Source organism: Arthrobacter sp. GMC3, assembly GCF_002929305.1.
Classification (GTDB): domain Bacteria; phylum Actinomycetota; class Actinomycetes; order Actinomycetales; family Micrococcaceae; genus Specibacter.
The window spans coordinates 196,034-253,223 of the sequence record NZ_PJIO01000007.1; the positions used below are offsets into that span (position 1 = coordinate 196,034).

Consider the following 57,190-nt stretch of genomic DNA (forward strand, 5'->3'; position numbering starts at 1 on the left):
GCTTTGAGTCAGGCAGCTTTTGATGCCATTCCGGCCATGTATCAGTCTGCGGTGAAGGGTCAGTGGGTTGAGGTTGCCGCTGATGGTTCCTTCACTGCGGAGTTGACGGTGCAGAAGAAGGTGGTTGCTGGGGCTCCGGTTGAGTGGCCTGCGGACGGCAATTTTGGCGCCTACACGTATGCTGCCGGTGGCACTGTGAACGCCTCGCAGGAACTGTACGCTCCCATCACTGTGGGTGATGCGCCCGTGGTTTCGGCCCCGAAGCTTGCGGTCACACCGGCTGATGGTCTCAAACACGGTTCCACGCTCAGCGTGAGCGGCAGCGGATACGCCCCAGGGAGGGCCATTTACGTGGCCGAAGTAGCCCAAGGCCCCGGCGGAAATACCCGACCGGCCTTGTACGAACGCGCCCAGCGCGTTCAGGTGCGCGCCGACGGAACATTCGGTCCCCTGGAACTGAGCGTCACCACCGTCTTTGAAAACGGCGGCTTCACTGCCGCGAAGGACCAGCTGTTCATTGCCACCTTCAATTCACCCTTGCTCAATGACAACAAGGACCACGACTACGCCACGGACCGTTCCCAGGATGCCTTCACGGCATTGACCTGGGCGGATCCGTCAGCGCCGGCGGTTGACCCGGAACCGGAGGGCCCGGTCCCTGCCGTCAGCACCGAAGCAAAGGCCGTTGAGGCTGGAAAGCCCATCACCTTCGCCGGCAGCAACTTCACCCCCGGTGGCGTGCTTGCCTTCACCGAAGGTGAGAACGTGCTGGAAGTCTCCGGACCGGCGTCGCCGGCTATTGGTGGACTCGACTGGGGCGTGAAGGAGTCCTTCAGGAGCTACCTTGCCGGCCCCATTGCCAACGGCACCATCGCAGCCACCGAAGGCGCCACCATCAACCAGGACGGCACGCTCCACTTCCCGGCTGCCAGCTACGATGCCGCCGGCAAAGTTGCCGGATTCAAGGGAACCTTGACCATGACTGGTCACGAGGGCGCCCTGCACATCACTATCAGCAATCTGAGCGTGGACGTGAAGAACAAGACGTTGCGGGCCGATGTCACCAGCAAAGCCGATGGCGGCGCGGTACAGAGCTTCACCAACGTTGTGATGGCAAGCCTGGATACCACCGCCGCGAGCACCGACTCGAACGGAGTGAAGGGTGCAAACCTCCCTGCCATGCTCACCGAGGCCGGCGTTCCCGCCTTCGCGAACTTCTACCAGGCAGGAGCGGTGCTTGATCCGGTGTCCTTCCAGGTGAGTGCACTTGCCCCGGCAACGGACGTTACGGTTGCCGCGGACGGCACCTTCGCCGCCACCTGGTCTGTGCCTGCAGGGCAGAAGCCCGGAAAGTACACCGTGACAGCAACTGCCACCACGGCCGATCCAGGGCAGACCTTGCAAGCGCGCTCCGCCCAGGCACTGCAGGGCCGGGCCGCTCTTGTGGAAACGGCTTTGATCACCTTTGAAATCACGGCCCCGGAGGAGGCGAAGCCAACGGTTCCACCGACGCCGCTGACCCCCACTACGCCGAACCCCGCCAAGGACCAGTGCACGGCCGGGACCATCGCCAACGGGACGCTGTCCTGGGGCGTGAAGGAATCCTTCCGCAAGTACATTACGGGGAACATTGCCAAGGGTCGGATCAGCTTCAACGGCCAGGCTGCCACGGCAAGCGACGTCTTCGTCTTCACCGGCGGAAAGGGAACCATTGACTCCGTCAAGCGAAACGGATCCGTGCAATTCGCTGGCGAAGTTGCCTTCCAGGGGCATGATTACGGTTCAGGATCGGTCCTGTCCGTCACGTTCAAGAACATCACCTTGGCCATGGACGGCAACGCCGGAACACTGAGCGCCGATGTACTCAGCCGCTCACTGGAATCTGCCACCGCAGGCTCCAAGCCCGGCACGGACCAGGAATACAAGGGTGCCGTTCTGGCCACCCTGGACCTGGGCAAGGCGGCACTGAATCAGGACTCCACCGTCTATGCGGCATCGGGTGCCCCTGCGGTTTTGGCGACCAGCGGTGTAGCGCCGTTTGCCGATTTCTATGCGGCTGGCGACGCGCTTGACCCGGTCACTTTTGCCCTAGGCTGCAACGCCACGGTTGAGTTGCCCGGCGGCGGGGTGACGCCGCTGGCCTCCGCAACGGCTCCTGTTCTGGCCAAAACCGGCATGCCTGGCATGGAGGCGACAGTGCTCGGTGCTCTGATGGTTCTGCTTCTGGGTGCAGGCGCCATGACGGGGAACCGTCTGGTGCGCCGACGCCCGTAGCCGAGCCATACGCTCTCTGAGGGGCCCCGCTGGGTGGTCGGAACTGCATGCCTGCAATGGAATGTTTCAGGTAGTGGTCCGGGCGCCCCGCGGGGCCTTCTTAGGGTGACGGTAGGAATGCCCGGCTCTGGCAGGATGGTTTGAATGGATGCACAAATGATCTGGACCATCGTCTGCGCGCTGGCCATCCTGGTGGGTGTTACGGGGACCATCGTGCCGGTGTTGCCGGGGAGCCTGCTCATCGGCATCAGCGTGCTTGCCTGGGCACTCGTGGTGGGAGCGCCCGTAGGCTGGGTGACGTTCGCCGTTGCTGTGGTCTTTGTTGCTGCCGGCATGCTGTCCAGCGCGGTCCTGACCGGGCGGGCCATGAAGGCCCGTGCGATTCCCGGCCGTTCGGTAATAGCCGGGCTGGTGCTTGGAGTTATCGGGTTCTTCGTCGTCCCCGTGGTGGGCCTGCTACTGGGTTTCGCGGCCGGGCTGTTCCTCTCCGAGTTCGCGCGCCAGAAGGCGTTCAAGCCGGCCGTTTCATCGTCTGCGGCTGCCCTGAAAGCAACCGGTCTGGGCATGCTCGCCGAATTCGGCTTCGCATCCCTGGCCGCCGGGACGTGGGCCACCGGAGTGCTGATTTACTTCCTGAACCGTTGAGGCCCGCGGGATGGCCGCGTTGGGTCACTATACTTAGCGAATGCTTGAATTTACGGGGAAAAAGGCGCTCATTGTCGAAGACGACGATGATATCCGCGGCCTGCTTGAGATTGTCCTTTCACAGATGGGGTTCCACGTGTCCTCGGCGAGCACCGGTGCCAGAGGCCTTGAGCTTGCCCGCAGTGAAAACCCCGAACTGATCACCTTGGATGTGGGGCTGCCAGATACAAACGGGATTGAGGTCCTGCGTACCTTGCGCACCTTTAGCCAGGAAAGAATTGTGCTGCTGACATCCCGTGGCCAGCAAAGCGATATCGACGCCGGGATAGAAGCCGGGGCCACCGCCTACCTGCTCAAGCCTTTCAAGCCAGGGTCCCTGCGCCAAGAACTTGCGGCAATCCTTGGAAAATGAAGTGACGCTAGAGGCTGTGAAGCAATCCGAACCCGTGCGCTGGTGGATGCGGGCTGAACGGGAATTCTTTCAGCTACGCCAAAACCGCCGGGTGTTGCTCAGCCAGCTGCCCCTGACTCTGACAATGTTGCTGCTTGTTGGGCTCCTGGCCATCATTGATCCGGCACTCGTAGCCAACCGGGAGTTCTTGCTGGGCATTGCCTTGGTGCTGTTGCTGACAGCCGTTGCCGCGTTCGTGCCGTGGGAAAGATTGCCTCGCCTGGCCCCGTGTGTTGTTCCGCTGCTGGATTTCATCGCCATCGGCTTCCTTTTTCATGGTGCAACAGTTTCCCTTAACGGCATCTCGTTCTTGTCCGTGTTCCCTGTCTTGTGGCTGGCCTGGTCGGACATTCCCGCTGTGGCAACACGAGTCATAGCCTTTGTGGGGCCCTTGTGTATCGCCTGGGCGCCCTTTATTTTTGGCAACGTCGAGCCGAGCAGGGCAGGGATGATCAGGCCCCTGCTCGGGCCGTTCATTCTGCTGGGCCTTGCGACGGCGGCCACCATAGTGACGAAGAGTTTGAACGGGCAGGCTGCCCGGCTGGCCGATTCTGGCGCTGCCAGCCGACGTCGGGCACGCCAGCTGGATACCATTCTCAATGTCGCCAACGCCGGCGTTGTGGTGGTGGATGAATATGGCCGCGACGTGTTGATGAACAAGCACCAGCAGGTCATTCATGCTTTGGCAACCCCTGCCGGTGCCGTAGAACCAGATGAGGGCCAACTGCTCGTTTTTGGTGCGGACAGGACCACTCCCGTGCCAGAAGAGGACCGTCCTGTCAGGCGGGCGGTCAAGGGTGAGGAGTATTCGGGGGAGCTGTTCTGGCTGGGCGATGGCGTGCACCAGCAAGCCATGTCGACCTCCGCCCGGCAGATTGTCGCCGACGACGGCAGCAGCCAAGGTGCCGTGGTCGTCTTCCACAACGTCACCGATGTCATGCTTGCCATGGAGGCGCAGGAGAATTTTGTCTCCAACGTCTCGCATGAGCTGCGCACGCCCCTGACCTCCATTGTGGGGTACCTGGAGCTGGCCCTCGATGAGCTTGCGGACCAACCAGAGGCTGCCTATTTGAGGGTTGCCTCCCGCAACGCCGACCGCCTGCTGACCCTCGTGGATGATCTTTTGCGTTCGGCCAGCGGAGGAATGAGCATTGCTGCCACCGAGGGTGAGTTGAAATCGGTGGTGGAGGCCGGTGTTGCTGCGGCCCAGCCGCATGCCAAGGCGTTGGCGATCGAGCTGAACTACTCGGTGGAGTCCGGGCTGGCAGGGAAATTCGACGGCGTCAGGATGGGGCAGGCACTGGATAATTTGGTCTCCAATGCCCTGAAGTACTCCCGACCCGAAAGCGCAGTAGACGTACGAGGGTTCCGTGACGGTGCCGACCTTGTTATTGAAGTGGCCGACGGCGGGCTCGGCATGACTCCGGACGAGCAGGCACGCCTCTTTACCCGCTTCTACCGCACGGACGGGGCCCGCAGTACCGTCATTCCCGGCGTCGGGCTGGGCCTGTCCATCACGAAGACAATCGTCGAGGGCCACGACGGAACCATCACTGTTCGCAGCGAAGCCGGTGTGGGCAGTACTTTCACGCTCAGAATTCCCGCGGCCGGGCCCAGGAAGTAGAAAACAACGGCTTTATTACTTGCGAGTAACATAAAGCCATGCACCTGTTCTTTCGCACGTTCTTCCATGTCCTTGTATCCCTGCGCAGACCACGGACCTCCCTGTGGGCCGAGTCCAGCCTGCCGATGCGTGTCTGGCCCACCGATGTGGACGTGGCCCTGCATATCAGCAACGGCGTATATTTCTCGCTCATGGATCTGGGGCGGATCGATCTGATGCTCCGCGCCGGAACATGGCAGCAAATTCTCCGCCGCGGATGGCGCATGGTGGTGGCCATGGAGACCATTACCTTCAGGAAATCCCTGAAGCTGTGGCAGCGGTACAGCATCGAAACCCGGATGGTCGGCATGGACAAAAGAGCCGTGTACTTTGAGCAGCGGATGGTCTGCCACGGCGAAATATATGCCACCGCCACGGTGGCCGTGAGGTTCGTGGCCAAGGGTCAGGCAGTGGGGCTCGAGGAGGTCCTGGCCGAATTTGGTGCGCCGCCGCAAGACCTGGTGCTGCCGGCCTGGATTCACCAATGGCGCACGGACACCGCCTTGCCGAGTACTCGCCGCCCCGCACCGCATGACTGGGTGCGTACGGACGCCGGGATGAGCCGCTAGGGAAGCCGCAGGAACACCTTCATGGCGGCCATGGGTCCGCCGCATTGTTCGCTGCCGCCCACCCGGGTCCAATTCATGGCCGTTGACTGCTGTGCCAACAAGTTCCCTGCCACGTCAAAGACCCGGAAAGTAAGGGAATTGGGGGGTTGCGAGCCCACATCCAAGACCCAGGAGCCATCAGCCTCGTGAGTTAGCAAACTGGCGCTGGCGCCGCCACTGCTGGCATTCTTGGCGAAGGTGGGCGTTAGGGGTACGCACTTGGAGCCGGCACAGGCGGTGACGGCGTTGGCCTTCGCCGCCGTGCTCGTATCCCCGGCCAGGGTCAGGTTCACCTGGTTGTGCCACGCCGACGGCGGGCAGGAACCTGAGTCCCTGTCCATGACGATGGCGCCGATGATGAAGGCCATGCAAAGGGCCGCAACCATGGGAACCAAGACGAGTTCCACACGGCGGCGGGTGAACGGAGTTACGGGCATGCGGCAATGTTACCCAATGGTTCTGAGCGTTTCCCGCGAATAACCGGTGCGTCCCGGACATGCGTTCTGCGGGGCCCAGAACGGTCCGCGGGCATGAGCGGCGCTAGGATCTGGGTATGTCTTTTGCGCATCCGGAAGTCCTTGCAGCCATACAGCCTCCCTACCCGATTCGCACGGCCAGGCTTCGCCTGCGCCCTGTGACACACGGGGATGTGGCTGCCATCAACGCCTACCGCTCGTTGCCGGGGGTGGCCAGGTATTTGCCGCATCCCCCCCAATCGGTTCAAGACACGGAACTGACGGTGAAATCAATGGCGGCGCAGTCGGAATTGACCCGGCCGGGCCAATGGCTGGACCTCGCCGTGGAGCACGCTGACTCCGGTGAATTGGTCGGTGAGGTGTTGCTTAAATGGGACGCCGCCAACCCGCAATGCGGCGAGATTGGCTTCGTTTTTAGCCCGACGGTGCAGGGCCAAGGGGTGGCATATGAGGCGTGCACGGCGGCACTCGATGTCGCGTTCAGGGAGTTCGGCTGGCACCGGGTGGAAGGCATCTGTGATGCGCGCAATGACAAATCGGCGGCGTTGATGAGCCGGCTGGGTATGCGCGCGGAGGCCAGGTTCCTTGAGTCCGACTGGTCTAAGGGTGAATGGGTCACCTTGCTTCACTACGGCATCCTGCGCCGGGAATGGCTGGCCCGGGCGTGACCCTGCTGCAGGCGCTGGCAAGGCACAAGGAAAGCGGCCCCAACGCCAGGCCCGCGCAAACCGGGATTTGGGTGGCGCAGGTGCTGCGCAACTGCATCAACGACGGCGAACTTGTCCCCGGCGCCAAGCTCTCCGAGGAGTCTTTGGGAGAGGCGCTGGGGGTCTCCCGGAACACCCTGCGCGAGGCCTTCGCGGCCTTGAGCGCCGAACGTATACTCACCCGCATTCCCAACCGCGGCGTTTTTGTGGCCGCCCCCACGGCCGATGATGTGCGTGAAATCTACCGTGTGCGGCGCGTGCTGGAACCGGCGGCCCTGACCACGGCACCTGCGCCATCGGCGCAAGCACTGGCGGCACTTAGCCAGGTGGCAAAGGAAGGTCTGGCCGCCCGCGCCGCTGCCGACAGCTCCGGCATGGCAGATGCCAACCAGAAATTTCATAAACTGGTGGTGGCCCTGGCCAACAGCACCCGGCTCGATGCCCTCATGGCCCAGATCCTGGCCGAAATGCGCCTGGTGTTCCACGCCATGGCCAAAGACCCCGCCTTCCATGGCAGATTCGTGCTTGAAAACGCCACCATTGTGGGGCTGCTGGTCAAGGGTTCCGGCGGGCAGGCAGGCCAGGCGATGACCAGCTATCTTGACCGTGCCGAAGCCGAACTGCTGGCCGCTATCCCGGCATAGTGCGCTGGAACCAGGTGGCGGCGGTCCCCAGAACCCCCACCACCACATAGGCACTGACTGGGACAAGCAGCAGCCATTCGCGCCAAGATCCCGCGTTGCCCAGGATGGGCACGGCCAGGTTGCCATTGCGTTTCCACACCGAGCGCAGCACCGGAATCTTCCGGGCCAGCTTGGGCGGACGCAGGCTCAGCGGCCACATGAGGTTGCACCCGCCGGTGGTGAGGATGTCGCCAAGAATGTGGGCGCTCACGCCCAAGGCGACGGCCAGCGGGAACCAAAACTGTTCCTGCGGGGCGAAGAAGGTGATGAAGGCGCCTACCGAAAGCCCCACAACCCAGGGGAATTTGCGCATGCTGTCGGGGATGAACTTCAGCGCCTTGGCGGCAAAGGCAGCCAGCAGCACGGAGAAGATGCCCGCGCCGGGAAAGATCAGGCCAAACGGTTCCACGGTGGTAGTCCACATGCCCGCGAGCATGGCAATCGCCACGAAAACGGCCAGGCCCAGCACCGAATGCGTGCCATGCCGGTGACCGCCGGACAGTTTGCCCACCTCAATGCACATCACATTTGAAAGGGGAGGCAGGGAATGGGCAATGGTGGCGTGGCGGTGGTCGGCGTCGGGCAGCAGCGCCGCGCCCGCTGTGACAATGGTGCCGGCCAGAACGCCGGCGGCGCTGACGGGCAAAAGCCCCATCCCGACGTCGAACCCTTGCGGCAGGAACGGCAAGGCTTGCGCGGCCCCGCTCAAATCAACGTGGAATCGGGTGGTGACGGCCAGCCACACGGCGGCACCACTGGCGGCATGGTGGGGTCCCATCATGGCAAGTCCTTTCGGCGTAGGTGAATCTTCCGCGTCGAGGAAAATCTGCAAGCTCCACAGTAAGGGCAGGCTCCGACAATCGCCTAGCCGCCGCGGACTTCGGGCTAGTGTTGGCCTATGGCAAGTGATCCAAGGCACGACGGCGGCACCAAGCTCACCCTTCACGTCCCCATGCGCTGGGGGGACATGGACGCGTACGGGCACATCAACAATGTGGAGATTTTGCGGATCTTGGAGGAAGCCCGAGTGCACGGGTTCGGTCCACCTGCCGGGACGGGACTGCCCGGGGTTGAGGTGGAGCTTCCCGTTTTTGCCGACCTGCCCCAGGGCACCCAGGCCCTGGTGGTTGAACATCGGGTGAAATATTTGACCCCACTGAACTACAGGAACATTCCCGCCCGCATCCAGGTGTGGATCAGCGCCATCAAAGGCGCAAGCTTCACCGTGGCCTATGCCATCTTTGACCCGGTCTCCACGGCCAAATGCGTTGTTGCAGAAACGACGCTGGCGTTCTTCGACGAGCGAACCAGTACCTTGCTGCGTATTTCGGCGCACAAAAAGGCCCAGTTGGAGCCGTTGCTGGGCGAGCCGAACTTCCGCTAGGCCGGCCTTCGTGGCAGTTGGCGCAACATGGCGTCATGTGCGAAATTTTTGCCGACCGGCCCTCGTTGAGTGGGTATGACAACTATAGGAATTATCGGAGCAGGACACATTGGCAGCCAGATCGCTCGCAAGGCGGTACAGCTTGGCTATGACGTGGTCATCAGTAATTCGCGAGGGCCAGAAACCCTCAGTGAACTAGTAGCGGAGTTGGGCCCGAACGCCCGGGCAGCCACGGCGCAGGAGGCCGCAGCGGCAGCCGAGTTCGCCGTCGTCACTGTCCCTTTCAAGCACTACTTGCAAGTTCCCGCCGCACCGCTGGCGGGAAAGGTGGTCATTGACACCAACAACTACTACTGGGAGCGCGACGGGCGTATTCCGGCGCTCGATGATGGCCAGGCCACCACATCGGGGCTGCTGCAGGAGCATTTGAAGGATTCGCAGGTGGCCAAGGGGTTCAACCACATTGGTGCCCCCGACATCACCACCACGGGGACTGTTTCAGGGACCGAAAACCGCCGTGCGCTGGCCACCGCCAGCGACCATGAAGAGGCGGCCAGCCTCGTTACCCGGCTGTACGACGAGTTTGGCTTCGACACCGTCAACATTGGTCCGCTCTCTGAAAGCTGGCGCGTTGAGCGTGACCGCCCCGCCTATGTTGTCCGGCAGAACGCCGCGGAATTGGCGGCAAATCTGGCGAAGGCTCCCCGGGTGATCTAGCCGGCCCGGGCGCGGTGTTCATCGATCACTATTGTTCCCGCCGGTGCCGCCAGCACCAGTAGCAGGCACAGGGTTAGGGAGACCCCCGCCAACGCCAGCGCTACTGCCGCCGCACAAAGTAGCAGGGACGCTGCAGCCAGCCACATGTGGCGGGGGTCAACCCCCACCATGTAGGCAAACAAGAATGTCAGCGTCAAGGTGAACACCGCCACTGGGATGGCAACGGAGGCGGCCACCACCGCCTCCCCAATGTGGGCCTGCCCCTGGAGATAAAGAGCGTAGACGCGCAGGCCGGTGCCCGTTGCTGCGATCGAGATGAAGATCAGCATGTGCGCGTAGCCAAAAACGAAAGCCCGGTTGCGGCGACGATGCAGGGTTGGGCCGGCGGGCAAAATGAAGTAAAGCCACCATAGGGCAAACGCCAAGCCCGTCCCGGCCAACCCCACCACCGCGGTGTCCGGTGTCCAGCCACTGGCGGACACCACGGCGCGCAGCGCGTCGATGGTGCCCACCAGGCATTCGCCGAGGGCGATGATGACCAGCAGGCTGTACCGTTCGGCGATGTGGTGGGCATGCCACGGGGTTGGGGATTTTCGCTCGGCGGCCATGGGGGCAGCCATCTCAAGCAGGAAAAGCGGGGCGGCCACTATCAACATGACAGAAATGCTGGTGTCCAAGACAATCAACAAGATCCAGCCAAGTTGGGCCAGGGCCAAGTATTTGGCGTAGCGCAGGCATGTGGCGCGATGTTGGGGGTCCTGCTTAGCCGCGCGCAGCCACTGGAAAACCAGTGCCAGGCGCATCACCACATAGCCGAGCACCATGACCCTGTTATCCACCTGGTGTCCGGCTTCAATGGAGGAAAACAGTGGCTCGATGCCCATGGTCAGGATCAGCACGCCCACCATTTGAACCATGGTGACGAGCCTGAAAATCCAGTCGTCGGTGTCATAGGCGCTGGCAAACCAGCTGAAGTTAATCCACGCCCAAATGACGGCAAACATGGAGAACGCAAAGCTGAGCAGGCCAGACGCTATGTGCCCGGCGGCAATGCTTTGGGCAAAGAGCCCGGCAGCAACCCCGAACGCGATGGCAAACGTCAAGTCAAAAAAGAGTTCCAACGGGGTGGAGGCCCGGTTTTGCTCATGGGGATCGCGCCCGCCCATCCTTTTCAAGGTGTGACGCACTGGGTTTTTCGGCATAGGCAGTTCCTCTCAACTTCTTGCGGCCCCTTACAGGTGGGCCCTGGCCGCTAGTTGCCTGCAGTGCCACCGTTTTCAACGGCTTGGTTCTGGATTAGGATGCCATCGGAGTCTGCGTAAATCATTGACCCCGGATGGACGGTCACTGTGCCCAGACGCAGCGGCACATCAGCCTCACCGGTGCCGTTCTTGGAACTTTTTACGGGGTTGGTCCCCAATGCCTTCACGCCCAGGGGAAGGGTGCCCAGCGCCACGCTGTCGCGGACAGCGCCGTTGATGATCACCCCTGACCAGCCATTGTTCACCGCCGACGCGGCAATCATGTCACCCATCAAAGCCGTTTCCAGCGAGCCGCCGCCGTCGACCACCAAGACCGCACCGTCCCCCGGAGTCCCCAACACCGCCTTCAACAGCGCATTGTCCTGAAAGCAGCGCACTGTGCGCGCCGGGCCGCTGAACGCCTCCGTGGCACCAAAGTTCCGGAATTGCACCGACACGGACGCAAAGTCGGCACCGCGCTGGTCGTAAAGATCTGCCGTTGGAATGCTCATGAGGCTCCTTAGCTCGCTTGGTGCCAGCATAAGGGATCTGCCGTGGCCCCGGCTGCTGTTTTACCCGTTGTTGCCCGCGCCGTCCACGGCCGCGGCCAGGCGTTCGCGGGCCGTGGCCAGGTGGGTGTCAAGCGTAGCTGCCGCGGCGTCGGCGTCACCGGCCGCCAAGTACCGCAGGATTTGTTCGTGTTCGCCATGGATCGCCGCACTATCCAGCAGGTGCAGGGACTGCACCCGCGTCATGCACAGCCGGACTTCGCTGACCAGGGAGCGGTACATCCGGGTGGTGCGTTCATTGCCGACGGCGTCCACCAGTGCCGTGTGGAAGCGCATGTCGGGTTCCACCAGCGCCAGATCACCTGCCCCGGCCATGGCCAGCAGCTCGGCGTTGGCGCGCACGGCCTCCTGCGGGACGGTGCGGCTCGCGGCAAGGCGGCGCAGGATCTCGCTTTCCAAGTAGGCGCGGGCCAGGTAGATGTCCCTGACCGAATCCGGTCCCAGCGTGGCTACCCGGGCGCTCTTGTGTGCGCCGCGGACCAGCAGGCTCTCGGCCACAAGCTTCTCGATCGCGGCCTTGGCGGTGGGGCGAGCCACGTTGTAGGCGGTGGCGATTTCCAGCTCGGTGACGGCGGTGTCTGCCGTCAATTCCCCTGAAAGTATGCGCCCGCGGACGTCGTCTGTGACGGCGTCGACAACTGATTTTGTGGCAATGTGGCGGGCCATGGGCACCTTTCCTTGGAGTCTCCATTGTTCCAGATCCGCCTTCCGCAGACCCACACGCTAATTTGAGTATACTTGTCAGACAATCAGCACCGTTGTGTGGGTGCCGCATGTCGGCCAAACTGTGAACACCACACCGAAGGTAAGGAAACCGGCATGCCAGCGAACAACCAGCAAGTGGGTCAACGCACCGACGCCAGTCCGGCCCTGGCACAGTTCCGGGCAGCCATGGCTTTGCCGGAACAGATCAAGACCCGCGCCCTGGACCTGCACGCCAACGCCCACGACGCCTCCCACTTCTTCCTCGTCCCGCAGGCGGTGGCGGTTCCCAACAGCGCCGAGGAGGTGGGGAGGCTCCTGGCGGCCAGCGCCACCCAGCGGATGCCCCTGACCTTGCGATCGGGGGGCACCAGCCTTAGCGGGCAGGCTGTCACCGACGGGCTGCTGGTGGATGTTCGCAAAAACTTCCGGAGCATCGAGGTGCTCGACGGCGGTGCTCGCGTCCGCGTCCAGCCCGGCGTCACGGTCCGCAACCTCAACGCACGACTGCTGCGGTACGGGCGCAAGTTTGGCCCGGACCCGGCCAGCGAGGCCGCCGCCACCATTGGCGGGGTGGTGGCCAACAACTCCTCCGGCATGGCGTGCGGCACCACCGACAACACCTACCAAACGCTGGATTCCCTCACCGTGGTGCTGCCGAGTGGAACCGTCATTGACACAGGGGCGCCCGACGCCGACGCCCGCCTCCGTGCAATGGAACCGGACATTTTTGCCGGTCTGGCGCAACTGCGTCGGGAAGTTCTGGGCAATGAGGAGTTCCGGCGCACCATCGAGCACCAGTTCTCCATGAAAAACACCATGGGCTATGGCTTGAACTCGCTGCTGGACTTCCAAAGCCCCGCGGAGATCCTGGCGCACCTGATCGTGGGCAGCGAGGGCACGCTGGGATTTGTCGCCGAGGCAGTGTTCCGCACGGTTCCGCGCCTGGCCCACGCCACCTCCGGGCTGTTGGTCTTCAAAACCCTGGAAGCGGCCAACAACGCCCTGGCTGAACTGGTGGACAGCGGCGCAGCCACGGTTGAACTGATGGACTCGCTCTCGCTGAAGGTGGGGCAGGGGTTGAGCCAGGTGCCCGGCGTCGTCCGGGATTTGCACGTGGAAAACCACGCCGCACTGCTGGTGGAGTACCAAGCGCAGAACGCCGTAGAACTGGCGGGCCAGCAGGACAAGGCGACCGCGCTCGCGGGCACCCTGGGACTGGATGCGCCCGCCCACTTCAGCACCGACGCCGCGATCCGTGCCGAGCTGTGGCACCTGCGCAAGGGCCTGTACACCTCGGTGGCGGGCGCACGACCGGCGGGCACCACGGCGCTGCTGGAGGATGTGGTGGTCCCGGTGCCCGTGCTGGCCCGCACCTGCCTGGCCCTGGGCACCTTGTTTGATAAGTACAAGTACGAGAATTCGGTCATCTTTGGTCATGCCAAGGACGGCAACATCCACTTCATGCTCACCGACAAATTCGCCAGCGAGGACGAACTTGCACGCTACTCGGCATTCACCGAGGACATGGTGGAGGTGGTGCTGGGCGAAGGTGGGTCGCTGAAGGCCGAACACGGCACCGGACGGGTCATGGCCCCGTTTGTCCGGCGCCAATATGGTGACGGGCTTTACGACGTCATGCGCCGCATCAAGACGCTGATCGACCCGTCCGGGATGCTCAATCCGGGCGTGCTGCTCGACGACGACCCCTCCGCCCACCTGCGCCACATCAAGGCGGCACCGCCGGCGGTTGACGCCGAGGTGGACCGTTGTGTCTCGTGCGGCTACTGCGAACCCGTCTGCCCCAGCAAGGACATCACCTTGACCCCGCGCCAGCGCATCGTCACCCTGCGCGCCATTGAGGCGGCCCGTGCGGACGGCGACCTTGCCTTGGCCGATGCCCTGGAAAAGGACTACAACTACGACGCCGTGGACACGTGCGCCGTGGACGGCATGTGCCAGACCGCCTGCCCCGTGGACATCAACACCGGAAACCTCGTCAAGCACCTGCGCAGGGACGCCGCCGGGAAGCTGGAAAACGGTGTCTGGGCGGCGGCGTCCAAGCACTGGGGAACCGTGACGAACGGTGCCTCCCTGGCATTGAGCGTGGCCGCCAAGGTGCCCGTCGCCGCGGTACTCCCGGCCAACAAGTTGGGGCGGAAGGTGCTTGGCAATGACACCTTGCCGCTGTACTCCGCCGAGCTCCCCGCGGGAGGAAAGTCACGACGCCGGCCGGCACCGTCCGGGGAACCGGTGGCCGTGTATTTCCCGGCCTGTGTGAACACCATGTTCGGCCCGGCAGGGGACGGCAAAGACGCCAGCGGGCAGCCCAGCCAACGCCTGGGCGTTCAGGCCAGTTTTGAACAGCTGTGTGAGCGGGCAGGAGTTTCGCTGCTGGTGCCGGAGGGCATCGACGGGGCATGTTGCGGCACCCCGTGGTCTTCCAAAGGAATGGCGGCCGGGCTGGCGGACATGCATGCGCGAACCCTGAAGTTGCTGCGCGAGGCCACCTTGGATGGTGAATTGGAGATCATTTGTGACGCCTCCTCTTGCACGGAGGGGCTCATTCACACCATCGAGTCCGAGGAACCGCTGCCCGGGCAAAAGCCGCTTCGCGTGGTGGATGCCGTGCAGTTCACTGCGGACCGGCTGCTGCCTCTGCTGGGGGAGGGGTGGGAGCGCCTTGAGTCACTGGCATTGCACCCCACCTGCTCCTCGAACCGGATGGGGCTGAACCCGGCCCTAGAAAAGGTGGCGGCGGCCGTGGCGGAAACCGTACAGATTCCGGAGAGCTGGGGGTGCTGCGCCTTTGCCGGGGACAGGGGAATGCTGCACCCGGAGCTGACGGCGTCGGCCACGGCAGTGCAGGCCCAGGAAGTCTCCCAGATGGGTGCCACCGCCCATGCCTCCTGCAACAGAACCTGTGAACTGGGTATGACCCGGGCCACGGGGGAGGACTACCACCACGTGCTTGAACTCTTGGCGGAAAACACGCGCAGCTAAAAGGCGTGGTTAGATGCCACACCATCGGGTCCAAATGCTAGATTCTGTGACTAAGGTAGTCAATGAGTAGGAAACTAGCAGCAACTTCAACCTAAGGATGTAAAAATGGCGGGACTTATCATCGTCGGTGTCGACGGCAACTCAACTTCCATGAAGGCTGCCCGCGTTGCAGCCGAGCTGGCCAAGGCCTTGGGTTCAACCCTGCGCGTGGTCACGGCGTTCGGTGAGGACAGGACCGAAAAGGTTGAGATCGGCAACGACGAGTGGTTCCTTTCCACCGCCGACGAGGCCGAGCGCGTTGCGCAGCGTGTGGCTGAAGAGTTGAAGATCAGCGGCGTCAAGACTGAGTACTCCTCAGCCTTGGGCAAGCCTGCCGATGTCATCTTGGAGGAAGCCACCAAGCTCGACGCCGACCTCATCGTGGTGGGCAACGTGCGCATGCAGGGCCTGAAGCGTGTTCTGGGCTCCGTGGCCAACGCCATCTCCCACAATGCCCCGTGCGACGTGTACATCGTCAAGACTGAGGGCTAGAAAATAGCATCACACAGAACCCCTGTTGCCTTCCGGCAACAGGGGTTCTGACTTTTTAAGCCCGTTTCCGCCCGGACGCCTCAGCGGTACTTGCGGTGTTGGTTCTCCTTTTCGGATGGGCCGGGGCTGGCGTCGGCAATCCATGGGCCGGTTCCCTCGGAGATGTCCAGGACGCCTTGCTCCAGCCAGGCGAAGTCGCCCTTGAGCAGGGACTTGGACAGGGCCGCATCGGCGTCGTCGGTGTTGTGCCACAGCTCGCTGAACAACGCTTCCACGCGCAGCCGGGATTGGCCGGCAAACGCGTTCGCCAGTTTTTGCGCCGACCTCCCCTGGGCGGGGTCCTTGAGTCGGAGCATCTCGGCCCGGGAGCAGCAGGCGGAAATGGCAAAAAGCTCCGCGCCAATGTCAACGATCCGCCCGAGGAAGGCCTGCTTATATTCCAGCCGCCCCTGCCACCTGCTCATGCCGTAGAACGTTTGGCGGGCCAGTTTGCGGGATTCGCGCTCCACAAAACGCAGATGTTTGCCGAGCGGTCCGAACTCGTTGTAGGAACGCGGGTCCAGGCCCTTGCCCACCACCAGATGCGGCAACCACTTGGCATAGAAGCCGCTGGCAGCCAGGGCCGCCTTGCCCTTTTGCTGCAAGGTGGCCGTGGTGGAGGCAAGATCGCCCGCCGCGGCCAGGTGTGCGTCCACTGCCTCACGGGCAATCAGCAAATGCATGATTTCGGTGGAGCCCTCAAAGATTCTGTTGATGCGCAGGTCCCGCAGGAGTTGCTCGGCCGGGACTGCACGCTCCCCTCGGGCGGCCAGTGACTCGGCGGTTTCATAGCCGCGACCGCCACGAATCTGCACCAGCTCATCGGCACATGTATAGGACATTTCCGAGGACCACAGTTTGGCCAGGGCTGCCTCGATCCGGACGTCCTTCATGCCGGCGTCGGCCAAGGCGGCCGAAAGCTCAAACACGGCCTCCAGGGCGAAGGTGGTGGCCGCCATGAACGCCAGTTTCTTGCCCACGGCCTCATGCTGGCCCACCGGCAAGCCCCACTGGGTTCGCGCGGCGGACCATTCACGGGCAATCTTTAGCGACCATTTCGCGGCCCCGGCCGCCATGGCCGGGATGGAGAGCCGACCGGTGTTCAGGGTTGTCAGGGCAATTTTCAGGCCCTGCCCCTCCCTGCCCAGCCGGTTTTCCGCAGGAACCCGCACCTGATGGAAGCGGGTCACACCGTTTTCAATGCCGCGCAGGCCCATGAATTTGTTGCGATGTTCCACCGTGATGCCGGGGGAGTCGGCCTCCACCACAAAGGCTGTGATGCCGCCGGTCTTGCCCCCGTTCCCATCCAGTCCGCGGGACGGGACCACGGCCATGACCACCACCAGCTCGGCGATCACCCCATTGGTGGTCCACAACTTCACGCCATCAAGGACGTATTCGGAACCGTCCTCACTGGGAACAGCCGCGCAGGCCATGCGCGCGGGGTCGGAGCCGACGTCGGGCTCTGTCAGCAAAAATGCGGTGACGGCACCCGCGGCACACCGGGGCAGGAATCGTTGCTTCTGTTCGGCGGTGCCAAACACCTTCACGGGTTCGGGCACGCCAATGGATTGATGGGCCGAAACCAGGGCGCCGAAGGCCGGATGCACGCTGCCAAGGATGGCCAGAGCCCGGCCGTAGTAGCTCAGGTTCAGGCCCAGGCCACCGTATTCCTTCGGGATCTTCATGCCAAAGACGCCCAGTTTGGCCAGCCCGGCCAGATACTCGTCGGGGATCTTCGCGTCGCGTTCGATCCTCGCGCCGTCCAGGGTTCGGGCATAGGCCTCCACCTCGGCCAGGAAGGCATCGCCGCTTTTGCTTTCCTCGGCGGTGGACTGCGGGTGAGGGTGGATCAGGCTCAAATCGAATTCGCCCAGATACAAACCCTTGGCGAAACTTGGCCGCTCCCAAACCGTTTCCCGGGCGGCCTCGGCGGCGTTCCGGGCGTCTTCAGCGGTGACAGTTGGTGTTGATTCCGGGGCGGCGGGCGTCCCGGTGTTGATACCCATGACTTCCTCAATTCCGCCGGAAGCGTCAACGTCATCGAGGGAACCGGCACGCGGAGGTGAAACCCACTTGATGCTTTGATGCTACGCGCCGGTAGGGGAGCGGGCTAGGGGAGCGGGCTAGGGGAGCGGCGCCCGTCAGTGTCCTGTTCTGCGCCACGCTCGCAGTGAACATGGCGCAGAACAGTGAAATGCGCCGCGCCCACAATGAGCACGGCGCATAACAGGACGCCGCCCATGGTCAGTTGGCTAGGGGAACACCGTGGTGATCCCGCGCACGGCCAGATATCCGGCGTCGGACGACTTTGAGGACCGCACCAGGGTGGGCTTTTCGCCGCTGGTGGCCCGTTCCATCCATGCGGCAAAAACCTCGCCCGCGGGATCAGCCACCGAACGGCCCACCCCTGTGGCAAGGTCTCCCGGATCAAAGGACACCGCCGTGGCGCGCTGCGACGGCGCAGTGGGGTTGGCCTTCTCGGCGGCGATCAGCTCGGCCAGTCGCTTCCCGGCTGGCTTTACCCGGCGCTCGGAATCCAGCAATCCCAGGGTGTATTCCAGTTCCGGGAAGTCGGCCAGTTTCCGGCTGACATCATGCGAGCACCACCACGTCACGCCCCACAAATTGGGGGTGTCCAGTACAGGGCGCAGACTCTGTTCCAGGAAGTCCGCGGCCCCGTCAAAGGGGATGGCGGGGTAGGGGGCGCCAATTTCCTGCAACCAGATGGGGCGCTGGGGATCTTCGGCGTAGGCAGCCGCCAGCTGCACCAGATAGTCGGCGAAAAGGGTCCTGGCGGGGTGGCCCTGCGGGAACAAGTGCGCCACGGCAACAAAAACCCAGGAGTGCACGGTGGTCACATCCCCCAATGTTGCGGCGTGGGTTGGTGTGACGGGGCTGCTGTCTACAAACCAAACGTTGTCATCAAAGCTGTGCTGGTGCATGCCCTCCGGCCACACTTTCCGCACCGTGGCCAACAGGGTTGAGATCCAGTCACCCATCTGCGCGGGCGTGGTCACATGCTGTTCGGGGTGCCGTTCCACGGCGAACTGGTTGGTCTCGTTTCCCAGCGTCATGCCCAGCACATTGGGGCGGGAGGAGACCTCGGTGGCCAGTGCCGTGATGAGCTCGGCCTCGGCCGCCACCACGTCGGGATCCGTAAAGATGTTGCGCCGGTGCCAGCTGGTGACCCACGACGGCAGGTAGTCGAAACTTGAGAGGTGTCCCTGCAGCCCGTCCACCGACACGTCCAGGCCAAACTCGGCTGCGGCATCCACCACCTTGCCCACGTCGGCGATTCCGGCGGCGCGGATCAGTGAACGGTTGGGCTGCAGCAGCGGCCACAAGGGGAAGATCCGCACATGGTCCAGGCCGATGGAGGCGATGGATTCCAGATCGGCCCGGACGGCATCGATGTCAAAATCCTGCCAGGAGTGGAACCAGCTTTTGCTGGGTGTGTAGTTCACGCCCCAGCGCAGGGGCTTGTTTCGGCCTGAATTGGTGGGCGATGCGGGGGAGGGGAGGGTCATTTATTGTCTTTCTTCAAGCGCAGGGTCAGGATTTGAAACGGGCGCAGCGCAATGCGGGCCACGCCGTGGTCGGAGAAGGTGAGGGATCCGGCGTCGTACGGCTGCTCCAGAAGGTTGTTCTCCTCCAAAGATGCCACAGGGAACGACGCCGACAGCGTCACGGAAGCCCGGGCGCCGAGTGGCTCGTACAGGCGGACAATGACGTCGCCGCTGCGGTCGTCGGCCAGCTTGATGCACTCAATCAGTGCGGCTTGCGAATCGGTGCTGATGAGGGGCTCGACGGCGGCGCCGTCACTGTACGTGCCGCGCCACGGCAGGTTCATGGCATAGCCGGCGTCCACGGCGTCCGCCACCTCGGCACCCACCACCAGACCGTACGTGAATGAATGGGGCCCCTGGTCCGTTTCCGGGTCGGGGAATCGCGGCCCGCGCAGCAGCGAGAGCCGCACAGTGGTGAAGCTTGAACCGTTGGCGCCGGGGTGGCGGGACACATCGTGGCCGTAGGTGGAATCGTTGATGACCGCCGCACCAAAACCGGGCTCGCCCACGTGAACCCAACGGTGCGCGCAGACCTCAAAGCGGGCGTTGTCCCAGGACGTGTTCTCGTGTGTGGCGCGTTGGATGTGCCCGTATTGGGTCTCGAAACGGGCGTGGTCCGCGTGCACATCGAGCGGGAAAGCGGCCTTGAGTAGAGTCTCCTGCTCGTGCCAGTCGACGTCGTTGTAGACAGTGATGATCTTCGAGTCCGGGGCAATGCGCACGCGCTGGGTGATGTGCGATTTCCGGAAACTGCGCTTGATGGTGATCTCAGCCTGGCCCGACCCCATCGTGACCTCCATCGAATCAAGCTCGCGAAGGTCCGTGACAGTGTTCTTGTAAAACGCGTCGATGTCCCACGCGTCCCACATATTGGGGAAGTCGGCGTGCAACTGCAGCAGGTTGGCGCCCTGCCCGGATGGCACCAGCTCGCGGTTCGCGGCCACGTCCACAATGGAGCTGATGACGCCGTCCGCACCGAAACGCACCGTGATGAGCCCGTTGTGCACGACGACGTCGCTTCCGTCGTGCTCCACCGTCACCTCCGAGGAGTGTGGGGCCGGGACGCCCGCGCTGAGTGGGGCGATGCCGCGGCGCGGGTAGGGGGAGGCGTTAAAGAGCGTGGACTTCCACGGGTCCGGATCGACGGGATCGACCGCCGGTGCCAGGGCCTGCATTGCTTCGAAGATGATTTCCTGCAAATCCTTGGCGATCCGGGCGTAGCTCTCCGCGGCCTCGCGGTGTACCCAGGCGATCGAAGAACCCGGCAGGATGTCGTGGAACTGGTTGAGCAATACCAGCTTCCAGATTCGGTCCAGCTCGTCGTAGGGGTAGTCGATGAGCCCGCGTGAGGCGGCCGTGGCGCTCCACAGCTCGGCCTGGCGCAGCAGGTGTTCGCTTGCCCGGTTTCCCTGTTTGGTCAGGGCCTGGGAGGTGTAGGTGCCGCGGTGCAGTTCAAGGTAGAGCTCGCCCTTCCACACGGGGGCGTGGGGGTATTCCGCCTGCGCCGCGGTGAAGAATTCGGCTGGTGAGGCGATGGTGACCTGAGGTGAGCCTTCAAGGTTTTGGGTGCGCTTTGCCCGGGCCAGCATTTCGCGCGTGGGCCCGCCGCCGCCGTCGCCCCAGCCGAAGGGAACCAGCGAATTCTTTGCCGCTCCCTTGTCACGGAAGTTGCGAACGGCGTGGGCCAGCTCCTGCCCGGATAGCTGGGAATTGTAAGTGTCTACGGGTGGGAAGTGGGTGAAAACGCGGGTGCCGTCTATCCCCTCCCAGTTGAAGGTGTGGTGAGGGAATTTGTTGACCGTGTTCCAGGAGATCTTCTGTGTCAGGAACCATTTGGCACCGGCCAGCTTCACGATCTGGGGTAGCGCGGCGGAGTAGCCGAACGAGTCCGGGAGCCACACTTCCTGGCATTGCACGCCGAAATTCTCGCGGAAAAAGCGCTGGCCGTAAGTGAATTGGCGGGCCATGGCCTCCGAGCCCACCATGTTGGTGTCCGATTCCACCCACATGCCGCCCGTGGGGATGAACCGGCCCTGCGCCACGGCGTCCTTGACCCGTTCAAAGACCTCGGGGCGCTGTTCCTTGAGCCATTCGTACTGCTGGGCGGAGGACATGGCGAACTGCAGTTCGGGGTACTCCTCCAGCAGGTTAACCACATTGGAGGTGGTGCGGGCAACCTTCCGCACCGTCTCGCGCACCGGCCACAGCCAGGCGGAGTCGATGTGGGCGTGGCCAATGGCGGTGATCTGGTGGGCACTGGCGTTGGCGGGCTGCGCCAGGACGTGCGCCAGCTCGGCGCGTCCGGCGGCGGCTGTGCCGGGAATGTCGGTGAGGTGGACGGCGTCGAGCGCGCGCTCCACGGCGTACAGGATGTCCCAGCGGCGCGGGTTGCCCGGATCCAGCTCCGCGGCCAGCTGCTCCAGAACCTCAAGATCCTGCACAAGTTCCCACACCTCGGTGTTGAAAATGTTGATGTCCGCGCGGGCCATCGTGTACCTGGGTGCGCTGCCTGCGGTCGACTTTTCGCCCAAATGGGTGGGGATGAAGGGGTTGTCGGTGAATACGAAGGGGTTCGCCGCGGCCTCCACGTACAGGTCGATCTCCTCGCCGCCGGTTGACTCTGAGGCCACTGGAAGCCACGTGTTCAGCGGGTTCAGCGCCTTCACGGCAGTTCCGTCAGGACGGTACACCAGCCCCTCGGCCTGGAAACCCGGCCAGGACTGGCTGAATCCCAGGTCCACCACCAGCTCCACCTTGTGCCCGCGCGCCTGCGGCGGGACGGTGCCCGTGACATGAATCCAGCTGGTGCCCCATGCCGGGCCCCACTGCTGGCCCACACTAAAGGGCTCGTAGCTGACGTTGCCGGCCAGCGCGACGGCGGGCATTACGGGTTCTCCCTGGCCGCCCTCCACATGCCAAGCGGTCAGTTTCAGTTCCGCGACAGGGGTGTAGACGGCGGGGGTGATCCGCTCGGCCAGGACTCGTTTGAGGCGGTTTTCAATCAAGCTTTGTTTGTCGTGCATGGGAGGCCTTTCCGGGGCAGACGGCTTGCATTGAAAGTCTAGTGCTGCCGGTCACGTTGCGGACACATATGCTTGGTTGTTCCTATGTCTGAGTAACGCGGCGAGAGGTAAGTTTGGTGGAAAATGTTGACAGTCCGCAATGGGATGCCACGGAGTTCCTGAGGCAGCCGCTGCTGGAGTGCGCCGCGCAGGTGAAGGCGTTGGCGGGCGATGCCGAGCTGGCCGAGATCTTCCTCCGTGGCATGCGCAACACGCTGGAAACCACGCTGACCCGTGATCAGGACGGCACCACCTTTGCCATCACCGGCGACATTCCAGCGATGTGGCTGCGTGATTCCTCCGCCCAGATGCTGCCGTTCCTGCGCTTTCTAGGTCCGGACGGTGGTGCCGACGCCGCCGAGCTGTTCCACGTCATTGCCGGGCTGAGCAGGCGGCAGTTCGCCTACATTGCCCAGAATTCCTACGCCAACGCCTTCAACCAGCGAGCAAACGGTGCAGCCTATGACCCGGAGGACGGCTGCAGCGACCCCTGGGTGTGGGAGCGCAAATACGAGCTGGACTCCCTAGCTTTCCCCCTCTGGTTGGCCCACGCCGTGTGGCGTCGCACCGGTCGATCCGACGTTTTTGACGGCGCAGTTCACGGGGTGCTGCGCACCATGGTGGATCAGATTCGGCTGGAACAGAACCACGAAGACAACTCGCCGTACACCTTTGTGCGCAAGACGGACCTGCCCAGTGAGACGTTGCAGCGGGACGGAAGAGGTCCGGCGTCGGGCTTCACGGGAATGAGCTGGGCGGGCTTCCGGCCCAGCGACGACGCCTGCGTTTACAGCTACAACGTGCCCGGCAATCTGTTCGCCGCACAGGCACTGAGGCAGCTGGCGGAGATTGCGGCGGAGGTTTACGGCGACGCGGCGCTCGCCGCAGACGCCGCCTCGCTGGCCCAGGAAATGGCCGACGGCGTCGCCACCTTCGGAGTGGTTCGCCACCCCCTGCACGGGGACATGTACGCCTACGAGGTGGACGGGCTGGGCAACACGCTGCTGATGGATGACGCGAACATGCCCAGCCTGCTCTCCCTGCCGCTGACCGGTGCTATCGCGCCGGATGACCCCCTCTACCTGGCCACCCGCGCCTTCATCTTGAGTGCCGAAAACCCGTTCTACTATGAGGGTTCGCACGCTGCGGGCATCGGTAGCCCGCACACGCCGCCCGGCTACATCTGGCCCATTGCGCTCGCTGTCCAGGGCCTGACTACCACTGACCGGGCGGAAAAGCTGCGCCTTCTGCAACTGCTGCGCGACACGAGCGGCGGCACGGGAATGATGCATGAGAGCTTCGATCCCACGGATCCCGAGCAGTTCACCCGGCCGTGGTTCTCCTGGGCCAACTCCATGTTTGCCGAATTACTACTGGACTATTGCGCGATTGGTGACGCCGCCTAAATATCGCGCGAGCGGCGTCATTTGCTCCTAGAGTGGAACCATGAACTCACCAGCCGAAGGCCTTGCCACGCCCCAGTTCGCCCCTGTCCGGGAACTCTTTGACTCAATGCTCGACGCCGACCCCGGCTACAGCGCGCAGCTCGCCGTGTACGTGGGCGGTGAGAAGGTGCTGGACCTGGTGGGTGGCCCCGAATCCTCTGCCGAATCGGTGACGGGTGTGTTCTCCTGCTCCAAGGGGGTTGCCGCGCTCGCGTTCAGCCTGCTGGTGCAGGACGAGGTGATCGATCTCGATGCCACGGTCGCCACCTACTGGCCCGAGTTTGCCCAGAACGGCAAGGCATCGGTGACCGTCCGCCAGCTTCTCTCCCACCAGGGCGGACTGGTGGGTGTGCAGGGCGGCTTCGCCATGGAGGACTACAACGACCTGCCCGCAGTGGCGGCCCGGCTGGCCGCGTTGGCACCCATGTGGCGTCCCGGAAGCGGCACTTTCGGCTACCACGCCCTGACCATGGGTGTCTTCTTGGAGGAACTGTGCCGGCGTGTCACCGGCGAGCGTCTGCAGGATGTGTACAACCGCCGCATTCGCGTGCCGTTTGCGGCCAGCATGTTCCTTGGCCTGCCCGAGTCCGAGGAGCCGCGCTTCCGCCCGGTGCTTTTCGACGAGCAGCCGGCACCTGCCTTCTTTGACCCGTTTTCCATTGCCGGTGTGTCCGGCAATGTTCAGGCCGGAAACCTTCTGGAACTGCCCAACATCCGCAGCGTGCGCGCGGCCGGTAGCTGCAGCGGTGCAGGGGTGGGCTCGGCCGACGGCCTGGCCCGCGTCTACGCGGGCGCCGTCACCGGCATCGGAGACCTGCCCGCGTACCTGAGCCCGGAAACCATTGCGCTCATGAGCCAGGAACAGGTCTGGGGCCTGGACAGGGTGTTCTGCGACACCGGCGCCTTTGCCATCACGTTCATGAAGGCGCACCCGCGCATGGACTTTGGTAGCGCGCAGGCATTCGGGCACGACGGCGCAAACGCGGCTTTGGGCTATGCCGATCCCCTGTACGGGATTGGCTTTGGCTACATCCCGGCCAAGAATGAGGACGGCGGCACTGCGGGGCGGGCCATGCAACTCAGCGCGGCAGTCCGCAAGGTACTTCTCGGACAGTAATCCCTCAAGTTCAGGCGGGCGTCACTTCAGCTCCGCCAGGGCCGCCTCGATTGCCCGGTGGAAGGTGGGGTAGGCGTAGATCATGGTTTTCAAGGTGGCGACGGGGATGCGGGCGTGAACGGCAAGAGCCAGCAGCGAGAGTACCTCCCCGCCGGTAGGGCCCACGGAGGTGGCACCTATCAGGACACCGGAGCTGGCATCCTCGATCACCTTGATGAATCCCTGGTTGCCTGCTTTGTGGATCCAGCCGCGCGTGGACGCGCCCAGCTCTGTGAACCCCACCCTGACGTCCAGGCCTGCGTCACGGGCCTGCTGTTCGCTCAACCCCACGGCACCGATCTCCGGGTCGGTGAAAGTCACCCGGGGCACCGCGTGCGAGGAGGTGGTTCCCCTGTCCCCGCCCGCAAGTGCGGGCCCCAGAATATGCCCGGCCACAATGTTCGCGTGGTACATGGACATGTGCGTAAACGCACCTGCCCCGACGGCGTCCCCTATCAGGTACAGCCCGTCCGTCAATTGCAGGTGCCCGTCCACGGCCGGGGGCGTCTTCCCATCCCAGGCAACCCCTGCCCGTCCCAAGGCTAGGGCGTCCAAAGTGGTGGTCCGCCCCGTGGCTATCAGGAGTTCTTCCGTAACAAGCTCCGCGGACCTGGGGCCGGAGAGCGCCACGGTGAAACCGGCGTCGGAGTGGCGCACTCCCGTGACATTGGTGTTGAAAAGGACCTCGATCCCTTCGCTGCGGAACACCTCGGCGAGCAGCTTTGAGGATTCGGGCTCCTCCCGAGGAACCAGCGCCGGCCCACGCACCACCACCGTCACGCGTGTGCCGAAGCGGGCAAACATCTGCGCCAGTTCCGCCCCGATGGGCCCGCCCCCCATGACAACCAGCGACGCCGGCGCTTCGGTCGCCATCAAGGCTTCACGATTCGTCCAAAAAGGCGTCCCCGCCAAGCCCTGAATCGGCGGCACGGCGGGGTTGGTGCCCGGGTTGAGCACCACGGCGCGGCGGGCCGCAAAAGTGACCTCTCCGCCGTCGGCCTGGCGAACAGTAACCTGGCGTGGGCCGCTCAGCGACCCCACGCCCCGCACCAGCCGGCCGCCCTTATCGGTGAAGCGTTTGGCCGCGACGGCGTCGTCCCAGTTGTCGGTGGCTTCCGCCCGAACCCGCCGGGCAACCATGGAAAAGTCGGGAACAACGCTGGCGCTGCCCGCCAGTTCCGGCACCCGGCGCGCCTCTGCCACGACATTGGCGGCCCGGATCATCATCTTGGAGGGGACGCAGCCGTAGTACGGACATTCCCCGCCCACCAGGCGCGCTTCCACCCCCACAACGGCCAGTCCGGCGGCGGCCAATTCTCCGGCCACCGCCTCGCCACCGGGTCCCATGCCGACCACCACGACGTCGACGTTTTCAACGACCCTGTCCATGAGAGCTCCTTACTTGGTGATGCCCTTTTCCTTCAGCCAGGCCGTGGCAGCAACCTTGGGGTCCATCTTTTGGGTGCCCTCAACCTGGTCGCGCAGCGAGATCAAGTCCTGGGTGGTCAGCACCTTGGAAACATTGTTCAGTGCGGCCGAAGCCTTGTCGCTAATCCGGTCGGCCTTGACCAGGGGGAGCACCTGCTGGGCCAGCCAGTTGTGCAGGGGATCCTCCAGGACCACCAGGTTGTTGGCCGGGATGGCGGGGGAGGTGGTGAAAATGTCCGCCACCTGGATCTCATTGTTCAGCAGCGCCTTGACGGTCAGGGGCCCGCCGCCGTCGCTGATGGGGGTGAAGGCCTTCGGCACGCAATTGTAAATTTTGGCCAAACCGGGCAACCCGTAGGGGCGCGTCTTGAACTCCGGTGGGGCACCCAGTGTCAATTGATCGCACACCTTGGCCAGGTCCGTAATGGACTTCAGGCCGCCATACTTGGCCGCCGTCTCGGCCGTGACCACCATGGCGTCCTTGTCCTCGGCCGAGGATGCGGCCAGAACAGTCAGGCCGGAGGGCAGCTTGGCCGGCAGGGCCGCCAAAATACCCGCCGGATCGGTCACCGTGTTGGTGGGGTCCACGAAGCCCAGCAGGTTGCCGCTGTAGTCGGGCACCACATCAACCGAGCCGTCCTGGATGGCCTTGATGTACACCTCACGTGCGCCAATGTTCAGCTTGGTGGTGGCCGGAACCCCCGCAGCGTTCAACGCCCCGGCATAAATCTCCGCGATGATGGCGTTTTCGGGGAAGTTGGCCGAACCCACCACCACGGGCCCACCACCACCGGCGGCACTTGAGGAGTCGCTGCTCAGCGGGTTGCCACCACTGCACGCGGTGACGGCAAGAATCACGGAAAGCCCTGCGGCAGCACCAAGGACGGTGCGACGGGTGGGGCGGGAAATGTTGTTCATGCGTTTCCTCCTGTAGTACCGATACTTACTTCTGACACCAGTGGTTCGCTGTGCGGGGGGACATGCTCGGGAACAGCTCGAACGTTTTTCAAGCCAGGTGAAACCACTACACGTTGCAGCAATGCCAGTACGCCGTCTATCGCAATCGCCACGGCTGCGATGATTACTGCGCCGCCTAGTACTTGACCGTAGTCCTGCACCGCCAATCCATCAATAATGTATCTGCCAAGACCGCCAAGACTGATGAACGCAACCACGGCCACAGTAGCAACCACCTGCAGCACGGCGGAGCGGAAGCCGCCCAGCATGACCGCCAAACCGTTGGGCACCTCCACGCCGAACAAGATCTGCCTCTCGGTCATACCCACACCACGGGCAGCATCCACAATTTCGCGGTCAACGGAGGAGATCCCGGCGTAGGTGCCGGTAAGGATTGGCGGAACCGCCAGCAGCACCAGGGCCCAGATGGCGGGCATCAGCGAAAGGGTTGACGTGGCAATCAGGGCAAAGAGGGTCATGATGCCCAGTGTTGGCAGGGCGCGCAGCATGCCCGCCAACGAGACCACCACCACCCGTCCCCGGCCGGTGTGCCCCACATACAGTCCGATCGGTACTGCAATCGCCACGGAAATCAGCAACGTCAGACCGGAGTACCCCAGGTGTTCGAGAATCCGCGCGGGAATCCCGGAGGACCCCTGCCAGTTGCTCGGGTCGCTGAGCCATTGCCAGCCCTGGCTGAAAGGGTCGGTGCTCGTGTAGCTGGTGGCGGGAAGGACGCTCATGCGGGCACCGCCGCGTTACTCGGGGCAGGGGTGCGGTCCTTGCCAGTCCTCAGCCACGGGGTGAGGAGCCTTTGAAGCAGCACCAGCACCACATCCATGAGCAGTGCCAGCACCAGGGTGCCCACAATGCCCACCACGATTTCGGTGGGGAAGTTCCGTTGCAGTCCGTCGGTGAAGAAGAAGCCAAGGCTGGGGATGCCGAGCAGGGCGCCAACGGTGACCAGTGAAATGTTGCTGACCGAGATCACCCGCAACCCCGCAAACAGCACGGGAATCGACAGCGGCAAATCAACGCGCAAAAACCGTTGCAGCGGTTTGAACCCCATGGCGGTGGCGGCCTGCCGGACACTGTCATCCACCGAGTTCAGGGCGTCCAGGGTGGAACGGACCAGCAGTGCCACGGCGTAGATGGTCAGGGCCACAATGATGTTCGTGAAATCTAGAATCTTGGTGCCCAAAATGGTGGGCAGGATGACAAACAAGGCCAGCGAGGGGATGGTGTAAAGAATTGAGCCGGCGGATAAGATGACCCCGCTGAGCACCTTATTCAACCTGGCCAGCTGAGCCAGAGGGATGGCGATCAGCACGCTGAGCACCAGCGGCACCACCGCCTGGATCAGGTGGTATCCGGCAAGGCTGGACACCTGTCCGCGATTCTCCAGAAACCACTGCATCAGCGCCAGCTTTCACGGGCGGCGTCGATGGCCGCGAGCACCTCGGGAGCCTTGACCACCCCGGCCACCGCCCCGCTGGCGTCCACCGCCACGCCCAGTCCGGAAGGGGAGGACAAGGCGGCATCCAGGGCGTTGCGCAGCGGGTCCCCGGCGTGGAACAAGGAACCTCCTGGAACCAGCGCCGCAGATCCCGGAGCCAGCCAGCCCAACGGCCCCCCGGCGTCGTCCACGGACAATCGCCAGCCGTCCGCCTGTGCGCCGCCATCGCCGGAGACAAGGGGCGCAGGGTGGATCGGGACCGCATCACCGGGGCTGAAGGACAGGTGCCGGAACCCGCGGTCCCTGCCCACAAACGCGGCCACGAAGTCATCCACCGGGGCACGCAGGATTTCCTCGGGCGCAGCATATTGGGCCACGCGACCGCCGGTGGCAAACACGGCTACCTTGTCACCTAGAAGGGTTGCCTCGTCAATGTCGTGCGTGACAAAGATGATGGTCTTGGCCAGCTCGCGCTGCAACCGCAACAACTCAGCCTGAAGCTCGGCACGAACCACGGGGTCCACGGCCGAGAAGGGCTCATCCATGAGCAGCACGGGTGGATCGGCGGCCAGCGCCCGCGCCACGCCCACACGTTGCTGCTGACCGCCGGAGAGCTGGTTGGGGTAGCGCTTGCCCAGCGCGCTGGATAGCCCAACCGTGTCTAGAAGTTCCCGGGCGCGCTGGTGCGCCTTGGCCCGCGGCACCTTATTCAGGCGCAGCACCGTGGCCACATTGTCCAAAACGGTGCGGTGCGGCAATAGGCCGGCGGACTGCATCACATACCCCATGGAACGGCGGAGTTCCGGGGCGGGGATGGTGCTTACGTCCCGGCCGCCCACGGTGATGGTGCCCGACGTCGGCTCAACCATGCGGTTGATCATGCGCAACGAGGTGGTCTTTCCGCAACCGGACGGGCCAACAAAGACGGTGATTTTGCCGCTCTCAATGCTCAGGCTCAGCTTGTTTACCGCGGGCGCGGCTGACTGGTAGACCTTGCTGACATCCAAGAATTCCACCATCGCATTGCCCGCGCGGCTGATGGTTTGACGGGCTGAGCCGGCACTGACTTCTGGTGTCGCCATGGAATGATCCTCACTGTTGGTGACATTCTTCTGGTGCCTTTTGATCATAAACCACCATGAATTTCCCTATCCCTGACCTTGAGGTTCTTCCTGGGGCGGACGACGGCGGCGGGCGGGGTCCGGCGTCGTTCCCTAGTGTGTTCGGGGCAAGCTGGATAGGCTGGCAGCATGGAATCACAGGGCACGGACTTCAGCACCAAGGGCAGCTATGTTACGGGAAATGAATACACCCGCGACACCCACTACATTGAAACGCGGATCACCCGGGATGGGACTGAGGGCTATCCCGTGGAGGCCGGCCGCTACCGGTTGGTGGTGGCAAGGGCATGCCCGTGGGCGCACAGATCCACCATTGTGCGCAGGCTGCTGGGGCTCGAAGAGGCCATTTCCATTGGTGTTTGCGGGCCCACGCATGATGTCCGATCATGGACGTTTGACCTGGATCCGGACGGCGTTGACCCGGTTCTGGGCATTGAGCGCCTGCAGGATGCGTACTTCAAGCGGACCCCAAACTATCCCCGCGGCATCACCGTCCCCGCCATTGTGGACGTGCCCAGCGGAGCAGTGGTGACCAACAATTTTCCGCAAATAACGCTCGATTTTTCCACGGAATGGAAGGAATTTCACCGCGAGGGTGCTCCGGATTTGTACCCGGAGGCGCTGCGTGAGGAGATGGCAGTGGTGAACAAGCGCGTGTTCACCGAGGTCAACAACGGCGTGTACCGCTGCGGTTTTGCGGGCAGTCAGGAAGCCTATGAGGAAGCCTATGACAGGCTGTTTACCGCCTTGGACTGGCTGGAGGAACGGCTGGCCGGGCAACGGTACCTGATGGGGGAGTCCATTACCGAGGCCGATGTCCGCCTGTTCACCACACTGGTCCGCTTCGACGCCGTCTACCACGGACACTTCAAATGCAACCGGAACAAGCTCAGTGAAATGCCTGTCCTGTGGGCCTACGCCCGGGACCTGTTTCAAACCCCGGGATTTGGGGACACCGTGAACTTTGAGCAGATCAAGAAGCACTACTACGTGGTCCATGAGGACCTGAACCCCACCCAAATTGTGCCTAAGGGGCCGGACACCTCCGGCTGGGCCACCGCCCATGGCCGCGAAGCCTTGGGTGGGCGGCCGTTCGGGGACGGCACACCACCCACCCGCCCCGTGGACGCCTAGCCGACGATCTTCAGTCCGGTGTTCCAGTTGAAGGTCTCCAGAGCCGGGTTGGCCTGAAGCGTCATGACCAGGAACTGAAAGCCTTCCAGCTCGCGCGAACGCTTCAGTGAACCGGCCGCGATGGGGCGCATGCCACCGTCGGCGACGAGGGAGGCAACTGCCGCGGTGGCTTCGGCGTTGTCGCCGGCCACGAAAACGTCCAGTGTCTGGCCTCCGGTTTCACCGGCGACCAGGGTTCCCGCGAAGGTGGTGTTGAAGGCCTTGACCACCTTGGCCGGCGTGAGGGCCGCAATTTCCTCGGCGGCAGAGGATCCGGGGGCAACAACCAACGAATCGAAGGTTTCGAAGTTGACGGGGTTGGTGATGTCGATGACCGTCTTGCCTGCCAGTGTATCCCCGTAGGCGGTGACGATTTCCTTGGCGGCATCGAACGGCACCGCCAGGACCACAATGTCACCAGCGGGCGTCTGGCCCACGACGCCGGACGTGGCTTGGGCTCCCAGGGCTGCGGCTGCCGTGGCGGCCCGGCCAGCGTCACGGCTGAGGAGTTCTACAGTTCGTCCAGCGGCAAGGGCTCGTGTAGCGATCCCGTTGGCCATGTTTCCGGTTCCAATAATGGTGATGGTGTTCATGATGGTTCTACTTTCCGTGGGTTTCGCTGGAAGCAATTTACTTGAAGCTACAACTAAAGCGTAAGACCTTTTGGTTGACACGTCAAGTAAATTCTTCGCAAGTGCGGATGTGATGTCCGGAACCATGAAACGATTGCCCTATGAGTGAGTCGGATCCGCGCTGGTTGAACACCGAAGAACGTGCCGCCTGGCTGGCGCTACTTTCCACCACCACCTTGCTTCCGGGCGCCCTGGATGGGCCTCTGCAAAGGGCCGCCAAATTGTCGCTTTTTGACTACAATGTGCTGGCCATGCTCTCCGAAGCGGAGGGCGGCACTCTTGCCATGAGTGAATTGGCGGCCCGGACCAGCGCCTCCCTGTCGCGGTTATCGCACGTGGTGAAGAAGCTGGCCGACCGCGGCCTGGTGGAGCGAATTGCCCACCTCGAGGACGCGCGAGTTACCACGGCGTCCATTACGGATGCTGGCCAGGCGTTGATCGCCGAGCTTGCCCCGCTGCACGTGGACGTGGTGCGCTCGCTGGTGTTTGATCACCTGGACGAGCGCGATGTTGCCGATTTGGCCCGCGTTGGGCAAAAGATTATCCGCGGCATGGATGCCGACCATTGGATTTTGCGCACCCCCGCACCATGACGGGGCACAATGACTGACACTTTTACGAAAAGTGTCAAATAGGTCACTCTATTGTTCTCTAATGTAAAAATGATCCGGTAGGGTAGGTAAGGCTTGCATAACAAAGGCAAGCTAAATCTTGGGGTCAACGTTAGGAAGCATTGTGGAATTTTCTCGCCGGCAGGGCCTAAAGATGGGCCTATTTGGCTCCGTGGCAGCATTGGGAGTGGCCCTGGCGGGATGCTCAACCGGCGCGGTTGGCGGCTCGGCTTCGCAAAGCTCACAGGCAAGCACCGACACCTTCCCGGTCACGGTCAAGCACATTTACGGCGAGACCGTCATCAAGTCCGCCCCGCAGCGCGTTGCCACCGTCTCGTGGGTCAATGACGACGTTGCCATCGCCCTAGGTGTCATCCCGGTGGGCATGCCCAAGAACGAATGGGGCGGCAATGACAAAATGTCCACGCCCTGGAAGGATGCCGCCCTGGAAAAGGCCGGTGCCAGCATCGGAACGGCCAAGGCGCCCGTGCAGTACTCCGAGACGGATGGGGTGAACTTCACCGAGATCGCCAAGACCAACCCCGACATCATTTTGGCCGCGTACTCCGGTTTGAGTCAGGAAGACTACGACAAGCTGAGCAAGATCGCTCCCGTCATCGCGTTCCCCAAGACCCCTTACGGCACATCCTGGCAGGATTCCACCGCCATGATCGGGGCGGCCCTGGGCAAATCTGCGGCAGCAACTGAGCTTGTTGCCGCCACCGAGAAGACCATTACGGAACAGGGCGCAAAGTATCCGCAGCTTGCCGGCAAAACCTTCATCTACGGCAACCTGGAACCGGATAAGAGCGACGGCGTGAATGTTTACACCGCCGCTGACAACCGGCCCAAGTTCCTCACCAGCATCGGCATGAAATTGGCGCCCGTCGTGACCAAGGCCGAGCAGGGCGTAGACGGCTTCTTCATTGCGTGGTCCGCGGAGAAGGCCAACGAGCTTGACTCCCAGGTGTTTGTCAGCTGGGTTCCCGACAACAAGTCCAAGGCCGCGATCGTTGCCGATCCACTGCTGGGACAGATCCCCGCCGTGAAAAAGGGTGCGTTCGTTGCCGATACGGACACGTCCTTGACGCTGGCCATCTCAGCTTCCTCCCCGCTGAGCCTGCCCTGGGCATTGGATGCATTCTTGCCGCAGGTGGCCGCGGCAGCGGACAAGGCCTAAATCGAAATGAGAACTGCTCCCGGTGCCGTCAGGGAAGGCACCGCGTCGTCACCCGCCACTGTGCCTTCTCTCGCGGCCGCCGGGGCCACCCGATTCACCAACCGTCGGAGACTGGTGTGGTTGCTGGTCCTCGTGGCAGCCCTGGCAGCAATTTGCTTGGTGTCCCTGGCCGTGGGTGCGCGCAATATTCCACTGCCCACTGTGCTGGATGCGCTGCTCAACTTTGATCCGGCCAACGGCGATCACGCCGTGGTCCGCTCTCGCCTGGTGCGTACAGCGGCCGGGCTGGTGGTCGGATTGTCTTTGGGTTTGGCCGGGACCTCGATGCAGGGCGTGGCCCGGAACCCGCTGGCCGATCCAGGCATCCTTGGCGTGAACGCGGGCGCCTCGCTGGCCGTCGTGTCCGGCATCTTCTTCTTCGGCGCCACCAACGTCTCCAGCTACCTTTGGTTCGCGTTCCTTGGCAGCGCGGTGGCCGCCGTGGTGGTTTACGCCGTTGCCAGTCTGGGCCGCACCGGGGCCACGCCCGTGAAGCTGGCTCTCGCCGGGGCCGCCATGGCGGCGGGCATGGGCTCGCTCATGAGCGCCATGCTGGTGAGTAGCCAGCAGTCCCTTGACCTGTTTAGGATCTGGCAGGTGGGCGCCCTTGCCGGGAAATCCTGGGACTCCATTGTGGCCGTACTGCCGTTTGTGGTGGTGGGGGCTTTGATCCTGCTTTTCACCGGCCGGCTCCTGAACACCCTGGCGTTGGGCGATGACATGGCCCGCGGTCTGGGGCAGCGCCCCGGTCTGGGCCGCGCCATTTCGGCCGTGGGGATTGTTTTGCTGTGTGGTTCGGCGACGGCGCTGGCGGGCCCCATTGGGTTCATCGGCCTGGTGGTCCCGCACCTGCTGCGGGGGCTGGTGGGCCCGGACTACCGCTGGCTGCTGCCGCTTTCTCTGGTGGTGGCGCCTTCGGTGCTGCTGCTGGCCGATGTCGTGGGCCGGGTCATCCTGCTCCCCAGCGAGGTCCCGGCCGGGATCCTTGCCGCCATGCTGGGTGCGCCCGTATTCATTGCCGTGGTTCGCCGCGGAAAGGCGGCCGAGCTATGAGCGTTGCGCAAAAACCCGCCACCGGCGCGTGGGTACGCGCCCAGCGCAAGGCTCCACGCCGGCGTCGAACGCTCATCACGGCCGCTTTGGGAGTGCTGGTCTTCGGGCTCCTGGCCGTGAATATCCTGCTGGGCAGCTACACCGTCACCATCCCCGATTTCTTTTCCATGCTGGGTGGCCAGACCATCCCCGGCGCCAGCTTCATCGTCATGGAGAACAAGCTTCCCCAGGCTCTTTTGGGACTGCTGACGGGTGCCTCCTTTGGCGTGGCCGGCGCCATTTTCCAGTCAATGCTGCGCAACCCGCTGGCAAGCCCGGACATCATCGGCATCAGCTATGGTGCCAGCGCCAGTGCCATCGCCGCGGTGGTGCTCTTTGGTGTGCGCGGTGTCGGAGTCTCGGTGGCCGCCATCATTGGCGCCCTGGCGGTGGCCCTGCTCATTACGGTGTTGGCCCGTGGCCGCGGGGGAACAGGGCTGATCCTGATCGGCATTGGCGCGGCAGCCTTCATGCAGGCCGCCGTCACGTTCCTGCTGGCACGGGCGGACATCAACAGCGCCCAGGATGCCATGATTTGGCTGACAGGGTCGCTGAACTCCGCCAACTGGGAGCGGGTCACCGTCCTGGCGCTGGCCCTGCTGGTGCTGCTGCCCCTCACCGCCGCAGGATCCCGGGAGCTGCACGGGCTGGCACTCGGGGACGACACCGCCGCCGGACTGGGCCTGAACGTTCCCCGCGCAAGGCTCATGCTGACCATTGTGGGCGTCCTGCTGGCCGCTTTGCCCACAGCCGCCGCCGGTCCCATCGCCTTTGTCGCCTTCCTGTCCGGTCCCATTGCCAAACGCCTCAACGGGGGAGCGGCCAGCCTTCCCCTGGCGGCCCTGGTGGGAGCCGCAATCGTGCTGGCCGCCAACTTTGCCGCCGTGAATGCAATACCCGGAATTTCCTTGCCCGTGGGCGTAGTCACCGGAGCCCTGGGTGCGCCGTTCCTGCTCTGGCTGCTCATCACATCCAACCGTGCCAACCAAGGAGGCTGAGATGAGCCAACAATCATCGAAGCAAGCCGCAACTCTCTCCGCCCGCCAGCTTTCCTTGGGATACGGGGAGAGGATCATCGTGGACAACCTTTCCCTCGAGCTCCCCGCCGGCAAGGTCACCATCATCGTGGGTGCCAACGCGTGCGGAAAATCCACCCTGCTGCGCGGCCTGGCCCGGCTGCTCAAGCCAAGTGCCGGCGTCGTGCACCTGAACGGAAGCGACATCCACAAGGTCCCCACCCGCGAACTTGCCCGCGAACTGGGGATTTTGCCGCAAACTCCCACAGCCCCGGACGGCATCAGCGTGGCCGATCTGGTGGGGCGTGGGCGCAGCCCGCACCAGGGCTGGTTCCGGCAGTGGACCCCGGCCGACGACGACGCCGTGGCCGCAGCTTTGAACGTCACCGGCACCGCCGAGCTGGCCGAGCGAAGCATTGATGAGCTCTCCGGCGGGCAGCGTCAACGCGTGTGGATCGCCATGGCCCTGGCGCAAGAGACCGACGTGCTGCTGCTGGATGAGCCCACGACCTATTTGGACCTGGCCCATCAGGTGGAGGTCCTCGATGTGGTTTCCGAACTCAACGCCCGACGCGGCATCACCGTTGCCATTGTGCTGCACGATCTGAACCTGGCCGCCCGATACGCCGACCACCTGGTCGCCATGAAATCCGGCGCAATTCTTGCCCAGGGGGTGCCGGGGGAGGTGCTCACGGCCGATCTGGTGCACGAGGTGTTTGGACTGGAATCGGTGGTGGTCCCGGACCCGGTAGTGGGAACCCCCATGGTGGTCCCCATCGGCAGGCGGGCGGCACTGCTGGCGGAGGCCGCGGCCAGCAAGCTATCAACAATCACTGTGACGGAAGGTGTGCGCGCATGAGTGCTGCAATGGATGAGCTCGTTGACGTCGAGGCGGATCCGATCCGGCCCATCAGGGCCTTCGATGTGCGCGTTAGCGCTGTGGAGCAGTTGACGCCACATTTTCGGCGCATCACCTTTACGGGGGCAGATCTTGAGCTTTTTGGCTCAAACGCCGACGGCGAGACCCTGGATCTGCGCATCAAGGTCATGATCCCCTCGCCCGGGCATGCCCTGCCGGAACTACTGTCGGTGCGCGGCTCCCTCACGGACGAGTGGTACCAAAAGTGGCGTTCGCTAGATGAGTCCACTCGCGGCGTCATGCGCACATACACGGTGCGTTCCCTGCGCCCAGCTGTCCCGGCCGACGGTGGCAGGTCCGCGGTTCCGGCCGAGCTGGACATTGACTTTGTTTTGCACCTGGACGGCGGATCGGGGCCGGCGGCACAATGGGCCGCCGCCGCGCAGCCAGGAGATGCCATGACACTGATTGGCCCATGCGCACGGTGGGGCGACTGCCTGGGCATCGAGTTCGCGCCGGGGGATGCGGACAGGGTCCTGCTGGTGGGCGATGAAACTGCCGTCCCGGCCATCGCAGCCATTTTGTCGGCGCTCCCGGCCCATATCAGCGGTCACGCCGTGCTGGAGGTGCCCACCGCGGCAGACTTCTTGGACATTCCCACCATTGCCAACGTGGACGTCCGGTGGCATGCCCGCAACGCCAACCCGCATGGGCAGGCCATGTCCAGCGCCGTCCGCACGGTGGTGGTTCCCGCCGCTTGTGATCGCGGCGAGGAGCCCGAGGACGTTGACGTGGACGCCACCATCTTGTGGGAGACACCTCAAAAGTCGCCAAGTCAGGGGCTGTATGCGTGGATTGCGGGGGAAGCCGCCACCATCCGCGAGCTGCGCCGCTACCTTGTGCGCGACGTCGGGATGGACCGAAACGCCGTAGCCTTCATGGGGTACTGGCGGCAGGGCCAGGCACTTCCCGGGTAACTTCTACGCCGCCCTCCTGACACCCGCTGCGATTCGGAGCATAATGCTTTGTATCCACACTTTTTCCTAAGGAGACCGGCATGACAACACGCCTCAACCCCTACCTCGGCTTTCGCGGCAACGCAAAGGACGCCATGGAGTTTTACAAGAGTGTGTTTGGCGGCGATTTGACGCTGAGCACCTTCCGCGACGCCGGTGGCGGCGTTGAAGACTCCGAGCTGGACCAGATCATGCACGCGGCGCTACTGACCGATGGTGGCCTGTCCCTGATGGGTTCGGATACGCCCAGCCATATGGAATTCACGCCCGGCACCAACCACCAGGTCTCGCTCACCGGCGAGGATGAGGCCGAACTTCGTGGCTACTGGGACAAGCTCTCCGGCAGCGGAACGGTCACCGTGCCCCTGAACAAGGCACCCTGGGGCGATACCTTCGGCATGTGCGTTGACGGCTACGGCATCCCCTGGATGGTCAATATCGCCGGCACCCCGGCGCCCTGACCCGGACGCTCACCGCCGTCGTTCGTTAAGATGGGCATGTCACAGCTCATGACCACTACCCACCCCGGACGTTTCCGTCCGGGGAAATAGGAGATTCCGCCATGTCCAACGCCGCCACCGGGACGCTGACCATCACCAACGCTTTGATCTTCGACGGGTCCTCACCCGAGCTCACTGCGGGCTCGATCGTGATGCGCGACGGCGTTATTGAGGCAGTGGGCCAGGCGGCCGCCGTGGGCGAGGTGGTCGACGCCGGCGGGAAAGTGGTGGTCCCTGGTCTCATTGACGCCCACTTCCACGCCTACGCCGTCGGCCTGGGCGGTTTCGAGGTGGAACGGGGCCCCTTGAGCTATGCCGCGCTGGTGGGGGCGCAGCGCCTGGGGTCGGCTCTTGGGCGCGGCTTCACCACCGTCCGCGACGTTGCAGGCGGCGACATTGGCCTGGCCAAGGCGGTGCGCCGCGGCATTTTCAAGTCCCCTCGCTACCTCTTTACCGGCCCGGCCATGAGCCAGACCGGCGGGCACGGCGACCCCCGAGCCGAAGACCTGGACGTCTGCTTCAGCCACGGCCACATGTGCTCGGTAGTCGATGGAGTGGATGACCTCCGCAAGGCCGTGCGCGACAGATTCCGTACTGGCAGCCACGCCATCAAGATCATGACCTCCGGCGGAGTCGTCTCCCTGACCGACCCCATCAGGGTGCCGCAATACTCGGCAGAAGAGATCCAAGCAGTGGTCGAGGAAGCCACGCGGCGCAACAGCTACGTGGCCGCCCACGCCTACTCGCCCGAAGCCATCAAGCACTCCGTGGAAAACGGTGTCCGGTCCATCGAGCACGGGAACCTCATGGACCAGGAAACCGCGGAGCTCATGGCCCGGCACAGCGCCTACCTCGTTCCCACGCTGGCCGCCTACGACGCCATGAACCGCCGCGGCGAGGCACTGGGGCTGCACCCCATTTCACAGGTCAAGAACGCCGAGGTGCTCTCCGCCGGCAAGACCGCGATCGCACTGGCGCTCGCCGCCGGTGTCAAGGTCGGCTTCGGCTCGGACCTCATGGGCGAGCTGGAGAACGACCAACTCGTGGGCGTTCGCCTGCAAACCGAGGTGGCCGGCGTGTTTGAAACACTGCGGTCCATGACCTCGGTCAATGCCGAGATTCTCCAGGACACCCGCATAGGCCGGATCGGAGCCGGCGCACACGCCGACGTCGTCATTCTTGACGGGAACCCGTTCGACGACGCCGCCGCACTGTGGGATGAGGCGCGCCCCCGCGTCGTCATCCAGGCCGGGCTGGTCGTCGCCTAAGAACCTGGGGTTAGGTGCCCAAGACCATCCAAATGCTGAAGGTGTCGAAAGAGATTAACTTCCGCTTTCCGGTGGCTTCAGAAATGATCCACAAGGCGCGGGCTTCTGGCGCCTTGTCCTGAACAATTCCGCGGTGAACCACCATGTCGAGCACCCTGGCCTCCACCAGGTCGCCGCGGAACAGTGGGGCAAGGCTGCGCACCCGGTGGGCCCGGGTGGGAGCAGCTGAAATATCGAGCGACATGGCACGGCCTCCTGTTTACCCTCTTGCATAACGCCCCGGTGGGGCCATGATTCAAGTCTGCAGGGGCAATGTTGCGGCCATGTTGCCACTGGGTAAGAAGTTTGTGGCGGCCACGCCAACTTTTATGCGCAGCGCCAGGGAGTCAGCACCCACGCGTTGCGCATAATGTAACGCTGAGCGCCTCGAGACCGGACGTTTAGTCGCTGAGCTGGCCCAGTATTCTGGCCAGCTCGGTCCGGTCTTGGGCGGGCAGGCGCGCAAAGTACTCGTTGGATTTATCGCGCCGCTCGGCCCGGATGTCGGCAAAAAGTTGCCGGCCCTCATCCGTGGCCACAATAAGGGTGGCCCTGCGGTCGGTGGGGTCAGGATCGCGGCGTGCCAGGCCCTTGGCTTCCAGCTGGTCAACTACCTCGGTGGCCGAGCGGGCGGCAATGCGGAGCCGTTCCGCAAGATCCTTCAGCCTCAGGGCGCCGGGCTCACCCGTACCGGCAGCCTCGGGGCCGCGGCGCAGCAAGGTCATCAGGGCCCGCCATTGGTGCGGGGTCAGCTCCCACGGGGCCAGCTGTTCGGCCCACGTGCGGCGCAGGCCGCGGAATGCTGTATGAAACAGTTCGCCAAGATCGGCGGAGTCATCAAGTGAAGCCATACTTAACAGCATACCCAATTTGACGGGCAACCACATAGTGAGGTAACCTCGGTATTACTTGGTGCGAGTCCCGCACCCCGCACACCATCTGGAGGTGTAGCCAATGAGTGAAAATATCCTCAGCCAAAATCCCGCCCAACGTGGCGGCTCCCCGCGCTCCGGCGGACCCAACCGCGGCCCCGGACGCATTAACCCCGCAGACCGCAAGCAACTTGCCGCCCAACCTGTCAGCCTCAATCGCATTGCCGCGCTGTTCGCACCGCACAAGGTGAGCATCACCGTCGTCGTACTTCTCATCAGCGTCTCAAGCATCGTGGGCCTGGCTCAGCCGTTTTTGGTCCGCCACATCATCGACACCGCACTCCCGCACAAGGACGTAAACCTGCTCCTGTGGCTCACCGGCGGCATGGTGGCCGTGGCCGCCGCAACCTCGGCGATCGGCGTGGTCCAAACCTGGATGACCACCGGCATGGGCCAAACCATCATGCACACCCTGCGCACCAGGCTGTTCACGCACCTGCAAAAACAGTCCCTGGGCTTCTTCACCCGGACCCGCGGAGGGGAGGTGCAGTCGCGGCTCAACAACGACATTGCCGGCATGCAATCGGTCATTACTTCAACGGCCACCGGCATTGCCTCGAACGTGACAACCACCGTCGCCACGGCCATCGCCATGGTGGCGCTCTCCCCGCAACTGTCACTGCTGTCACTGATCGTGATCCCGCCGGCCATCTGGTTCTCCCGCCGCGTGGCCCTGCTGCGCCGCGACATCACCTCCTCCATGCAGGCCGAACTGGCCACCATGAACACGCAGGTTGAGGAGGGCTTGAGCATTTCCGGCGTCCGGCTCGCTAAAACTCTGGGCACCACCGGGCGCGATGAACGCCGCTACACCGAAAGTTCACAGCGGCTCGTTGGCCTGGAGATGCGCTCACAGCTGGCCGGGCAGTGGCGCATGGCCACCATGGGCATCATCTTCGCCGCCATCCCGGCCGCCATCTATCTGGTGGCCGGCCTGCCCGCCACCAGCGGCGGCATGACCATCGGCACCCTGGTCGCGTTCACGGCGCTGCAGGGCACCATCTTCCGCCCCATCATGGGCCTGCTGAACCTGGGCGTCCAATGGGTCACGGCCATGGCGCTCTTTAGCCGTATCTTCGAATACCTCGACCTCACGCCCGAAATAGAGGCCCCTGCCAATCCTGTCCAGATCGATCCGGCCACCGTGCGCGGTGACGTCCGTTTTGAGGGTGTCCGTTTTGCGTACGACGGCGGAGCAGAAGTTCTCCACGGGATCGATCTTGCGCTTCCCGCCGGGACAACCACCGCCGTGGTGGGTCCCACGGGCTCCGGGAAATCGACCCTGGGGTCCCTCCTCTCACGCCTGCACGACGCCACGGCGGGCCGGATCACCATTGACGGGGTGGATGTTCGCGACATCGACCCCGAGAACCTGACCCGCATTGTGGGTGTGGTGTCCCAGGAGAGCTACCTGATTCACGACACCATCCGGGAAAACCTGTTACTGGCCGCCCCTGACGCGGACGACGCCGTGCTGTGGAGCGCGCTTGCCTCGGCACAGATCGCGGATCTCATTGCCGGTCTGCCGGATGGCCTGGACACCATGGTTGGCGCCCGCGGGCACCGGTTCTCCGGTGGCGAGCAGCAGCGCCTGGCTATTGCCCGCACCATTTTGCGAAACCCGCGCGTTCTGGTCCTGGACGAGGCAACCTCGGCGTTGGACAACACCACCGAGGCCCAGGTGCAGGCCGCCCTTGACCGGCTGGCTGTTGGCCGAACCACGCTGACTATCGCGCACAGGCTCTCCACCGTGGAGGAGGCGGATCAGCTTGCCGTGTTGGCCGCCGGAACCATCGCGGAGGTAGGCACTCCCGCCGAGCTCCGCGACGCTGGTGGGGCTTACGCCGCCCTTATCGCCTCGGGTGAACCGCTCGAGCTGGTCGGCTAGCAGGCCGCCCCGTCTATGCCGCCCGCCGCGACACCAAAACGGTGCCAAGCGCCAGCAGGCACGCCACACCAAACGCCATGACGTATCCGGCCTCGCCCAGGGCAAGGAGTGCGGCGAACACGGCCCCCACCACACCCAGCGCGGCCGCCGTCGTTAGCACTTCACTGAGCTGCAGGGCCGAGGCGTTGGCGCCCTGCTGGTGCGGCTCGGAACCCTCCAACACCAGCACCGACTGCGTTGGGTAGGCCAGTCCAATACCGAATCCGGCCGCCGTCCAGCCAATCCAAGCGATCCAGACCGGCCAGCCCGGCAGCAGGACCAGCGCCGAAACCAGCATCCCCGTCAACATGAACAGCGCGCCCAGGCGCAGCGTTTGCGCGGGCCGGAGCCTGCCGTGCCCGGCAAGCCATGCACCCACGGCCCAGGTCACGCCACCCACCGTCAGGGAGAGTCCGGCCAGCCAGGCGGGCAGGTGTCGCTGGTCGATCATATACAGGGGCAGGTATACATCGGCGATGGTGAAAGCGGTTCCCATGAGCCCGCGCATCAAGATCAGCGACGGCAGCCCCCGCACCATCCGCCAGGTGCCCTTGGGTAGCAGCTTGCTCACCGAAACGCAGAGAAGTACGACGGCGGCACCCAGTTCCACGGGCCACCAGATATTGGCGCGGGCGCTGGCATCGCCCAAGGCCAGCACGGAGGCCGAGGCGACAATGGCCCACAGGGGTTTGCGCCACAACGACGGTGCGCGGACTGCCATGGGTTCAACGGCCTTGGCCGGCTTGTTCATACCCATGCCGCGGGTGCCGCGAAACACCACCACGGCGGCAATCGTGGCCAGGACGGGGACGGTGGCAAAAACCCAGCGCCAGCCGAAGTGGTCGGTGATGATCCCGCTCAGCGCCGGTCCCACAATGGAGGGCAGTAGCCAGGCTGCTGCCAGGGCGCCAAACATCTTGGGCCGCAAGTGGGGTGGGAACACTCTTGCTATGCCAACGTACAGGGCCACGCCGTCGAGCCCGGTACCCAGACCCTGGATGGCGCGGGCGGCGACCAACAATTCCATGGTGGGGGCGGCCGCGGCCAGCGCCAGTCCCACCACGTAGATGGCAACCCCTGTCAGCAAGGGTTTTTGCGGTCCGGAGCGATCAATCCACAGGGCGGCCAGGGTCATGGAGATGACAGAGGTGGCCATGGTGATGCCAAAAGCCAGGCCATAGAGGGGAAGGCCATTGAGCTCCTTGGCGGCTTGCGGCATGGCCGTGGTGATGGCTGCCGCCGAGTACGCCACCATGAACGCCAGGCCAAAGAAGCCGATGGTGGCGCTGCGGTATTGGGTGCTCCAGATTGTCACGGGGGAGTTCATGGCAGGAAACGGAAAATCACAGACATAGGATAAGCCTAGTTAAGGCTCCGAGGTATGGATGACAGTGCCAGCGGAGCAGCCAGTACGGCAAGGAGAGAACGTGGAATTTTCGGCACGATATGTGGCATTGGGCGATTCGTTCACGGAAGGACTGGGGGACACCGACGCTTCGCTGCCCAACCAGGTGCGTGGCTGGGCAGACAGGGCGGCGGAACAACTCGCGTTGGCCCATCCGGAGGGGGAGTTCGGCTACGCCAACCTGGCCATCCGCGGCAAGAAGATGGGGCAGATACTCGCCGAACAAATCGACGTGGCGGTGGCAATGAAACCCACCCTTGTCACCAGCTACGCCGGGATCAATGACATCCTGCGCCCCAAGGTGGACATTGACGCCATGATCGCCCGCTACTCGGACGGGATCGCCAAATTGGCTGCCACCGGTGCCCGGGTGCTGATCTTTACCGGCTTTGACGCCAGCACCTCCAAGGTCTTTGCCAGTATTCGCGGCCGCACCGCCATCTACAACGAGCTGGTGCGGGAGGTGGCGGACACTCACGGCGCCGAACTGGTGGACTACTGGCGCTTCCGCGAATACAACGACTGGCGGCTGTGGGGGATCGACCGCATGCACATGTCCACCCCCGGTCACATCAACATGGCCAACAGGGTGCTGGAGCAGGTGGGGGAAACGGTCCGCATCCCCATGCCCGAGCTCCCGCCCATCCCTGTGAAAACCATGGCGGAAACCGTGAAGGACAACGCCGCCTGGACCAAGGAGTATGTGGGCCCCTGGGTCAGCCGCCGGCTCCGCGGGGTGTCCTCAGGTGACAACCTCCTGCCCCGCTGGCCGGAGCTGCGCTCGCCTCTTCGCTAGAAACCGCGCACAAAATCCTTCCCCACAGAGGTCATTGCCGGTGGTTTGCCCACCGAATATACGTAGTGATTACCGATGTGGTGAACCTCTCTGATCCGTAACGTCGCCCACAGGGGGCGATTGTCCCGCGGAAATTTTCAGAGGGAAGGATTTGGCAATGGCCAAATTGAAGGAACCGGCGCTGCTCAGAGCAGCCGGTGGGGTCATCGCTACGGCGATGGTGGCACTAAGCGTTACGGCTGTGGGATTGGCGCCGGCACAGGCGGCAACGCCAGCACCAGCGCCCATCACAAAATCTGTAGTGGGCAATCTGACGGATTCATTTATGGTCCCCGCGGGCGTTACCAAAATCTTGGTGACCGCCAAGGGAGGGGCCGGTGGAAACGGTGCCGGGGCTGCTGTTGGCGGGTCCGGGGCCATTGTCTCGGCCATAGTGCAGGTTGCACAGGGTGATCAAGTGAAACTCCAGGGTGCCAGCCAGGGCGCGAATACCGGATTAGCAACGGCAGGTCTGGGATATGCGGCCGGCGGTTCTGGCGGCGGTGGATCATCGCTATCCATCGCTAAATCGGGTGGCGGTGGCGGTGGCGCTGCCGCAGTCTTGGTCAACGGGGACGCCCGGGTTGTCGCCAGCGGTGGTGGCGGCGCCGGTGGTGCCGGTGGTGCCGGTTGCCTTGGCGGAGTAGGGGCCAACGCGGCTCTGGCGGGAACCGCCGGGACTGTTGCCGGAGGGGTTTGTGCTGGCAAGGGTGCTGCTGGCGCAGCAGTGGGAGGCGGCATCAATGGCGGTACCGCTGGCGCGTGGGACACCGCTGGCGGAGGCGGCGGCGCCGGAGGCGGCCATGTATTGGCCGGCGGTGGTGGTGCCGGCCGCACAGGTGGCGGTGGCGGCGGTGGCGGTGGAGCTGGCTCCAGCTTCCTGGGACTCGGAACCAGCGACTTTTCAGTATTCTCGGGTTCGAAAGGTGCTGGCAGCGTAACCATCAGCTACACGGTTGATACCAACACCACGGTGACGGCGAGCCCCAACCCGACATTTGTCGGGGACACGATTGCCTACACCATCAATACGACGGTTGCAGGCGCTGCGACACCCGTCAGCGGTCCTTTCTCTCTGTATGCCGGAGCCTGCGGCACTGGGGCTCTCCTACGCAGCGGAAATCTGATCAACGGAACCGCGACAGTAGACGCACTGGCAAACGCTTCCGTTTGTGCCACCTTTGGCGGATCCGAGCAGTACAACGGTTCCGAGGGAACCGCTGCAGTGACCATAAACCTGAAGCCCACCACCACGACGGTGACGGCCAGCCCCAATCCCGCCTTGGTAGGTCAGGAAGTCGCTTACACCGTCACCACGGTGGTCGAAGGCACTGCAACGCGTGTCGACGGAGACTTCACCTTGTACGCCGGCGTGTGCGGGAGCGAAACAGTCCTGAAGACTGGCACGCTGGTCAACGGGACCGCCACCTTCAATGCACCGGCAAACGCTAACGTGTGTGCAAGCTTTGCGGGCACCGCCACTCATGCTGCCTCCGATGGCGCACTTCCGCTCCAGGTGAACAAGGATGTTACGACGACTGACGTTTGGTTGCCGTCAAACCCGACCTACGGGGAAACTGACTACGCCTACATCGATGTCTACCGAACCAACAACACCTGGGCAACGCCCAGTGGCACGGTAACCTACAGCTGGAATGGCGGGCCGGCGCAGACCGGGACGCTCAATGAGTGGGGTTACGTTGAACTGGCGATTCCCTTCATGAGTGCTGGCACGCATACGCTGACGGCTAGCTACGGTGGTGACGCGTCATTCAAGGGTTCCGAGGATGCGAGTGAAACCACCGTTTCTGCGGTTGGAACATCGGTTTCACTCTCGTCGTCCGTGAATGCCTCCAATGTTGGTCAGGAGACGGTCTTCACCGCGACGGTGACGGCCGAGCAGGCCTCGGAGCCCAGCGATGAGCCGACCCTAACTAGGGCTCAGCCGGATGCAGAGGTTCCTCCAGTCGCGGAGGTTGATCCGGCGATGGTTCCCACCGGCAGCATTGTCTTTAGCATTCCGGGCAAGACTCTTGGAACCGTAGCGCTGCTCAATGGTGTGGCGGCGTTGCCGATCAGCAACCTGCTGGCAGGTACCAACCAGGTGACGGCCACGTTCGTCGCCAACGGTAACTTTGCGCAGTCTGCTAGCGAGGAGCTCGCCCAGGTGGTCAACAAGCTGCCCACCGCGGCTGTCCTCTCGGTTTCCCCGTCACCGAGCAACCAGGGTGACATTGTCACGGCAACGGCGACGATCTCCGGTGCCCTTGAAGGCCAGACGCTCACGGGCACTGTGCAATTCAGTGTTGGTGGCAAGACCGTGGGCGATCCAATCGCCGTCTCCAACGGCCAGGCGGCCGTAGGTTTGAAGGGTCTTGCCCTGGGCAGCAGCAACATCACCGCGGTTTACAGTGGCGATGCAACGTACCTGGGCTCGGAAGCTGCCAGCCAAACGGCAGTAGTCAACCCGGCAACGTCCACGACCAAGCCGGTGACCACCACCACGGCAAAAGTGGTGGCCAAGGTGCCCCCGCTGGCCAAAACGGGCGTCGAAAACGCTGGCCTGTTGACCGGCGGCCTCGGCCTGCTGGCACTGGGCATGACGCTGGTGCTGGTGCGCCGCCGTCGTACCTCAACACACAGCTAGTACCTAGATAACAAGGAAGCGGCTCCCGGGACATACGCCCCGGGAGCCGCTTCCGTCTTTAACGCAAGGCATGATAAGGGTCAATTGGCGTTAATCGCCACCTCTCAACTAGACTGGGTAGGCGCTAGGTGGCGCGGAGCGTGTGCAATTGCTCCGGTTTGCGGTGATTACCCTCCCGTAGGCCGGTAGTTAGGGGCTCAAGTTGCGTGCCTTCCAGTTTTCGCCGGACCAAGTACGGTCCCTTTCATCTTGAAAAAGACGTGATGGGATCATGCTGTCCAAGGACGAACGCCGCCTAACCGCACGGTTTGCACCAGTGAACCGTTCCCATTCATTTTTTAGGAGTGATCATGGCAGCACATTGCCAGGTGACTGGAGCCGAGCCGGGCTTCGGACATAGCATTTCGCACTCGCACCGCCGCAACAAGCGTCGGTTCGATCCGAATATCCAGAAGAAGCGCTACTGGGTACCGTCCTTGCGCCGCAACGTTACGTTGCAGCTTTCCGTCAAGGGTATTAAGACCATCGACGTACGCGGCATTGACTCCGTTGTTGCCTCGATCTTGGCTCGTGGGGTGAAGCTCTAGTGGCAAAAGACAAGGACGTACGTCCGATCATCAAGCTGAAGAGCACCGCGGGTACCGGTTTCACGTACGTAACCCGCAAAAACCGTCGTAACACTCCGGACCGTTTGGTTCTGAAGAAGTACGATCCCAAGATCCGTCAGCACGTCGAATTCCGAGAGGAGCGCTAAGACTATGGCTAAGAAGTCCATGATCGCGAAGAACGAGCAGCGCAAGGTCATCGTGGAGCGTTACGCCGAAAAGCGTCTCGCCCTGAAGAAGGCCCTCGTTAACCCGGCCTCCACTCCGGAAGAGAAAGAAGCAGCCCGTTTGGGTCTGCAGAAGCTCCCCCGCAACGCCTCACCGGTACGCGTTCGTAACCGCGACGCCATCGATGGCCGTCCGCGTGGAACGCTCCAGAAGTTCGGCATCTCCCGTGTACGCTTCCGCAAGATGGCGCACGCTGGCGAACTGCCCGGTATCAAGAAGTCCAGCTGGTAATATCCCGGACGAAAAAGGGCGGTGACCTTCGGGTCGCCGCCCTTTTTGCTGCCCTGTCGCCGATCCGGCTTGTTGCACACGCCCGAATTGGCGCCGAGAACGGGGCAAAACCGCGCTCCGGATCCGCTCGCTTCCGTCAGAACGGGGCCAACTCGCGAGGACGGCGTATGTTCTGCGGGGTCTCACGAGTTGGCCCCGCTTTCGCGAATATGGCTCCCAAACGGCGGTGGCAACCGCCCGCGCCAGCTGGGGGATCGACTCCGGATCCTGGCCTGTGACGCCGGGAAGACTCGTGCTGCTCGCAGGTTTCGGGGCCCTCGCCGTCGGCCGCAGGCGGCTCCAGCAGTCCTAGCTGCAGGGCAGTAGTTGTCGGCTGTGAGCGAAATATCCCTAGAATTCGGGGAATTTTCCGCCAAAAACCCTGAGAAATGCGGAAATTTACCGGAATCTCGCGGAAAAACTGATATGTTCGCTAGCAGTGGTTGACACGCAACCGCGTGGAATTGAATTTTCTTGACGTCCAGGAGGACAAACATGGCTAAGAATCGTAGCGAATTGGTTGCTGAAGTTGCTGCAAAGGCTGAGACCAGCCAGACGGCAGTAAACGGCGTCCTGGATGCCCTGTTCTCGGTATTCGAGAGCTCCGTTGCAGCCGGCGAAAAGATCACCATCCCGGGCTGGCTCTCCATCGAGCGCACCGACCGTGCAGCACGCACCGGCCGTAACCCGCAGACCGGCGAGACCATCCAGATCGCAGCAGGCCACAGCGTTAAGCTGTCCGCCGGCTCCAAGCTGAAGGCTGCTGTCAAGAACTAGTTTCGACACACAGCATTACACGAAGGCGGTCAGCGTTTGCTGGCCGCCTTCGCGTTTTAACCCGTGGCGGAGGCCTTTTGAACAAAAGTTAAGAGTTCCTGAGAGCTCCCTGATTCGCCCTATCTGTGTCCTGTGCCAGACAATAGAGGGGTGTCACCAGCAGAAGCAGCCACTGAATCCCGCCCGGACCGCCCTTCCCAGGAAGCTACGCAACCCCGGGGGACTTTTGCCGACGGCATTCGCAGCCGCTGGTGGTGGCTTGGCCTAGCATCGGCCATGCTCGGCGTGGTCGCCTCCTTGCTGTGGACTGGTGCGACAGCGGCCGGCCAGTTGCGCGATCCTGGCGCACTAACCCGGTGGGGACTGCCCATAGCCACCACAGTGCACAATCTGTCCTTGGCGACCGTGGTGGGTGCCTTGGTTTTCGCCGTCGTCATTCTTCCCAAGGATCTCAAGGCGCATCGCCCGCACACCGGCAACGCCAAGACCACTGCGGGCAAGCCCCGGGCCGAGCACCCCGCCTTTACCCGCATCATGGCCCTTGCCGCGGTTGCCGGTTGCGTATGGACGCTTTCCGCCATCGCCGTTTTAGTTCTGACCTATTCCAGTGTTTCCGGCATGGCCGTCACGGGAACCAACGACTACACAGCCCAGCTTGTCTTCTTCATGACCCAACTGGCCCAGGGCCAGGCCTGGCTCATGGTGGTCATTTGCGCCGCCGTGGCCACCACCTTGGTCTTCGGCGTGCGTTCCGTGAGCGGACTGGCTGTCCCGCTGGTGCTGGCCCTGCTGTCCTTCGTGCCACAGTCGCTCATCGGCCACTCGGCCTCAAGCGCCGACCACACGGGCGCCGTCAACTCCCTTTTCCTACACGTCACCGGCGCCTCGCTGTGGGTGGGTGGCATCATCGCCCTGGTGGTGGTTTCGGGTGTGCTGGGCAAGATCACGGCGCAAACTCTGCAACGCTTCTCAGCCCTTGCCCTCGTCGCCTTTGCCGTGGTGGTCGGTTCGGGAGTTGTCAACGCCGCCATCCGCATCACCTCCTGGCATGACCTTTTTTACTCCTCCTACGGCCAGCTGATTGTCATTAAGTCTGTGGCGGTGATCCTGCTGGGCGTGATCGGCTACATGCACCGGAGCTGGATCATTCCCCGACTTTCCGGCGGGGAGAAAAGTACGACGACGGCACGCGCCCGCCGCCTGCTCTGGCAGTTGGTCTTCGTTGAACTGTTGATCATGGGTATCACCAGTGGCGTGGCCGTGGGCTTGAGCCGTTCCGCACCGCCGCAGTCCCGGGAGCTCCCCGTTGAGGCACTGACCCCGGCGCAAATTCTCACCGGCTACCCGCTGCCCCCCGAATTGGAATTCTCCCGCTGGTTTACCGAGTGGCGCATGGACTGGCTGTGGGTGGCGTTTGCCCTGATTGCCGGGGCAGCCTACCTGGCAGGCATCATCAAGCTGCGCCGCCGCGGCGACAAATGGTCTGTGCTGCGCAGCGTCTCTTGGTTCGTGGGTCTGCTGTCGCTGGTGTACATCACCTCGGGTGGCACATCTGTTTACGGTGCCGTCCTGTTCAGCGCCCACATGGTGGAGCACATGGCGCTGATGGTCATTGCCCCACTGTTCCTGGCACTAGGTTCGCCAGTGTCCCTGGCCCTGCAGGCGCTCACTCCGCGACGCGATGGCAGCCGGGGCATCCGTGAGTGGATCCTGATTCTGGTGCACTCCAAGTTCTCCCAACTGGTGACCCACCCGCTTTTTGCCGCCGCGAACTTCTCCGGCAGCCTGATCCTTTTCTACTACTCGCCGGCGTTCGGCCTGGCCATGCGCTATCACGTGGGCCACGAGCTGATGATCGTGCATTTCACCATCACCGGCTACATTTTTGTTCAAAGCATGATCGGTGCCGACCCGCTTCCACGCCGGGCGCCGTACCCGCTGCGTCTGCTGCTGCTGCTGGCCACCATGGCGTTCCATGCTTTCTTTGGCGTCTCCATGATGATGGCCACCTCGCTGCTTTCCGGTGACTACTTCGGCAACATGGGCAGGGCTTGGGGCGGTTCGGCCCTGGTGGACCAGCAAACGGCCGGGGGCATTGCCTGGGGCGTGGGTGAAATACCCACCCTCGCCATTGCCATGGGCGTGGCGTATATGTGGTCCAAGTCGGACGCCCGGGAGACCAAGCGCAAGGATAGGGCGGCGGACAGGAATAAGGACGCCGACCTCGACGCTTACAACAACATGTTTGCCCAGCTGGCGGCGCGAGATGCCACCATCGACCCCAATCAACGTGGCCGCACACCAGCCACTACCAACCCATCAGCCCCGGAAGCCCCGGCAGCCACCCAAGGAGAAACGCGCTAGTGGAATCCTCAACGAAGACCTCCCCGCTTGTCCGTGTTCGCGCCTCCGAGCTGGAAGGCCGCGGCTGGTTGAACACCGGTGGGGCGCAGCTGAGCCTGGAAAAACTGCGCGGGAAGATTGTGATCCTGGATTTCTGGACGTTCTGCTGCATCAACTGCCTGCACGTGCTCGATGAACTGCGTCCCTTGGAAGAGCAGTACAAGGACGTGCTTGTCACCGTGGGCGTGCACTCACCGAAGTTTGAACACGAGGCCGATCCCGTGGCCCTTGCCGCCGCCGTCGAACGCTACGAAATCCACCACCCCGTCTTGGATGACCCGGAACTTCTCACCTGGCAGGCCTATTCTGCCCGCGCCTGGCCCACCCTGGTGGTGGTGGATCCTGAGGGTTACATTGTGGCGCACCTTTCCGGGGAGGGCCACGCTGCTGGCCTGGAATCGTTGATCCCGGAGCTGATTGCCGAGCACGAGGCCAAGGGCACGTTGCACCGCGGAGACGGCCCCTATGTTGCGCCGGAGCCGGTCTCACGCGACCTGCGCTTCCCGGGCAAGGTGCTGCCGCTGCCCGAGGGTACGTTCCTGGTGAGCGATACCGGCCACCACCGCTTGGTGGAGATGGCCTCCGATCTCAGCACGGTTGTTCGCACCATCGGCTCCGGCCTCAAGGGTTTTGCCGATGGCTCAGCCGCGGACGCTGCCTTCAACGAGCCCCAGGGCATGGCCCTGCTCCCCGGTGAGCTGGCAGCGGCAATAGGATACGACGTCGTCGTGGCCGACTCCGTGAATCACCGCCTGCGCGGGCTCACGCTGGCCACGGGCGAGGTTCGCACCGTTGCAGGAAATGGTGTGCAGCGCCTTCTGGAGGCTGGCCCTGCCCGGGTGAACGACGACGGCGCCAGCACCTCCGACGCCGATCTTGGCACCGCGCCGCTGGAAGTTTCATTGTCGTCGCCGTGGGATGTGGCTTACTCCTCCGTGCTGAAAACCGTCGTGGTCGCCATGGCTGGCACACACCAGATCTTTGGTTTTGACCCGGCCAGCGGCGCCGTCACCATTGTGGCCGGCAACGGCTTGGAGGGCCTGCTTGACGGACCCGCGGACCAGGCCTGGTTTGCCCAGTCGTCAGGTCTGAGCGAGGACGCGCAGGGGAACATCTGGGTTGCCGACTCCGAGACGTCCGCGCTGCGCGTACTGAAATTTTCCCCTGATGGTGCCGTGAGCGTGGAAACCGCCATTGGTGAGGGCCTCTTTGATTTCGGCTTCCGCGACGGTGACGCCGATCAGGCCCGTCTCCAGCATCCCCTCGGTGTGGCCGTGCTACCGGACGGCTCCGTGGCCATTGCCGACACCTACAACGGTGCGGTGCGCCGCTACGATCCCGCAACCAAGCAGGTCAGCACGCTGGCCCGTGGCTTGGCCGAGCCCAGCGACGTGCTGCTCGATGAATCCGGCGAGGTCCCGCTGCTCATTGTGGTGGAGGCCAACAAGCACCAGTTGATCCGTTTGCCGCTGCCCAAGAACGCCCTCCAGGTGGATGAGGGAGCCGCCCAGACGCAGCGACCCAAGACGCCCGTGGCCGCGGGCGAACTGGCGCTGACCATCCGCTTCGCAGCACCCACAGGGCAGAAGCTCGATGACCGGTGGGGTGACCCCACACAGTTGAAGGTTTCCTCCACGCCACCGGAGCTCCTGCTGGCCGGTGGTGGCACGTCAGTGGGCTTGTCCAGGACGCTGACGCTCTCAGCCGACGTGCCCGAGGGTATCTTGCACTTTACCGCCCGTGCAGCGGCCTGTGACGGCCCCGAAGACGCCAACGGTGAAATCCCGGACCACGCCGCCTGCCACCTGTACCAGCAGGACTGGGGTATCCCGGTGCTGCTCAGCGCAGACGGCGCCACGGAGCTGACCTTGGACCTGCGGGGCATGGACTGACGCTGGACCCTTTGGCCGTTCCGCCGAGTGTTTAGTAGCTGACCACGGGGGTGACGCCTACTGTGGTGCCGTTGATTGAGAGTTTGGCCGTGAAGCCGAAGTCCTCCACGTCTTTCACGGGCGCAGTCACCCCCGTGAACAGGTTCTGCTCGTCGTACTCCACCTGCGCCTTGACGGTCAGGGGGGCAAGCACCCACGTGCCCCCATACGGGGATATGGTGACGTTCGGGTACTCAACGATGCTCCATTTGACCGCCGACGCCACCCGGTTGTTCGTCCCGGCACTCAAGGGGCAGTTGGTGGGCATCAGCACGGCCTGGGCGGCACAGGCATCTAAGTATTTGTGGATGGTTGCATCCACCTGGGCCAGCAGCTCGCTGGTGGGACCTGTGGAAAGTGCGACGGCGGGAACAGTCTCTTGCGGGCCGCTCACTGTACGTTGGACGGCGGGTGCGGCGAACAGGGCCGAGCGGTACTCGGCCTCGTAGTTGCCAGGATAGAACAGGCCGAAGGAGTTCTTGCCATCAGGCATGTTGACGGCAATGCCGTTGATGGTGGCCTGGTTGGCGTTGACCACGGAGACGCTGAGCGTGGGCAGCGTGGTGGGCACAATGTCCCAGCTGTCAAAGAAAAGCCAGTGTTTTGGTCCGGGAATGAGCACGAATTTTGTGGTCAGGGCCGTGCCGTTGACCGTGTAGCCAACAGTGACGCTCTTGCGATTGTCGGGCGTGTCAACGGGATCGCCTACGGTCACATCCTTCAGCGCCGCTTGTGATTTGGCCAGGCCGGGGCCATCCAAAACCGCCGCGTTGGCGTCCGGAACCCGGGCATTGAGCAGGCCGAGAGCCTTGGGCCCGTCCCCGGCGCGAAGTGCCGCCAAGTAGTCGTGCACAGGTTTTTGCGCGCCGAAGGAGTTGGCGTTGACCACAACGATTGTCACGATGGCGGCGGCGATGGCGAGCATCAAAACCAGCAGCCACGCGGCGGCTATCTTGATGAGTTTGGCACCGTTCGTCACCCGTTCAACTGTACCGGCTCAGGCCGTGATGGCCTGAATCCGCCACAACACGCACCTGGTGCGGATTGAATGCCCTATGCCTGCGGGTATCAGCGGCGACGTTTGCGCGGCGCCGTGCCAAAGATGTCTCGCATCAAATTCCGGCCAAGGGAGCTGCCCATGGAACGCATCATGCTCTTCACTCCGCCGCCCAGCGCACCGCCCAGCACGCCGATGACATCCGAAGCCGCGCTGCCGCCGTCGTAGGTGGGAGGAGCCGGGAAATTAACTGGCGGTGGGGGAGGGGGCAGGGGAGCACCAACCGCTGGGCCGGTGGATGGGGCCGGGGCCGGGGGAGCCTGCAGTTTCTCGTAGGCGGAGATCGGATCGACGGCGGTTCCGTAAGTGGGCAGCAGCGACGAGGCGGCGATGACGGCTTTGACGGTGTCCTCCGTGCTGGGCCCCATGATCGAACCGGGGGCGCGCAGGCGGGTCAGGGCAACGGGGGTCGGGGCGCCATTTTCGTTCATGACGGTGACAACGGCCTCGCCGATGCCGGCGTTGGTCAGCACCTCTTCGAGGTCGTAGTCGTTGATGGGGAACGTTGACACCGTCGCCTTCAGCGCCTTGGCATCGTCAGGGGTGAAAGCGCGCAGGGCATGCTGGACGCGGTTGGCCAGCTGCGCCAGGACGTCAGCGGGGACATCTTTGGGGGTTTGAGTGACAAAGAAGATGCCCACGCCCTTGGAGCGTATGAGCCGCACGGTTTGGGTGATGGCCGTCAGGAACGCCTTGCTGGCGCCATTGAACAGCAGGTGGGCCTCGTCGAAGAAGAACACCAGCTTGGGTTTTTCAAGGTCGCCCACTTCAGGCAAATCCCGGAAAAGGTCGGCAAGCAGCCACATCAGGAAGGTGGAGAACAGCAGCGGCTTGTCCTGCACGCTGGGTAGTTCCAAGCACGTAATGACGCCGCGGCCGTCGGGGGCAATGCGCAGGAGCTCGGCAGTATCAAACTCGGGCATGCCGAAGAACTGGCTCAGGCCCTGGGCGTCGAGCGTGATGAGGTTTCGCAAAATGACACCTGCGGTGGCCTTGGACAAACCACCCAACTCGGTCAGGTCTGCCTTGCCCTCAGTGGAGGTGAGGAATTGAATGACGGCGCGCAGGTCCTTGAGGTCGTAAAGTTCCAGGTCCTTGGTATCGGCGTAGTGGAACACCAATTGCAGGCTGGACTCCTGGGTTTCATTCAGTCCAAGGACCCGGGCGAGCAGGATGGGCCCGAAGGAGGTGACGGTGGCGCGGACGGGGACGCCATTGCCATCCCCGCCCAATGCCAGAAACTCCACCGGAAACGCCTTTGACTCCCACACCTGCCCCAGCGCCTGAGTGCGCGCGGTGAGTTTCTCGCTTCCCTCGGCGGCCGTGGCCAGGCCGGTGAGGTCTCCCTTGATGTCCGCCATGAAGACAGGGACGCCCGCCGTGGACAGCTGCTCGGCCATCATATGCAGCGTCACGGTCTTGCCCGTTCCGGTGGCACCGGCCACCAAGCCGTGGCGGTTCATCATCGCCAATGGCAGGCTGACCTGCGCCTCAGCGTGAATTTGCCCATCCACCATGGCGGCGCCGAGGCCGATGGACGGGCCGGAAAAGGTGTAGCCGCTCTTCAGGGCCGCGATAATCTCTGCAGGGGTCTTGGTAGCCATGGGGACAGCGTATCGTGCGTCACATTCGATGTGTGGGAAGTGTCAACGCGTTGTCATCCAGGCCGGGCGGTTACCCGTGGTTTGGGTGGTGGTACTTGATGTGTTTTCCGGTGAGGAAGTATTCGAGAATGCTGGGCGTGGTTGCTGGCGCGCTGGCGGTGTGCTGTAGCGCCTTGGTGATGGTTTTCTTGAGCCATTTTGGGTAGGCCGGTGGTCGCAGTTCCTTGGGTAGTTCGGGGTGGTCGCGGCCGGAGGGTGATGTCCAGCTGATCCGGCCATCTGGTGTGGTGGAGGGTTTCCAGCCGCGCAGGCGGATGCCGACACGGTCCGGGTCTTGCTCGGCACGGTAGTGGCCGTGTTTGTCCTTGTCGTCTTTGAGGTGCTTGGGCGCGTGATGCCTGGCGCAGGCGGGTCTGAGGTTGGTGTGGGTTGATTTCCCGCCGTGTTCCCACGCCTGGACATGGTCCAGCTCGGTGTCTAGGACGGGGTTGGTGCACTGGGGAAAATAGCAGCACTGGGCCATGGCGCGCAGCACGGCACGCTCTGAATCACGCACCCAATACCGGTCCGGGTTCATGTCCAGGGGTTCGTTGGTGATGGGGTCGGTGAACAGCCGCAGGAAGGTGGTGGAGTTTGCCAGCAGTTTCCGGGCGATGGTTTCCGGGATGGGCCCGTAACCGATGAGTTCGGCGGGTTCGTCGGTGATCCCCAACGCCCCGAGCAATGGGACCGTGACAAGGATCTGCGCCTCGGGCAGGGGCGGATCCGTGATGATTTGACCGTTACGGGTGGCGGCCAGCATGTCCAGGTAGTCCTGTAAGGGATCCTCCGGGACACCGTCGACCACGCCGTTAACGTATCCGGGTGTGGCCATACGGATCCCCGCGAAAAGGGGCGAATCCGGGTCCACGGTGAAGGAACCCTTCGTCGATAAATCCCAGGGGGCCGGATCAAAGAATGCACCACAATCCCCGACGGCACTGTTTGGCTCGATACCGGCCGCTCCGGCCCCAGTTCCTGCGGAAGCGCCGGCGTCGTCACGACCGGAGAACCCTTCTTCGAATGGGGTGGTTCGCCCGTGCTGGCCGGTCGGTGATTGGCTGGTCCTGGGCTGGTTGATCCCGTGTGTGTTGATCCCGTGGTGGCCCAGGAGTAGTGCGGTGGCGATGTCGATGCGCAGCTGGGTCAGGGTTCGATTCTCCTCGGGGGATTGGTGTTTGCGGGCCTGCCGGGTGCAGTGGACCCAGATACCCTCGG

Annotated in this window: 51 protein-coding genes (1 of these 51 only partly in view); 31 read left to right on the forward strand and 20 right to left on the reverse strand. The window is 63.6% G+C overall.

Annotated elements, in window-relative coordinates:
- The 5 genes from CXQ94_RS22660 to CXQ94_RS13305 all read left to right on the forward strand — a co-directional run.
- A partial coding sequence (locus tag CXQ94_RS22660) for an HtaA domain-containing protein (protein WP_104091026.1) occupies positions 1–2,274 on the forward strand: 2,274 nt, incomplete at its 5' end.
- Positions 2,275–2,418: 144 nt separating this feature from the next.
- On the forward strand, positions 2,419–2,919 hold the full coding sequence (locus CXQ94_RS13290) for a DUF456 domain-containing protein (protein ID WP_104091028.1): 501 nt from the start codon (positions 2,419–2,421) through the stop codon (positions 2,917–2,919).
- Positions 2,920–2,959: 40 nt separating this feature from the next.
- Positions 2,960–3,331 carry a response regulator transcription factor gene (locus CXQ94_RS13295; protein WP_104091030.1) on the forward strand — a complete coding sequence of 124 codons (372 nt, stop codon included), beginning with the start codon at positions 2,960–2,962 and terminating at the stop codon, positions 3,329–3,331.
- 16 nt (positions 3,332–3,347) lie between these two features.
- Entirely contained in the window at positions 3,348–4,994 is a 1,647-nt protein-coding gene (locus CXQ94_RS13300) for a cell wall metabolism sensor histidine kinase WalK (protein ID WP_181034214.1), read from the forward strand.
- Positions 4,995–5,032: 38 nt separating this feature from the next.
- The gene (locus CXQ94_RS13305) at positions 5,033–5,602 is read left to right on the forward strand and encodes a thioesterase family protein (protein ID WP_104091034.1); all 570 of its coding nucleotides are present in this window, start codon (positions 5,033–5,035) and stop codon (positions 5,600–5,602) included.
- Here the strand turns inward: CXQ94_RS13305 and CXQ94_RS13310 are convergent.
- On the reverse strand, positions 5,599–6,078 hold the full coding sequence (locus CXQ94_RS13310; RefSeq protein ID WP_104091036.1) for a hypothetical protein: 480 nt from the start codon (positions 6,076–6,078) through the stop codon (positions 5,599–5,601). The genes CXQ94_RS13305 and CXQ94_RS13310 overlap by 4 nt on opposite strands.
- A 116-nt stretch (positions 6,079–6,194) precedes the next feature.
- Between CXQ94_RS13310 and CXQ94_RS13315 the strand changes: the two genes are divergently transcribed.
- Together CXQ94_RS13315 and CXQ94_RS13320 are read left to right on the forward strand one after the other, a co-directional pair.
- Positions 6,195–6,785, forward strand: coding sequence for a GNAT family N-acetyltransferase (locus tag CXQ94_RS13315; protein ID WP_104091039.1), 591 nt, complete (start codon positions 6,195–6,197; stop codon positions 6,783–6,785).
- A complete protein-coding gene (locus CXQ94_RS13320) occupies positions 6,767–7,468 on the forward strand; it encodes a GntR family transcriptional regulator (protein ID WP_104091042.1) in 702 nt (233 codons plus the stop codon). The genes CXQ94_RS13315 and CXQ94_RS13320 overlap by 19 nt, the downstream gene beginning before the upstream one ends.
- On the opposite strand, the gene CXQ94_RS13325 is transcribed toward CXQ94_RS13320, so the two are convergent.
- Complete coding sequence (locus CXQ94_RS13325; protein ID WP_104091045.1) at positions 7,455–8,288, reverse strand: metal-dependent hydrolase; 834 nt, start codon at positions 8,286–8,288, stop codon at positions 7,455–7,457. The two genes, CXQ94_RS13320 and CXQ94_RS13325, sit on opposite strands and share 14 nt — an antisense overlap.
- Positions 8,289–8,405: 117 nt before the next feature.
- On the opposite strand from CXQ94_RS13325, the gene CXQ94_RS13330 reads away from it, so the two are divergent.
- Together CXQ94_RS13330 and CXQ94_RS13335 are read left to right on the forward strand one after the other, a co-directional pair.
- Positions 8,406–8,891, forward strand: a complete 486-nt coding sequence (locus CXQ94_RS13330) for a thioesterase family protein (RefSeq protein WP_104091047.1) — start codon at positions 8,406–8,408, stop codon at positions 8,889–8,891.
- 75 nt (positions 8,892–8,966) lie between these two features.
- On the forward strand, positions 8,967–9,608 hold the full coding sequence (locus CXQ94_RS13335; protein WP_104091049.1) for an NADPH-dependent F420 reductase: 642 nt from the start codon (positions 8,967–8,969) through the stop codon (positions 9,606–9,608).
- Here the strand turns inward: CXQ94_RS13335 and CXQ94_RS13340 are convergent.
- The 3 genes from CXQ94_RS13340 to CXQ94_RS13350 are packed head-to-tail and all read right to left on the reverse strand — an operon-like array spanning position 9,605 to position 12,084.
- Positions 9,605–10,810 (reverse strand): low temperature requirement protein A, encoded by a 1,206-nt coding sequence (locus CXQ94_RS13340; RefSeq protein WP_104091050.1) that lies wholly within the window; start codon positions 10,808–10,810, stop codon positions 9,605–9,607. The two genes, CXQ94_RS13335 and CXQ94_RS13340, sit on opposite strands and share 4 nt — an antisense overlap.
- Positions 10,811–10,860: 50 nt before the next feature.
- Positions 10,861–11,361 (reverse strand): ribonuclease E activity regulator RraA, encoded by a 501-nt coding sequence (rraA, locus tag CXQ94_RS13345; RefSeq protein WP_104091051.1) that lies wholly within the window; start codon positions 11,359–11,361, stop codon positions 10,861–10,863.
- Between the two features lie 60 nt (positions 11,362–11,421).
- Positions 11,422–12,084, reverse strand: coding sequence for a GntR family transcriptional regulator (locus tag CXQ94_RS13350; protein ID WP_104091052.1), 663 nt, complete (start codon positions 12,082–12,084; stop codon positions 11,422–11,424).
- Between the two features lie 153 nt (positions 12,085–12,237).
- Here CXQ94_RS13350 and CXQ94_RS13355 point away from each other — a divergent pair, with 153 nt between their 5' ends.
- Positions 12,238–15,123 carry an FAD-binding and (Fe-S)-binding domain-containing protein gene (locus tag CXQ94_RS13355; RefSeq protein WP_104091053.1) on the forward strand — a complete coding sequence of 962 codons (2,886 nt, stop codon included), beginning with the start codon at positions 12,238–12,240 and terminating at the stop codon, positions 15,121–15,123.
- 105 nt (positions 15,124–15,228) lie between these two features.
- On the forward strand, positions 15,229–15,654 hold the full coding sequence (locus CXQ94_RS13360) for a universal stress protein (RefSeq protein WP_104091054.1): 426 nt from the start codon (positions 15,229–15,231) through the stop codon (positions 15,652–15,654).
- Positions 15,655–15,734: 80 nt separating this feature from the next.
- Here the strand turns inward: CXQ94_RS13360 and CXQ94_RS13365 are convergent, their stop codons facing one another.
- The 3 genes from CXQ94_RS13365 to CXQ94_RS13375 all read right to left on the reverse strand — a co-directional run bounded on the left by CXQ94_RS13365 (position 15,735) and on the right by CXQ94_RS13375 (position 22,267).
- A complete protein-coding gene (locus CXQ94_RS13365; RefSeq protein ID WP_104091055.1) occupies positions 15,735–17,702 on the reverse strand; it encodes an acyl-CoA dehydrogenase family protein in 1,968 nt (655 codons plus the stop codon).
- A gap of 246 nt (positions 17,703–17,948) precedes the next feature.
- Positions 17,949–19,223 (reverse strand): glycosyl hydrolase, encoded by a 1,275-nt coding sequence (locus tag CXQ94_RS13370; RefSeq protein WP_104091056.1) that lies wholly within the window; start codon positions 19,221–19,223, stop codon positions 17,949–17,951.
- Positions 19,220–22,267 carry a glycoside hydrolase family 38 C-terminal domain-containing protein gene (locus tag CXQ94_RS13375; protein ID WP_306418903.1) on the reverse strand — a complete coding sequence of 1,016 codons (3,048 nt, stop codon included), beginning with the start codon at positions 22,265–22,267 and terminating at the stop codon, positions 19,220–19,222. The genes CXQ94_RS13370 and CXQ94_RS13375 overlap by 4 nt, the downstream gene beginning before the upstream one ends.
- Before the next feature lie 134 nt (positions 22,268–22,401).
- Here CXQ94_RS13375 and CXQ94_RS13380 point away from each other — a divergent pair, with 134 nt between their 5' ends.
- Positions 22,402–23,730 (forward strand): glycoside hydrolase family 125 protein, encoded by a 1,329-nt coding sequence (locus CXQ94_RS13380; protein WP_258067069.1) that lies wholly within the window; start codon positions 22,402–22,404, stop codon positions 23,728–23,730.
- A gap of 40 nt (positions 23,731–23,770) precedes the next feature.
- Positions 23,771–24,886: a serine hydrolase domain-containing protein gene (locus CXQ94_RS13385; RefSeq protein ID WP_104091058.1), complete on the forward strand. Its 1,116-nt coding sequence runs from the start codon at positions 23,771–23,773 to the stop codon at positions 24,884–24,886.
- Between the two features lie 21 nt (positions 24,887–24,907).
- Here CXQ94_RS13385 and CXQ94_RS13390 read toward each other — a convergent pair whose 3' ends face one another.
- From CXQ94_RS13390 to CXQ94_RS13410, 5 genes are read right to left on the reverse strand one after another with little or no spacing between them, the layout of a single operon-like run.
- Positions 24,908–26,314 (reverse strand): NAD(P)/FAD-dependent oxidoreductase, encoded by a 1,407-nt coding sequence (locus tag CXQ94_RS13390; RefSeq protein ID WP_104091059.1) that lies wholly within the window; start codon positions 26,312–26,314, stop codon positions 24,908–24,910.
- Positions 26,315–26,323: 9 nt separating this feature from the next.
- Entirely contained in the window at positions 26,324–27,271 is a 948-nt protein-coding gene (locus tag CXQ94_RS13395) for an ABC transporter substrate-binding protein (protein WP_104091060.1), read from the reverse strand.
- The gene (locus tag CXQ94_RS13400; protein WP_104091061.1) at positions 27,268–28,053 is read right to left on the reverse strand and encodes an ABC transporter permease; all 786 of its coding nucleotides are present in this window, start codon (positions 28,051–28,053) and stop codon (positions 27,268–27,270) included. Before CXQ94_RS13400 ends, CXQ94_RS13395 begins: the two co-directional genes overlap by 4 nt.
- Positions 28,050–28,727, reverse strand: a complete 678-nt coding sequence (locus CXQ94_RS13405; protein WP_104091062.1) for an ABC transporter permease — start codon at positions 28,725–28,727, stop codon at positions 28,050–28,052. Before CXQ94_RS13405 ends, CXQ94_RS13400 begins: the two co-directional genes overlap by 4 nt.
- A complete protein-coding gene (locus CXQ94_RS13410; RefSeq protein ID WP_104091105.1) occupies positions 28,727–29,785 on the reverse strand; it encodes an ABC transporter ATP-binding protein in 1,059 nt (352 codons plus the stop codon). Before CXQ94_RS13410 ends, CXQ94_RS13405 begins: the two co-directional genes overlap by 1 nt.
- Positions 29,786–30,016: 231 nt before the next feature.
- Between CXQ94_RS13410 and CXQ94_RS13415 the strand changes: the two genes are divergently transcribed.
- Complete coding sequence (locus CXQ94_RS13415) at positions 30,017–31,021, forward strand: glutathione S-transferase family protein (protein WP_104091063.1); 1,005 nt, start codon at positions 30,017–30,019, stop codon at positions 31,019–31,021.
- Here CXQ94_RS13415 and CXQ94_RS13420 read toward each other — a convergent pair.
- Complete coding sequence (locus CXQ94_RS13420) at positions 31,018–31,653, reverse strand: NADPH-dependent F420 reductase (protein WP_104091064.1); 636 nt, start codon at positions 31,651–31,653, stop codon at positions 31,018–31,020. The two genes, CXQ94_RS13415 and CXQ94_RS13420, sit on opposite strands and share 4 nt — an antisense overlap.
- Positions 31,654–31,793: 140 nt before the next feature.
- Between CXQ94_RS13420 and CXQ94_RS13425 the strand changes: the two genes are divergently transcribed.
- The 8 genes from CXQ94_RS13425 to CXQ94_RS13460 all read left to right on the forward strand — a co-directional run bounded on the left by CXQ94_RS13425 (position 31,794) and on the right by CXQ94_RS13460 (position 39,273).
- Positions 31,794–32,285, forward strand: a complete 492-nt coding sequence (locus tag CXQ94_RS13425; RefSeq protein WP_104091065.1) for a MarR family winged helix-turn-helix transcriptional regulator — start codon at positions 31,794–31,796, stop codon at positions 32,283–32,285.
- Positions 32,286–32,457: 172 nt separating this feature from the next.
- Entirely contained in the window at positions 32,458–33,483 is a 1,026-nt protein-coding gene (locus CXQ94_RS13430) for an ABC transporter substrate-binding protein (protein WP_104091106.1), read from the forward strand.
- A 6-nt stretch (positions 33,484–33,489) separates the two neighbouring features.
- Positions 33,490–34,575: an iron ABC transporter permease gene (locus CXQ94_RS13435; protein ID WP_104091066.1), complete on the forward strand. Its 1,086-nt coding sequence runs from the start codon at positions 33,490–33,492 to the stop codon at positions 34,573–34,575.
- Positions 34,572–35,612, forward strand: coding sequence for an iron chelate uptake ABC transporter family permease subunit (locus CXQ94_RS13440; RefSeq protein WP_104091067.1), 1,041 nt, complete (start codon positions 34,572–34,574; stop codon positions 35,610–35,612). The genes CXQ94_RS13435 and CXQ94_RS13440 overlap by 4 nt, the downstream gene beginning before the upstream one ends.
- Before the next feature lies 1 nt (position 35,613).
- On the forward strand, positions 35,614–36,489 hold the full coding sequence (locus tag CXQ94_RS13445) for an ABC transporter ATP-binding protein (protein WP_104091068.1): 876 nt from the start codon (positions 35,614–35,616) through the stop codon (positions 36,487–36,489).
- Positions 36,486–37,466, forward strand: coding sequence for a siderophore-interacting protein (locus tag CXQ94_RS13450; RefSeq protein ID WP_258067070.1), 981 nt, complete (start codon positions 36,486–36,488; stop codon positions 37,464–37,466). Before CXQ94_RS13445 ends, CXQ94_RS13450 begins: the two co-directional genes overlap by 4 nt.
- A gap of 80 nt (positions 37,467–37,546) precedes the next feature.
- Positions 37,547–37,966, forward strand: coding sequence for a VOC family protein (locus CXQ94_RS13455; RefSeq protein WP_104091070.1), 420 nt, complete (start codon positions 37,547–37,549; stop codon positions 37,964–37,966).
- 101 nt (positions 37,967–38,067) lie between these two features.
- Entirely contained in the window at positions 38,068–39,273 is a 1,206-nt protein-coding gene (locus CXQ94_RS13460; RefSeq protein WP_104091071.1) for an amidohydrolase family protein, read from the forward strand.
- A 10-nt stretch (positions 39,274–39,283) separates the two neighbouring features.
- Here the strand turns inward: CXQ94_RS13460 and CXQ94_RS13465 are convergent, their stop codons facing one another.
- The gene (locus CXQ94_RS13465) at positions 39,284–39,517 is read right to left on the reverse strand and encodes a hypothetical protein (RefSeq protein WP_104091072.1); all 234 of its coding nucleotides are present in this window, start codon (positions 39,515–39,517) and stop codon (positions 39,284–39,286) included.
- Between the two features lie 196 nt (positions 39,518–39,713).
- Positions 39,714–40,163 carry a MarR family winged helix-turn-helix transcriptional regulator gene (locus CXQ94_RS13470; RefSeq protein ID WP_104091073.1) on the reverse strand — a complete coding sequence of 150 codons (450 nt, stop codon included), beginning with the start codon at positions 40,161–40,163 and terminating at the stop codon, positions 39,714–39,716.
- 103 nt (positions 40,164–40,266) lie between these two features.
- On the opposite strand from CXQ94_RS13470, the gene CXQ94_RS13475 reads away from it, so the two are divergent.
- Positions 40,267–42,132, forward strand: a complete 1,866-nt coding sequence (locus tag CXQ94_RS13475; protein WP_104091074.1) for an ABC transporter ATP-binding protein — start codon at positions 40,267–40,269, stop codon at positions 42,130–42,132.
- Between the two features lie 13 nt (positions 42,133–42,145).
- Here the strand turns inward: CXQ94_RS13475 and CXQ94_RS13480 are convergent, their stop codons facing one another.
- On the reverse strand, positions 42,146–43,486 hold the full coding sequence (locus CXQ94_RS13480) for an MFS transporter (RefSeq protein ID WP_219817053.1): 1,341 nt from the start codon (positions 43,484–43,486) through the stop codon (positions 42,146–42,148).
- A 112-nt stretch (positions 43,487–43,598) separates the two neighbouring features.
- Here CXQ94_RS13480 and CXQ94_RS13485 point away from each other — a divergent pair, with 112 nt between their 5' ends.
- From CXQ94_RS13485 to CXQ94_RS13520, 8 genes are all read left to right on the forward strand, one after another.
- The gene (locus CXQ94_RS13485; RefSeq protein ID WP_104091076.1) at positions 43,599–44,372 is read left to right on the forward strand and encodes an SGNH/GDSL hydrolase family protein; all 774 of its coding nucleotides are present in this window, start codon (positions 43,599–43,601) and stop codon (positions 44,370–44,372) included.
- Positions 44,373–44,529: 157 nt separating this feature from the next.
- Entirely contained in the window at positions 44,530–47,058 is a 2,529-nt protein-coding gene (locus CXQ94_RS13490; RefSeq protein WP_104091077.1) for an Ig-like domain-containing protein, read from the forward strand.
- A gap of 350 nt (positions 47,059–47,408) precedes the next feature.
- Positions 47,409–47,645 carry a 50S ribosomal protein L28 gene (gene rpmB, locus CXQ94_RS13495; protein ID WP_062007873.1) on the forward strand — a complete coding sequence of 79 codons (237 nt, stop codon included), beginning with the start codon at positions 47,409–47,411 and terminating at the stop codon, positions 47,643–47,645.
- Positions 47,645–47,812, forward strand: a complete 168-nt coding sequence (gene rpmG / locus CXQ94_RS13500; protein ID WP_044574616.1) for a 50S ribosomal protein L33 — start codon at positions 47,645–47,647, stop codon at positions 47,810–47,812. Before rpmB ends, rpmG begins: the two co-directional genes overlap by 1 nt.
- A 4-nt stretch (positions 47,813–47,816) precedes the next feature.
- Positions 47,817–48,122, forward strand: a complete 306-nt coding sequence (rpsN, locus tag CXQ94_RS13505) for a 30S ribosomal protein S14 (protein WP_062007872.1) — start codon at positions 47,817–47,819, stop codon at positions 48,120–48,122.
- A 534-nt stretch (positions 48,123–48,656) separates the two neighbouring features.
- Positions 48,657–48,938, forward strand: a complete 282-nt coding sequence (locus tag CXQ94_RS13510; protein ID WP_062007871.1) for an HU family DNA-binding protein — start codon at positions 48,657–48,659, stop codon at positions 48,936–48,938.
- A gap of 276 nt (positions 48,939–49,214) precedes the next feature.
- Complete coding sequence (locus tag CXQ94_RS13515) at positions 49,215–51,302, forward strand: cytochrome c oxidase assembly protein (protein WP_104091107.1); 2,088 nt, start codon at positions 49,215–49,217, stop codon at positions 51,300–51,302.
- Positions 51,302–53,233: an NHL domain-containing thioredoxin family protein gene (locus CXQ94_RS13520; RefSeq protein WP_104091078.1), complete on the forward strand. Its 1,932-nt coding sequence runs from the start codon at positions 51,302–51,304 to the stop codon at positions 53,231–53,233. Before CXQ94_RS13515 ends, CXQ94_RS13520 begins: the two co-directional genes overlap by 1 nt.
- A 31-nt stretch (positions 53,234–53,264) precedes the next feature.
- Here the strand turns inward: CXQ94_RS13520 and CXQ94_RS13525 are convergent, their stop codons facing one another.
- From CXQ94_RS13525 to CXQ94_RS13535, 3 genes are all read right to left on the reverse strand, one after another.
- A complete protein-coding gene (locus CXQ94_RS13525; protein ID WP_258067071.1) occupies positions 53,265–54,251 on the reverse strand; it encodes a hypothetical protein in 987 nt (328 codons plus the stop codon).
- A gap of 89 nt (positions 54,252–54,340) precedes the next feature.
- Positions 54,341–55,933 (reverse strand): helicase HerA-like domain-containing protein, encoded by a 1,593-nt coding sequence (locus CXQ94_RS13530; RefSeq protein ID WP_104091079.1) that lies wholly within the window; start codon positions 55,931–55,933, stop codon positions 54,341–54,343.
- Between the two features lie 70 nt (positions 55,934–56,003).
- The coding region annotated (locus CXQ94_RS13535) for an HNH endonuclease signature motif containing protein (protein WP_219817054.1) crosses the window boundary (this coding region is incomplete at its 5' end): on the reverse strand, positions 56,004–57,190 show 1,187 of its 1,644 nt. Its footprint extends 457 nt past the window's final position.

Coding starts and splice junctions, on each gene's coding strand:
- CXQ94_RS13440 (WP_104091067.1), top strand. CDS start 34,572: ATGAGCGTTGCGCAAAAACCCGCCACCGGCGCGTGGGTACGCGCCCAG.
- CXQ94_RS13460 (WP_104091071.1), top strand. CDS start 38,068: ATGTCCAACGCCGCCACCGGGACGCTGACCATCACCAACGCTTTGATC.
- CXQ94_RS13475 (WP_104091074.1), top strand. CDS start 40,267: ATGAGTGAAAATATCCTCAGCCAAAATCCCGCCCAACGTGGCGGCTCC.
- CXQ94_RS13530 (WP_104091079.1), bottom strand. CDS start 55,933: ATGGCTACCAAGACCCCTGCAGAGATTATCGCGGCCCTGAAGAGCGGC.
- CXQ94_RS13470 (WP_104091073.1), bottom strand. CDS start 40,163: ATGGCTTCACTTGATGACTCCGCCGATCTTGGCGAACTGTTTCATACA.
- CXQ94_RS13385 (WP_104091058.1), top strand. CDS start 23,771: ATGAACTCACCAGCCGAAGGCCTTGCCACGCCCCAGTTCGCCCCTGTC.
- CXQ94_RS13335 (WP_104091049.1), top strand. CDS start 8,967: ATGACAACTATAGGAATTATCGGAGCAGGACACATTGGCAGCCAGATC.
- CXQ94_RS13330 (WP_104091047.1), top strand. CDS start 8,406: ATGGCAAGTGATCCAAGGCACGACGGCGGCACCAAGCTCACCCTTCAC.
- CXQ94_RS13425 (WP_104091065.1), top strand. CDS start 31,794: ATGAGTGAGTCGGATCCGCGCTGGTTGAACACCGAAGAACGTGCCGCC.
- rraA (WP_104091051.1), bottom strand. CDS start 11,361: ATGAGCATTCCAACGGCAGATCTTTACGACCAGCGCGGTGCCGACTTT.
- CXQ94_RS13395 (WP_104091060.1), bottom strand. CDS start 27,271: ATGAACAACATTTCCCGCCCCACCCGTCGCACCGTCCTTGGTGCTGCC.
- CXQ94_RS13405 (WP_104091062.1), bottom strand. CDS start 28,727: ATGCAGTGGTTTCTGGAGAATCGCGGACAGGTGTCCAGCCTTGCCGGA.
- CXQ94_RS13320 (WP_104091042.1), top strand. CDS start 6,767: ATGGCTGGCCCGGGCGTGACCCTGCTGCAGGCGCTGGCAAGGCACAAG.
- CXQ94_RS13515 (WP_104091107.1), top strand. CDS start 49,215: ATGCTCGGCGTGGTCGCCTCCTTGCTGTGGACTGGTGCGACAGCGGCC.
- CXQ94_RS13450 (WP_258067070.1), top strand. CDS start 36,486: ATGAGTGCTGCAATGGATGAGCTCGTTGACGTCGAGGCGGATCCGATC.
- CXQ94_RS13465 (WP_104091072.1), bottom strand. CDS start 39,517: ATGTCGCTCGATATTTCAGCTGCTCCCACCCGGGCCCACCGGGTGCGC.
- CXQ94_RS13370 (WP_104091056.1), bottom strand. CDS start 19,223: ATGACCCTCCCCTCCCCCGCATCGCCCACCAATTCAGGCCGAAACAAG.
- CXQ94_RS13350 (WP_104091052.1), bottom strand. CDS start 12,084: ATGGCCCGCCACATTGCCACAAAATCAGTTGTCGACGCCGTCACAGAC.
- CXQ94_RS13310 (WP_104091036.1), bottom strand. CDS start 6,078: ATGCCCGTAACTCCGTTCACCCGCCGCCGTGTGGAACTCGTCTTGGTT.
- CXQ94_RS13315 (WP_104091039.1), top strand. CDS start 6,195: ATGTCTTTTGCGCATCCGGAAGTCCTTGCAGCCATACAGCCTCCCTAC.
- CXQ94_RS13415 (WP_104091063.1), top strand. CDS start 30,017: ATGGAATCACAGGGCACGGACTTCAGCACCAAGGGCAGCTATGTTACG.
- CXQ94_RS13365 (WP_104091055.1), bottom strand. CDS start 17,702: ATGGGTATCAACACCGGGACGCCCGCCGCCCCGGAATCAACACCAACT.
- CXQ94_RS13445 (WP_104091068.1), top strand. CDS start 35,614: ATGAGCCAACAATCATCGAAGCAAGCCGCAACTCTCTCCGCCCGCCAG.
- CXQ94_RS13435 (WP_104091066.1), top strand. CDS start 33,490: ATGAGAACTGCTCCCGGTGCCGTCAGGGAAGGCACCGCGTCGTCACCC.
- CXQ94_RS13410 (WP_104091105.1), bottom strand. CDS start 29,785: ATGGTGGAATTCTTGGATGTCAGCAAGGTCTACCAGTCAGCCGCGCCC.
- CXQ94_RS13490 (WP_104091077.1), top strand. CDS start 44,530: ATGGCCAAATTGAAGGAACCGGCGCTGCTCAGAGCAGCCGGTGGGGTC.
- rpmB (WP_062007873.1), top strand. CDS start 47,409: ATGGCAGCACATTGCCAGGTGACTGGAGCCGAGCCGGGCTTCGGACAT.
- CXQ94_RS13295 (WP_104091030.1), top strand. CDS start 2,960: ATGCTTGAATTTACGGGGAAAAAGGCGCTCATTGTCGAAGACGACGAT.
- CXQ94_RS13360 (WP_104091054.1), top strand. CDS start 15,229: ATGGCGGGACTTATCATCGTCGGTGTCGACGGCAACTCAACTTCCATG.
- CXQ94_RS13430 (WP_104091106.1), top strand. CDS start 32,458: ATGGGCCTATTTGGCTCCGTGGCAGCATTGGGAGTGGCCCTGGCGGGA.
- CXQ94_RS13325 (WP_104091045.1), bottom strand. CDS start 8,288: ATGATGGGACCCCACCATGCCGCCAGTGGTGCCGCCGTGTGGCTGGCC.
- CXQ94_RS13390 (WP_104091059.1), bottom strand. CDS start 26,314: ATGGACAGGGTCGTTGAAAACGTCGACGTCGTGGTGGTCGGCATGGGA.
- CXQ94_RS13290 (WP_104091028.1), top strand. CDS start 2,419: ATGGATGCACAAATGATCTGGACCATCGTCTGCGCGCTGGCCATCCTG.
- CXQ94_RS13340 (WP_104091050.1), bottom strand. CDS start 10,810: ATGCCGAAAAACCCAGTGCGTCACACCTTGAAAAGGATGGGCGGGCGC.
- CXQ94_RS13355 (WP_104091053.1), top strand. CDS start 12,238: ATGCCAGCGAACAACCAGCAAGTGGGTCAACGCACCGACGCCAGTCCG.
- CXQ94_RS13510 (WP_062007871.1), top strand. CDS start 48,657: ATGGCTAAGAATCGTAGCGAATTGGTTGCTGAAGTTGCTGCAAAGGCT.
- CXQ94_RS13455 (WP_104091070.1), top strand. CDS start 37,547: ATGACAACACGCCTCAACCCCTACCTCGGCTTTCGCGGCAACGCAAAG.
- CXQ94_RS13400 (WP_104091061.1), bottom strand. CDS start 28,053: ATGAGCGTCCTTCCCGCCACCAGCTACACGAGCACCGACCCTTTCAGC.
- rpsN (WP_062007872.1), top strand. CDS start 47,817: ATGGCTAAGAAGTCCATGATCGCGAAGAACGAGCAGCGCAAGGTCATC.
- CXQ94_RS13420 (WP_104091064.1), bottom strand. CDS start 31,653: ATGAACACCATCACCATTATTGGAACCGGAAACATGGCCAACGGGATC.
- CXQ94_RS13305 (WP_104091034.1), top strand. CDS start 5,033: ATGCACCTGTTCTTTCGCACGTTCTTCCATGTCCTTGTATCCCTGCGC.